This is a genomic window from Lentzea sp. NPDC020367 (genome assembly GCF_044387305.1).
Taxonomy (GTDB): domain Bacteria; phylum Actinomycetota; class Actinomycetes; order Mycobacteriales; family Pseudonocardiaceae; genus Lentzea.
Genome location: NZ_JBIRVV010000009.1, coordinates 55,819 through 113,489, shown reverse-complemented (window position 1 = coordinate 113,489; position 57,671 = coordinate 55,819). Strand labels below are relative to the sequence as shown.

Here is a 57,671-nt window from a genome sequence, read left to right as displayed (position 1 = left end):
GTTTGTCGCCCGTGTCGTGCGGCTTCGCGACGCCGGCTTTGACGAGCGCCTCGGCGTACTCGCGGAACGTGGCCAGCACGACCGGGGTGAAGAACGGCCGGTACGGCACCACGTGTTTTCCAGCTCGCCGCGACTTCACGTGCTCGTTCGCCACGTGCCCGGACGGGAACACGAAGTGGTAGGAGTCGAGGTCGGGTTTGTTCGCCAGGTCGCGCGAGCCGACCGGTGTCACGTGCACCTGGTAGCCGCGCGCCATGAGGATGCGCTTGACCTGCTCGTCCTCGAAGAAGTCGCGCTTGGAGGCGATCAGGGCCCGCACCACGGTGACAGAACGAAACGGGCCGGTGATGTGCCCCGAAACGAGCAACACCACCAGCCCGACGACGAACACCGCCAGCGGCGGCACGAACCACAGCAGGAACCGTCTTCGCGGGTCGACGATCTTGAACTCGGGCTCCCGCACGGCTCCCCCTGGAGTCAGACGATCACGGCACCACCGTCGACGACGAGCGTCTCCCCGGTAACGTAACCGCCCGCCGGCGAGGCCAGGAAGACAACGGCGGAAGCGAGCTCCTCCGGGTCACCGATTCGCCCGGATGGCAGAGTGGCCTGGATCTTCTCCAGGTACCCCGGCGGGTACTGGTCGGTCATCTCGGAGGCGAAGAAGCCGGGGCAGATCGCGTTGACGCGGATGCCCTTGCGCCCGGTCCACTGCTGCGCCAGATCCCGCGTCAGGCCGAGCAGACCGGCCTTCGACGCCGAGTACGCGGCTTGGGGAATACCGCCGGTCACCAGGCCGAGCACGCTGGAGATGTTGATGATCGAGCCACCGGACTTCATGACGGCCGCGGCCGCCTGGGCCATCCAGTAGGCGCCGTTGAGGTTCACGTCCATGACGCCTAGGAACTGCTCCGGCGTCTCCCGCGACGCCGGCACCGCCGACGCGACGCCGGCGTTGTTCACGAGCACCGCCACCGTGCCGAACTCCGCCGCCGCACGAGCGACCTCACGGCAGTCGTCGGGCTGCGACACGTCGGCCTGCACGACCAGGGCGCGCCGGCCGGCGGCCTCGACCAGCGCGGCCGTCTCCTTCAGCTTGTCCGCACGGCGTGCCGCGAGCACGACGTCCGCGCCGGCCTCCGCGAGGCCCTTGGCGAACGCGACGCCGAGGCCCGAGGAGGCGCCGGTGACGATCGCGACCTTCCCGTCGAGACGGAACTTGTCCAGGATTCCCACTACGAAAGCCTTTCCAGGATGATCGCCATGCCCTGGCCGCCGCCGACGCACATCGTCTCCAGGCCGAACTGGGCGTCGCGGGCCTGCATGCCGTTGATCAGCGTCGTCATGATTCGAGCACCGGTCGAGCCGAACGGGTGACCCAGCGCGATCGCACCGCCGTGCACGTTGAGCTTGTCGATGTCGATGCCCAGCGCGCGCTGCGAGCCGAGCACCTGGACGGCGAAGGCCTCGTTGATCTCCACCAGGTCGATGTCCGAAATGGACAGACCGGCGTGACCCAGCGCCTGCTTCGTGGCGTCGACGGGGCCGAGGCCCATGATCTCCGGCGACAGTCCGGAAACACCCGTGGACACGATGCGCGCCAACGGGGTCAGTCCCAGTTCGCGGGCCCGCACGTCGCTCATGATCACGACTGCGGCCGCGCCGTCGTTGAGCGGGCAGCAGTTGCCCGCGGTGATCGTTCCCTCGGGCCGGAAAACCGTCTTGAGAGAGGAAACAGACTCGTACGTGACGCCGGCGCGCGGTCCGTCGTCAGTGGAGACCACTGTGCCGTCGGGCAAAGTGACCGGCGTGATCTCGCGGGCGAAGAAGCCGTCCGCGATGGCCTTCTCGGCGAGGTTCTGCGACCGCACGCCGAACTCGTCCTGGTCGTGCCGCGAGATGCCCATCTGCGTCGCGACGTTCTCGGCCGTCTGGCCCATCGCGATGTAGTAGTCGGGCAGTTCGCCGTCGAGCCGCGGGTCGGTCCACGGCGCGTTCGAGGCGGCCGTGTCCAGGGTCCGCTGCTGCGCTTCGGCGAACAGCGGGTTGAACGACGGCGCGCCCGCGTGCATGTACCGCGATACGCATTCGACGCCGGCCGAGATGAACCCGTGGCCCTCCCCCGCCTTGATGGCGTGGAAGGCCATCCGCGCGGTCTGCACGGACGACGCGCAGAACCGGTTGACCGTCGTGCCCGGCAGCGAGTCGTAGCCGAGCTGCACGGCCACCCGGCGCGCGATGTTCTGGCCGTGCTCGTCCTGCGGCTCGGCACACCCGAGGTGCAGGTCGGTGATCTCGGACGCCGGAAGGTCGCCCAGCGCGGCCGAGATCACCTGCGTGGCCAGGTCGTCCGGGCGCAGCGAGACGAGCGATCCCTTGCGGGCACGGCCGATCGGCGACCGGGCGGTGGAGACGATGACTGCTTCAGCCATGGAACACCCCTTACAGGCCCAGGTCGCGGCCGATGAGTTCCTTCATGATCTCGTTGGAACCGGCCCAGATCTTCGTGACGCGGGCGTCCATCCAGGCGCGGGCCACGCGGTACTCGGTCATGTAGCCGTAGCCGCCGTGCAGCTGCACGCAGGCGTCGATGACCTCGTTCTCGACGTCGGCGCTCCAGTACTTGGCCTGCGCCGCCTCGACCGGGCTCAGTTCGCCGCGCACGTGCTGCATGGTCAGCGTGTCGATGAACGCCTGCGAGACGTCCAGCTTGGTGCGCAGCTCGGCGAGCAGGAACTTGTTGTGCTGGAACTTGCCGATCGCCTGACCGAAGGCCTTGCGCTCCTTGACGTACTCCAGCGTCTCGTCGAAGACGCCCTGCGCGTGCGCCAGGTTCGAGATGGCGCCGCCGATCCGCTCCTGCGGCAGGCGTTCCATCATGTAGATGAAGCCCTGGCCCTCGTCGCCGATCATGTGCTCGGCGGACAGGCGCACGTCGGAGAAGAACAGCTCCGCGGTGTCGGACGGGTGCTGGCCGACCTTGTCGAGCTTGCGGCCGCGCTCGAAGCCGGGCATGCCGGTCTCGACGGCGAACAGCGTGATGCCGCGCGCGCCCTTGGACGGGTCGGTGCGGGCCGCGACGACGATCATGTCGGCGGTGTAGCCGTTGGTGATGAACGTCTTGGAGCCGTTGAGGATCCAGTCGTCACCGTCCCGCACGGCGTTGGTCTTCAGCGCGGCGAGGTCGGAGCCGCCGGACGGCTCGGTCATCGCGATGCCGGTCTTGATCTCGCCGGTGCACATGCCGGGCAGCCAGCGCTGCTTCTGCTCCTCGGTGCACAGGTCGACGAGGTAGGGCGCCACGACGTCGCCGTGGATGCCCAGACTCGACGCCACCGCGGCGTTGACCCGGCACAGCTCTTCGGCGAACACCGTGTTGAACCGGTAGTCGTTGGCGCCGCTGCCGCCGTACTCCTCGGGGATCTCCAGCCCGAGCAGGCCCTGGCGTCCGGCCTCCAGCCACACGTCCCGGTCGATCACCCGCTGCTCGATGAACTTCTCGACGTTCGGCGTGATCGTGCGCTCGACGAACGCCTTCGCCGACTCCCGGAACGCGGCGTGATCCTCGTTGAACAGCGTCCGCTGCACGACTTACCTCCATACTAAGCGGTTGCTTAGCGCTAAGCGCTCGCTTAGCGTGCAGTACGATCCATCACCTGTCAACACGCGAGGAGCCGCCCGATGACGACGACCGGACTGGACGGGTTCTCGCTGCTCGACGAGACCTGGCGCACCGTCACCCCGGACGCCGCCCGCCGGATGCTCATCGCGGCCGCCCACGCGTTCGCCGGCAAGGGATATCACGCCACGACGACCAGGGACATCGCCTCGCTGGCCGGAATGTCCCCGGCGGCCGTGTACATCCACTACCGGTCCAAAGAGGAACTGCTGTTCAACATCTCGCTCGTCGGCCACGAGACGTCGCTCGCCCTGCTGTCGAGCATCGGCGGCGACGGAGCGGTGGAGCGGCTCAGGAACGCGGTGGCGGGGTTCGCGGGATGGCACGCGGAGTTCCACACGACGGCGCGGGTGGTGCAGTACGAGCTCGGCGCGCTCTCTCCCGAACACCACGCGGAGGTGGCGGAGCTGCGCCGGCAGATCGAGCAGCGGATGCGGGCCTACATCGCGGACGGCGTCGAGGAGGGCGTGTTCGACGTCCCCGACCTCAAGGGCGCGACCCTGGCCGTGCTGTCGCTGTGCATCGACGTCGCCCGCTGGTACCAGCCGAGCGGGAAGCGGACCCCGGACGAGATCGGCGCGATGTACGCCGACCTCGTCCTGAGGATGGTCCGACCTAACTGACCGACTTCCTGCCGTACACACCGGCTACGAGCGAAACACCGATCGCGGCGACGACGATCTGCACGATCACCTCGATCCAGTCGATGCCCGGCGTGTCCTGCACGCCGAGCAGCCGCGCGATCCACGACCCGATGAACGCGGCCGCGATGCCGACCAGCAGGGTCAGCCAGATCGGGATGGCCTGCTTGCCCGGTGCGAACAGCTTGCCGAGCAAGCCCAGGATCAGACCGATGATGAGCGCGCCGAGAATGCTCTCGATGGTCACGGACGCCTCCTCCCGCTACACCCCGATGCACTCGGGGATCTCGGGCGAAATCATCCCGTTGATCGTGGCTGCCCGCAGCGCGAGAACTACCAGCGGCTACCGGAGACCTGCGACATCCACTGGTTGATCGTGGCGGTCCAGTCCGTGCCGATCGCCTGCTGGTGCGACACGGCGAAACGGCCGTACGCGTCGCCGCCCGCACGGAGCAGTCCGGCGCGCTTGTCGGCCTCGAGGATGACGTGCAGCTCGCCCGGCGTCGTGACGAAGGTCAGCTCGACCTGCTTGACGCGGCCCGCGAACTGCGGCGGCGGGTAGAACTCGATCTCCTGGTAGAACGGCAGCTGCTGCGGCACGCCGTGGATGCGGCCGCGCTCGTTGTCCGCCTTGGTGAAGCGGAAGCCCATGTGCCCGAAGGCCTGGAGCACGGCGTCCTGGGACTGAAGCGGGTGCACCCAGATCGGGTCGAGGTCGCCGGGGTCGACGGCGCCGCGGACCTCGAGCTCGGTGCGCAGGCCGAGCTGCATGCCGTGCAGCTGCTGGCCGCCGACGACGTTGATCGGGCACTCGAACGGCACCGGGATCTGGAACGGCAGCGAGAGGTTCTGGTGCGGCTGCACCACGATCCGCTGGCCCACGGAGAACTTGTGGAACTCCATGTTGGTGTTGTACTCGTTGTCGCCGCTCTCGACCTCGACGCGGGTGAGCAGCGCGAGCGTGACGTGGTCGATCTCGGCAGGGTGGTCGCCACCGGCGATGCGCACCTCACCCGACAGCACCTCGCCGGGCCTGACGTTGGGGTTCGTCAGCACCGTGTCGACAGTCGGCCCGCCCACACCGAACGCGCGCATCATCCTCTTGAACACCACTGCGGCCTCCTGAAGCCCTTGCATGTTTGCGGGGAGTCTGCCAACTGGATCGCCCGTTTGCGGCGAAGTGTTCCGTTGACGCCTCAGTACCCCGATCGGTTCCGTATGGACTTCCGTTCACTTCAGATGGCAACATGCGACCGCCGTCACATACTAAGCGGTCGCTCAGGAGGATTGCCGTGCTTCTCGTCGCCAACCGGGGTGAGGTCGCCGTCCGCGTGCTGCGCGCGGCTGCTGACCTCGGAATTCGCACCGTGGCGGTATACGCGGAGGACGACGCTTCTTCGCTCCACGTGACGCTCGCGGACCGCGCCGTGGCACTGCACGGGCCGTCGCCGTACCTGGACGTGGATCAGCTGCTGGATGCCGCCGAGGGGTGTGTCGCCGTGCATCCGGGGTGGGGATTCCTGTCCGAGAACGCCGATTTCGCTCGGGCGTGTTCGGAGCGCGGACTGGCGTTCGTCGGGCCGTCCGCTGACGTTCTGGAACTGCTCGGTGACAAACGGCGAGCACAGGAGCTGGCTTCCTCGCTGGGGATCCCGGTGCTGGACGCGCTGCCCGGCGAGTTCCCGGTGATGGTGAAGGCGGTCGCCGGCGGGGGCGGCAAGGGCATGCGGGCGGTTTTTGACGCTTCGGAGCTCGATGCCGCGGTCGAGGCGTGCCAGGCCGAGGCTTTGGCCGCGTTCGGTGTCGGGGACGTCTACTTCGAACGGTTGATGCCCTCCGCCCGGCACATCGAGGTACAGCTCGTCGGGACGTCGGTGATCGGCGACCGCGACTGCTCGCTGCAACTGCGGCACCAGAAGGTCGTGGAGATCGCGCCCGCTCCCCTGCTGGATCCCTTGCTGCGCAAGGCACTGCACGAGGCGGCCGTCGCTCTGGCCGTCGCGGCGGGCTACACCGGCGTCGGCACCGTCGAGTTCCTGGTGTCCGGGGACTCGTTCGCGTTCCTGGAGGTCAACCCGCGGCTGCAGGTCGAGCACACGGTGACCGAGATGGTGTCCGGAGTGGACCTCGTGCGCACCCAGTTGCTGCTCGCCTGGGGCGGCGACGTGGACTTCACGCCGCACGACCGCGGCGCGGCCGTGCAGGTGCGGCTGAACCAGACCTCGGGCGGTGTGCTGTCGTCGTTCGGGCTGCCGGCTGGCCCTGGCGTCCGCGTCGACACGCACGGGTACGTCGGCTACCGGGTCGGGACGCGCTACGACGGGTTGCTGGCGAAGCTCGTGGTGCACGGCGAGGACCTCGACGTGGCGCTGAACCGGGCGCGCCGGGCGTTGGGCGAGTTCCGGGTCGAGGGGGTCTCGACGAACCTGGAGTTCCTGCGCTCGCTGCTCTCTCGCGACATCGTCGGCGCTTCTACTGACTTCGTGGTCGAGGAGCCCGTTTCGGGCATGCGGGCTCCGCTGGCGGGCACGGTGGTCGCTGTTTCCTCCGACTCCGTCGTGCTGGAAGCGATGAAGATGCAGCACGTCGTGCGGGTGTCCGGCGACGTGCTGGTGTCGGTGGGCGACACCGTGTCCGAGGGCCAGGTGCTGGCTTCCGGCGCGGGCGAGTCCACTGAGGACGTTCCCGAGGTGGATCCGGCGTTGGTCCGGCCGGATCTGGCCGAGGTGCTGGCGCGGCACGACTTCGACCGCCCTGAAGCCGCTGCGAAACGGCACGCTCGGGGTGGCCGGACCGCGCGGGAGAACATCGCGGATCTTTGTTCTTCGTTCGTCGAGTATGGCGGCCTCGCGATCGCCGCCCAACGCCAGCGCCGTTCGCTGGACGACCTGATCGAACGCACGCCCGCCGACGGTCTGGTGGCAGGAATCGGTGTCGTCAACGGCGCACGGGTCGTGGCGATGTCCTACGACTACGCGGTTCTCGCCGGCACGCAAGGCCTGCGCAACCACCAGAAGAAGGACCGGCTGTTCGCCCTGGCACAGCAGGAGAACCTGCCGGTGGTGCTGTTCGCCGAGGGTGGCGGCGGCCGTCCCGGCGACACCGACCACAGCATGGTCAGCGGACTGGACTGCGGCTCGTTCCACGCGTTCGCGCAGCTCAGCGGGCAGGTGCCGTTGATCGGCGTGGTGGCGGGCCGGTGCTTCGCGGGCAACGCGGTGCTGCTCGGCACGTGCGACGTGATCATCGCGGTCGAGGGCGCGAACATCGGCATGGGCGGGCCGGCGATGATCGAGGGCGGCGGGCTGGGGGTGTTCCGGCCGGAGGACATCGGCCCGTTGGACGTGCAGGTGCCCAACGGCGTCGTGGACATCGCGGTGGCGTCGGAGGAGGAAGCCGTCGCCGTCGCCAAGAAGTACCTCTCGTACTTCCAGGCTCCCGCAGGCGTCCCCTCGTCGAGTGCGCAGCCTTCGCCGTCGCCCTCGGGGGGACCCCTGAACTCAATTCTCCCAGACAGCACCGACAATTTCGGATCGTGGAACTGCGCGGACCAGCGCCTCCTCCGCCACGCCGTCCCCGAGAACCGCCTGCGCGCCTACGACATCCGCGCCCTGATCCGCACCCTCGCCGACACCGACAGCGTCCTCGAACTCCGCAACGGCTTCGGCAAGGCCATCGTCACCGCCCTCATCCGAGTCGAAGGCCGCCCGATCGCCCTGATCGCCAACGACCCCAAGGTCCTCGGCGGCGCCATCGACGCCGACGCCGCCGACAAGTGCGCCCGCTTCCTCCAGCTCGCCGACGCGTTCGACATCCCCGTCGTCTCCCTGTGCGACACCCCGGGGTTCATGGTCGGCCCCGACGCCGAACGCACCGCCACCGTCCGCCACCTCACCCGCATGGTCGTGACGGGCGCCAACCTCACCGTCCCCTTTGGACTCGTGATCCTCCGCAAGGCCTACGGCCTCGGCGCCCAGGCCATGGCGGCGGGCAACCTCAAGGTGCCGCAGTTCGCGATCTCCTGGCCCACCGGGGAGTTCGGCCCGATGGGACTCGAAGGCGCCATCAAACTCGGCTTCAAGAAAGAACTCGACGCCATCGCCGACCCGGACGAGCGCAAGCAGCGCTACGACCAGATAGTCGCAATGGCTTACGAGCACGGCAAAGCACTCAACGTCGCCTCGGTCTTCGAGATCGACGACGTGATCGACCCGGCCGACACCCGCCGCTGGATCACCACGGCGCTGGCCCCTGCAACTTCCCGCTCCCAAGGGAAGAAACGCCCGTACATCGACACGTGGTGAGGAGAATCCGTGGTCAGCGTCGCCCCTGCGGAACAGAAGACCTTACGCCGGCTCATGGCAGCCGGACTCGTCGGTTCGAGTCTTGAGTGGTACGACTTCTTCATCTACGCGACCGCCGCGGCACTGGTGTTCCCCAAGCTGTTCTTCCCGGAGGCGACGCCGATCGTGGCGCTGCTCCTGTCGTTCAGCACGTTCTGGGCGGGCTTCATCGCGCGCCCGATCGGCGGCCTGGTCTTCGGGCACGTCGGCGACAAGGTCGGCCGCAAACCGGCGCTCGTCATCTGCCTCGGGCTGATGGCGGCGGCGACGTTCCTCATCGGCCTGCTGCCCACCACGGCGTCCATCGGCGTCGGCGCTCCCCTGCTGCTGGTGCTGCTGCGGTTCCTGCAGGGCATCGCGGTCGGCGGTCAGTGGGGCGGCGTGGTCCTGCTGCTGACCGAGACCGCGGGTCCGCGCAAACGCGGCTTCGCGGGCACGTTCGGGCAGGCCGGCGTTCCGATCGGCGTGCTGCTGGGCAACGTCGCCTTCATCAGCGCCACCACGTCCCTCTCACCGGAGGCGTTCGCGTCGTGGGGCTGGCGCGTCCCGTTCCTGGCGTCGGCGCTGCTGTTCCCGGTGGTGCTGTTCATCCAGCTCAAGGTCGAGGACAGCCCGGTGTTCCGCGAACTGAAGGAACGCCGCGCGACCGAACCGGCCGTGGCCGCGGCGCCGCTGACGGAGGTCCTGCGCACCCACCGCAAGCCGATCCTGCTCGGCGCGGGCCTGATGTTCGCCTCCAACGCGATCTTCTACGTGTCGATCGCAGGCGTCCTGTCCTACGCCACCACCACGCTCGGTCTCGCCCGCGAGTCCGTGCTGATCGTCAGCCTGCTGTCGTCCATCGTGAGCATCCCGGTCATCCTCTGGGCAGGCCACGCCTCTGACCGCCTCGGGCGCCGTCCACTGATCATCGCGGGCACCGTCGGCATGATCGTGTGGGCGTTTCCGTACTTCCTGCTCGTGGACACCGGTTCGCTCGTCCTGCTGTTCGTGGCGTCCACGGTCGGAGGCATCGCGTCCTCTCTCGTGTACGGACCCATCGCCGCCTACCTGGGTGAACTGTTCGAGCCGCACGTGCGGTACTCGGGCGCTTCTCTCGCGTACCAGCTGGCGTCGATCCTGGTCAGCGGCGGCACGCCGTTCGTGATGACGGCGCTGCTGGGCGCGACCGGGACGTCGATGTCCGTTTCGGCGTTCCTGCTGGTCATGGGTCTGTGCACGCTGGTGTCGGTGATCAGGCTGCCGGAGACGCACCAGCCGGAACGGGCCTGATCAGAGGCTGTGAAGGCCCGATCTAAGGGACAAATCGGGCCTTCACAGTCAAGACCTCTGCGGAACATCCGGCCGATGCCGTACGTTGGCGCGTCGTGACCACTCTCATGGCGCGCTTCAAGCAGCGGATGCGCAGGTTCGCGCAGAAACCGGGGTCGATCGACCTCGCCCCGTTCCAGGCCCTGCTCTCGGACGTGGAGAAACACGCCGAGACGTTCAAGGCCTTCAGCGACGAGGAGCTGACGGCGCACGCCAAGAAGCTGCGCGAGGAGAGCACCGACACCGAACTGGTGGCGCTCACCCGTGAGGCCGCCGAGCGCGCCATCGGGCAGCGTCCGTTCGACGTGCAGGTGCTGGGTGCGCTGGGGCTGCTCAGCGGGCTCGTCGTCGAGATGGCCACCGGTGAGGGCAAGACGCTCGCGGGTGCCATGGCCGCGGCCGGGTTCGCGATCAAGGGCAAGCGCGTCCACGTGGTCAGCGTCAACGACTACCTCGCCCAGCGCGACGCCGACTGGATGGGGCCGCTGTACGGGCTGCTCGGCGTCACCGTGGGCTGGATCAACGGCAGCTCGAAGCCGGAGGAGCGGCGCGAGGCCTACCAGGCCGAGGTCACGTACGCGCCGGTCAGCGAGATCGGCTTCGACGTGCTGCGCGACCGGATCGTCACCCGCGAGGAAGACCTGATCGTCCCGGAGCCCGAGGTCGCGCTGATCGACGAGGCCGACTCGGTGCTCGTCGACGAGGCCCGCGTGCCGCTGGTGCTGGCCGGTTCGACCAGTGCGGAGGCGGCCGATCCCGTCATCGCGGACCTGGTGAAGCGGCTGCGGCAGAACCTGCACTACGAGATCGACGACGAGGAGCGCAACGTCTTCCTCACGGGTGCGGGGTCCGAGGCCGTCGAGCGCGCGCTCGGCGAGATCGACCTGTACTCGCAGGAGCACGTCACCTCCACGCTGTCGAAGGTGAACGTGGCGCTGCACGCGCAGGTGCTGCTGCACCGCGACGTCGACTACATCGTGCGTGACGGCAAGGTGCATCTGATCAACGACACGCGTGGCCGTGTCGCGAAGCTGCAGCGGTGGCCGGACGGCCTGCAGGCCGCGGTCGAGGCCAAGGAGAACGTCCAGACGACCGAGTCGGGCGAGATCCTCGACTCGATGACGGTGCAGGCGCTGATCTCCCGCTACCCGACGCGCTGCGGCATGACCGGTACCGCGGTCGCCGTCGCGGAGACGCTGCGGGAGTTCTACGAGCTCGAGGTGCTCGTGATCCCGCCGAACAAGGAGAACATCCGCGAGGACGAGCACTTCCGCCTCTACGCGACGCTGGAGCAGAAGGAAGACGCGATCGTCGAGGAGATCAAGGAGGCCCACGAGAGCGGGCGCCCGATCCTCGTCGGCACGCTGGACGTCGCCGAGTCCGAGCGGATCTCCTCCAAGCTGCGCGCCGCCGGCATCGAGTGCGTGGTGCTCAACGCGAAGAACGACGCCGAGGAAGCCTCGATCATCGCGGACGCCGGTTCGTACCAGCGCATCACGGTCTCCACTCAGATGGCCGGTCGCGGTACGGACATCCGCCTCGGTGGTCACGAGGGCGAGGACCACGACCGGATCGCCGAGCTGGGTGGCCTGTACGTGATCGGCTCCGGACGCCACTCGTCGTCGCGGCTGGACGACCAGCTGCGCGGCCGCGCCGGCCGTCAGGGCGACCCCGGCGGTTCGGTGTTCTTCTCGTCCATGCAGGACGAGCTGATCACCCAGTACGCGCCGGACGCCGAGGATCCGTCCGAAGTGGACGACGACGGCCGGGTGCACGACAAGGGCCTGCTGCACACCTTCGAGCACGCGCAGCGCGTGGCCGAGGGCGTGAACCTGGAGATCCACCGCAACACGTGGCGCTACAACAAGCTGATCGAGCACCAGCGCGACATCCTGCTCAAGCACCGCGACGTCGTGCTGAAGACGGACGCGGCGTTCGAGAAGGTCGGCGAGAAGGAAGGCGCCCCCGACGAGATCGCCGGTGACGCCGCCCGCAAGATCACGCTGTTCTTCCTCGACGACCTGTGGACGCACCACCTGACGTTCCTGTCGGACCTGCGCGAGGGCATCCACCTGCGCGCGCTGGCCCGGCAGAACCCGCTGGACGAGTTCCACCGCGAGGCCATCCCGGCGTTCAACAAGATCGTGCCGGAGTCCTGGGAGCTCACCAGGGAGAAGTACGAGGCGGCCAAGATCACCGACGAGGGCTACGACCTCGCCGACGCCGGGGTCAAGCGCCCCAGCTCGACGTGGACGTACCTGGTGCACGACAACCCGTTCGGCTCCGGCTTGGAGGAGACGATGAAGGGTCTCGTGAAGATGGTGCGCGGCCAGCGCCGCTGACAGTCAGATCTTCCCCGGGACGACGAGGTCGTCCGCGGGTCTCGCGGGCCGGGGCAACGCCTCGGCCCGTCTGGCTGTTCTGGGCCTGGTCATCTCGTCGGTCAGCTTCCTGATCTCCGCGAGGATGTCCAGGTGTTCCTGCGACGGCGGCGGGCCAACGAGGTTGGACCGGTTGTGCGCCGTCCGTTCCGCGCGCTCGGCCAGAAGCCGGATGCGGCGCAGGTGTTCGTGCTCCCCGTCCGGGAGCAAGAGTTCGGTCTGCTCCATCACCCGTGCCAGCTTTCGCCGTGCACGGGTGAGCAGTCGATCCCCTAGTCGGCTGATTCCAGTTTCTGGACGAGCCACTCGTGGAATCCGCCGATGTGGTGCTCTGAGGGCACCAGCACTCCGCCCTGCGCGTAGGCGCGTGAGGCCATCGCGGGCTGGCATCGCTCGCAGGCTTCGAAGTCCTGTTCGTTCACCCGGTGGAACAGCTCGACCGAGCGAGAGACGTCACGGCCGGTGTCGACGACTTCCTTGGCGTAGAGCCAATCGCACTCGACGATCGTCCGGTCCGCCGCCATCGGGTACATCCGGTGCAGGATCACGTGGTCCGGCACGAGGTTGATGAACACCTGCGGTTTGATGGTGATGGCGTAATACTTCCTGTCGCGTTCCTCTTCCAGCGACGAGAGTTTCTCGAACCCCTCGCTGCCGTCGACGGTGAAACCCCTGATCTCGTCGCCGAACTCGGCGCCGTGCCCCACGTAGTACTGCGCCGCGTAGCCGTCGGCGAACTCGGGCAGCACCTCGGTGAGCTCGGGGTGGATCGTCGCGCAGTGGTAGCACTCCATGAAGTTCTCGATGATGAGCTTCCAGTTGGCCTTGACGTCGTAGACGATCCGTTTGCCCACGGACAACTGGTCGATCTCATAGCCGTCGATGCCCTCGAGCGTTCCCAAACGTTCGGTCACGGCGCTCAGCACGTCGTCCTCGAAGCTCGGCGGGTCCTCGGCGAGGTTCACCCACACGTAGCCGAGCCATTCGCGCAAATGCACTTTGGTGAGTCCATACGCAACGCGGTCAACGTCCGGCATTGAGGTGAGATTGGGTGCGGCGATCAGGTTGCCGTCCAACGCGTACGTCCAGGCGTGGTAAGGGCACTGGAACGCCCGTTTGACGCTGCCGGCCTCGTCGACGCAGATGCGCGCGCCGCGATGGCGGCAGACGTTCAGGAACGCGTTGAGGCCGCCCTTGCGGTCCCGCGCGATGAGCACGCTCTCCCGCCCGACCTGCACCGTGCGGAAGTCGCCGGCGTTCGGCAGGTCGCCCGACTTCACCGCGCAGAACCACATCTTCTCGAAGATGGCGGCCTGTTCCTGAGCGAAGATCGCGGGATCGGTGTAGTAGCGGCCCTCAAGGGTGGAGATCAGGCTGCCGGTCATCTGAGGCCTCTCAGGCGAGCAGGGTCGAAAAGGCCGATCGGGTGCCGCGTGGCCCCGTCGATCACGAGGTCGGCGAGGATCTCGCCGACGACGGGCACGAACTTGAAGCCGTGCCCCGAGAAGCCGCACGCCACGGTCACGTCGTGCTCGCGCGCGATGACGAAGTGCCGGTCGGCGGTGTTGGTGTACATGCAGGCCGCGGCGCGCTGGAACGTTCCGGCGAGGCCGGGCATCGGCGGCCTGGTCGCGTTGACCACGGCCTCGACCTCGTGGGCGTGCACCGCGCGGTCGATGGTCTCGGGCGTGCAGATCTGGCCACCGCTGTGGAACGCGACCTTCACCGCGCCGTCGTGCTCGGGGAAGCCGTAGAAGTTCGTGCCGTCCGCGCGGTCCCAGATGTAGACCGGGTGGTCGCGGAAGTCGTCGTCCGGGGTGAAGTAGAACTGGACCTGACGTTCGATCTCAAACGGGATTCCCAGGTCCCCCAACAACTCCGGCGCCCACGGGCCGGGGCACACGACGACGTGCTCGGCTTCGTAGGTGGCCAGAGCGGTGGTGACCCTGCCGGACTCCCAGTGCGTCACCGGCTCCTCGAAGTGCAGCTCGGCGCCCGCGCGTGCGGCGAGCGCCAGATGCGCCTCCACGGCCGTCTCCGGCACGACGAAGCCCGCACCCGGTTCGTACAGGCCGATCTCGGAGTCGAACGGCCGGAAGGCCGGGAAGCGCTCGCGGAGCTGGGACGCGTCGAGCAGCTCGTGTTTCAGACCGAACTGCTCGACGCTCGCCCGGCTACCCGTGATGGCGCCGCTGTCCTGATCGCCGACGATGACCCCGCCGACGCGGTGGAAGACGTGCTCCCCGCTGTCCTGCTCGATCTGGTCCCACATCTCGTGGGCGCGCAGCAGCAACGGGACGTACGCGGGGTCCTCGAAGTAGGCCTGCCGCGTGACGCGCGACCCTCCGTGGCTTGACCCGTGCGCGTGCGCGGGCGTGAACTTCTCCAGTCCCAGCACCCGTTTCCCGCGCTGGGCGAGCCGGTACGCGGCGGCGCTGCCCATGCCGCCGAGCCCGATGACGATGACGTCGTACGTCACCCCCGCAGCCGCTTCATCTCGGGATCGAACAACGGCTCCGGCGCGGGACGTGCGGTGACGCGGTGCCCGAAGTACTCGATCTCGACCTCGTCGTCGATCTCACTGGGCAGCCACGCGTAGGCGATGTTGAGGCCCGTCGTGTACCCGTATGCGGCGCTGGTGACGTAGCCGACCGGTTCTCCTTGGTGGAACACGGGTTCGTTGCCCAGCACGACGCTGTGCGGGTCGTCGATCGTGAGGCAGGTGAGCTTCTTGGTCGAGGTCAGGTTGTGCAGCGATCCCTTGCCGAGGAACTCCTTGTCCTGGCGCACCGCGAACCCGAGCCCCGCCTCGAACGGGTCGTGCTCGGTCGTCATGTCCGTGCCCCACGACCGGTAGCCCTTCTCCAGGCGCAGGCTGTTGAACGCGCCGCGCCCGGCCGCGATGACCCCGTGCCGCTGCCCGGCCTCCCACAGCGTGTCCCACAGCTTCGGGCCCATGTCCGCGGTGGTGTAGAGCTCCCAGCCGAGTTCGCCCACATAGGACAGTCGCAGCGCGGTCACCGGAACGTTCTTGATGAACGCCTTCTGCGCCGTGAAGTACCCCTTCTTCGTGTCCAGGGTGTGCGAGATGTCGTTGACGAGATCGCGGGCCAGCGGTCCCCACAGGCCGATGCAGCACGTTCCGGCCGTGATGTCCTTGACGTACACGTCATCCGGCGCGTGCCGGGTGAGCCAGTCGAGGTCGAGATTGCCGTTCGCGCCGACCTGGAACGTCGTCGCGTCGAGGCGCGCGATCGTGAGGTCGCTGCGCACACCGCCCTGCTCGTCGAGCAGCAGCGTGTAGACGACCGCGCCGGGCTTGCGGTTGAGGTTGTTGGTCGTCATGTGCTGCAGGAACTCCAGCGCTCCCGGCCCGCTGACCTCCAGCCGTTTCAACGGGGTCATGTCGAACAGCGCGACCCGTTTGCGCGTCACCAGCGCCTCGGCACCGCAGATCGGCGACCAGAACCGGCTCGCCCACTCACCCCGCGCGGGCACCTCGGCGACCTCGGGAAGATCCGCGTTGGCCTCGTACCAGTGCGGCCGCTCCCAGCCGGACGCCTCCAGGAAGAACGCGCCGAGCTCCTGCTGCCTGCCGTAGAACGGACTCGTGCGGATCGGCCGCGGGCTCTCCATGGGCTGCAACGGGTGCAGCACGTCGTAGACCTCGACGAAGTTCTGGCAGCTGCGCTCCAGCACGTAGTCCGGCGCCAGCTGCGCCTGCTCGAACCGGTTGAGGTCGCTCGAGTGCAGGTCCAGCTCGGGCTGCCCGTCGACGATCCACTCGGCCATCGACCGCGCCACCCCGGCGGAGTGCGTGATCCACACCGCCTCCGCGACCCAGAACCCCTTCAGGCCCGGATGTTCGCCCAGCAACGGCATCCCGTCGCTGGTGAACGAGAACAGCCCGTTGAACCCGCGCTCGACCCCCGCCTCGGCCAGCGCCGGAATCAGCTCGACGGCCGACTCCCAGGACGCCTTGAAGTCCTCCTCGGTGAACGGCAGCTCCGAGCCGGTGATGTCCTGGGCGGCGACGGGCATGGGGCGATGCCCATATGCGCCAATGCCCAGCGCCTGGCCGTGCGAGCGGAAGTACAGGTCGGCTTCCTGGTGCCGCAGGATCGGCTGCCGTGCCAACGCCTCCGCGTCGGCGTTCACGGCACCGGTGAACACGTACTGGTGCGCCATCGGCACGAGCGGAACGGTCAGCCCGACCATCTCCCCCAGCACCGGGCCCCACATGCCGGCGCACGACACCACGATGTCCGCCGGGAACACGTCCGTGTCGGTCCGCACGCCGGTGACCCGGTCGCCCGAGGCCTCGACGGCGACGACCTTCTGCCCGAACTCGAACCGAGCCCCGCGCTCGATCGCCCGCCGCGCCTGGATCTCGGCGGCCTGGACGGGCCTCGCGAGGCCGTCGCTCGGGATGAGGAACCCGCCGAGCAGCTTTTCCCGGTCCAGCAACGGGTGCAGGCGCGCGACCTCGTCCGCGTCGACCAGCCGGCTCGGCACGCCCCACGACGTGGCCCAGCCGTGCCGGCGCGACAGGTCGGCGAGCCGTTCGGGACCGGTGGCGATCTCCAGGCCACCGATCTGGTCGAAGCAGCCCAGAGCGGTGTACTTGTCGACCGTGTAGCGGGCGAAGGCGGTCATGCTGCGGCACGAGTTGGTCTGGAAGACCAGGCCGGGGGCGTGGCTGCTGGACCCGCCGACCGCGAGGCCCGGAGCCTGGTCGAGGACTGTGACGTTGGTGAAGCCCTTGTCGGTGAGCTCGTCGGCCAGCGCGCATCCGACGATCCCCGCCCCCACGAGCACCACGCGAGGCACTTCACCTGGCATCAGGACACCCCTTCGCCGCAGTTGCGAGTAACAGAACTCGTTCCGCTATCTGCAACAAACTGCGGCTCGGGGGCCCAGCTGTCAATACCGCCGTTCAGCCGCCGGAACCCGGCGGCGCCGACACGATCTAGCCGGCGAAGTAACCGAGCTGCGCCGACAGGTCCGCGGCCGCGGACGTCATCGTCGGCACGATCTCCTCCACCCGCTGCCGGGACAGCCGGTAGGACGGCCCCGACGCACTCATCGCCGCGACCACCTCACCGCGATGCCCGCGCACCGGGACGGCCACCGCGTGCAGCCCCAGTTCCAGTTCCTCGAAGCACGCCGCGAACCCCTGCGCGGCGATGGCCTTCAGCTCGACCAGCAGCTGCGCGGCGTCCACGACGGTGTTCTCGGTGTAGGAGTCGAGCGGCTGCGACGCCAGCCGCTTGCGTTCGTCGTCCGGCAGGTAGGCGAGCAGGACCTTGCCGGACGAGGTGGCGTGCAGGGGCGTGCGCTGGCCGATCCAGTTCACGGCCGAGACGGCAGCGGAGCCGCGGGCCTGGGTGATGTTGATGGCGACGCCGGCGTCGTGCACGGCGATGTTGACGGTCTCGCCGAACGAGTCGGCGAGGGTCTGGCAGACGGGTTGGCCGAGCTTGGTCAGGTCCATCCGTCCGGTGGCGGCACCGGCCAGGCGGACGACCCCGAAACCGATGGCGTATTTGCCTCTTTCACCGAGCTGCTCCACTAGGCCACGCGACTCCAGCACGGAGACGAGTCTGGACACCGTGGACTTGTGCACACCGAGCTCACCAGCGATTTCGGTGATGCCGGCCTCACCTTGGGCCAGCAGTTCGAGCACGCTGATGGCTCTGTCCACGGACTGCACCTGAGCTGCCGAGTCGGAGTTGCTCATCGCGCAACAGTAACCGGCAGGCAAAACAACCAGCTGGACTCTTGACGGCGGGTCTCACGAGGCTCACATTGTGTTGCGTCATTCGGAACGTGTGCCGCGTCACGCAACGGAGGCCGACGATGATCCGCGCCTGCGCTCTCATGGACCTGCCCCCAGGGGAGGCGGTTCGCATCGTCGGCCCTCATGCGCCGATCGCGGTCTTCAACGCCGACGGTGTCGTCTACGCCATCGACGACACCTGCACCCACCAGGACGCCTCCCTGAGCGAGGGGTGGCTGGAGGGGTGCTTCGTGGAGTGCCCTCTGCACGCCGCGAGCTTCGACCTTCGCACCGGCGAGGCGACTTGTCTGCCCGCCAAAAGACCGGTGAAGACCTACTCCGTCCACGTGAATGATGGAGAGGTCTATGTCGATGTCGAAGTGAACAAGGACGTGGCGTGAAGACGATCGCGATCATCGGCGCCTCACTCGCCGGTTTGAGGTCTGCGCAGGCACTGCGCCAGCAGGGGTTCGACGGACGGCTCGTCGTCGTCGGCGACGAGATCCATCTGCCCTATGACCGGCCTCCTCTCTCGAAGGACTTCCTCCTCGGCAAGGTCGAGGCGGTGCCGCTCGCGGACCAGGAGGACATCGACGCGCTCAACGCGGAGTGGCGCCTCGGTGTGCGGGCCACCGGGCTGCTCTCCACGCAGGAGATCGCGCTCAGCGACGACACCACCGTCGAGGCCGACGGCATCGTCATCGCGACGGGCGGGCTGCCGCGCACGATCCCCGGCACGCACGTCCTGCGCACGCTGGACGACGCGATCAAGCTCCGCGAGGCGTTCGGCACCGCGCAGCACGTCGGCGTCATCGGCGCCGGGTTCATCGGGGCTGAGATCGCCTCCAGCGCGCGTGCGCTCGGCAAGGACGTCACCGTCGTCGAGGCACTCCCCACGCCGCTCACGCGCGTGCTGGGGGCCGAGATGGGTACCGCGTGCGGACATCTGCACAGCGACCACGGATCAACGTTGATCACCGGAATCAATGTTGACTCAGTCAACGTTGACGGCGGAATCAACCTCGCGGACGGGCGGGTCGTCAACGCCGACGTCGTCGTCGCGGGCATCGGCACGCGCCCGGCGACGGACTGGCTCACCGGCGGACCGGTCAACCTCGGCAACGGCGTCGTCTGCGACGCGGGCGGCGTGACGAACGTGAAGAACATCGTCGCGGTCGGCGACGTCGCGAACTGCGCGGGGCACCGCGCCGAGCACTGGACGTCGGCGACCGAGCAGGCGCAGATCGCCACCCGGAACCTGCTCGCGGGCGAGACCGTCGCGACGCACACCAACGGCGGTTACGTCTGGTCCGACCAGTACGGCGTGCGGATCCAGTTCATCGGACGGGCGACGGACGACGTTCGAGTAGAAGATGGGTCCATCGAGGACAGGAAGTTCGTCGCGACCTATCGAGACGGTGAGCACCCGGACGACATCGTTGGCATCGTGGCCATGAGCAACGCACGACTTTTCACCCGGCTCCGCAGGAGTCTGAAGTAACGGTCGTCACGGTTTAACGCCACCGGCGACCGGCTACACCCGAATGTCCTTCGTGGACATGCGAAACAGGGAGGCAGCTCGTGTCGCCGGTGCGGCAGATCATCAACCCCTTCGACCAGAGCGTCATCACCGAGGTCGAGGAGCAGACCCGCGACCAGGCGATCGCAGCGATCGCCAAGGCACGCCACGCCTTCGACGACGGCGACTGGCAGCACTCCAGCCCCGAACACCGCGCCGCCGTGCTGAACCGCGTCGCGGACCTCCTGGAACGCGACAAGGAGGACATCGCCCGCACCGAGACGCTCGACACCGGCAAGACGCTGGTCGAGAGCCGCATCGACGTGGACGACGTCGCCGCCGTGTTCCGCTACTACGGCGGCCTCGCCGGACTGCTGCACCCGAAGATCGTCCAGGGTGCCCCGGCGGACGTCATCAGCCGCGTCGACTACGAACCCGTCGGTGTGTGCGGCCTGATCGCGCCCTGGAACTACCCGCTGCTGCAGGTCTCCTGGAAGATCGCGCCCGCCCTGCTGGCCGGCAACACCCTGGTGGCCAAGCCCAGCGAGATCACTCCACTCACGACGATCAAGTTGTTCGAGCTGCTGGCCGAGGCCGGACTGCCGGACGGGGTCGCGAACCTCGTGCTCGGCACCGGTCCCGAGGTCGGCGCGCCGCTGTCCGAGCACCCCGACGTCGACCTGGTCTCGTTCACCGGCAGCCTCGCGACCGGCCAGCGGATCATGGCGTCGGCCGCGAAGACCGTGAAGAAGGTCGCCCTCGAGCTCGGCGGCAAGAACCCGAACATCGTCTTCGCGGACGCCGACATCGACGTCGCCGTCGACTACGCGCTCACGGCGGCGTTCTTCCACGCGGGCCAGGTCTGCTCGTCCGGCACGAGGCTCATCGTGCACAGCAGCGTCTACGACGACTTCGTGCACGAGGTCGCGCGCCGGGCGGATCTCATCAAGCTGGGCAACGGTTTCGACGAGGACACCGAGTCCGGACCGCTCGTTTCAGCCGAGCACCGCGCCAAGGTCGAGAGCTACGTCGAGGTCGCCAGGCAGGAGGGCGCCACCCTCAAGGCGGGCGGCAAGCGGCCGGACGAACCCGAGCTGCAGAACGGTTTCTTCTTCCGTCCCACGGTCTACGCGGACTGCACCAGGGACATGAAGCTGGTCCAGGACGAGACGTTCGGCCCGATCATCACCGCGGAGCGCTTCGAGACCGAGGAGGACGCGATCCGGCTCGGCAACGACACCGAGTACGGCCTCGCCGGTGGTGTCTGGAGCCAGGACCTCGACAAGGCGCAGCGCGTCGCGAAGAAGCTCCGGCACGGCACGGTCTGGATCAACGAGTTCGGCCCGTACCTGCCGCAGGCCGAGTGGGGCGGCTTCAAGCGAAGTGGCGTCGGCCGCGAGCTCGGCACCGCGGGCCTGCACGAGTACACCGAGCCCAAGCACGTGTACCAGAACCTCAAGCCTGAAGCCCAGAACTGGTTCGCGCGAAAGGACTCGAAGTGACCGCACATGACTACGTGATCGTCGGCGGCGGAACGGCGGGCTGCGTGCTCGCCGCGCGCCTGACCGAAGACCCCTCGATCACGGTCGCGGTCATCGAGGGCGGTCCCTCCGACGTCGGCGACGAGAAGATCCTGAACCTGCGCAACTGGATCAACCTGCTGGAGACCGAGTACGACTACGACTACCCGACGGTCGAGCAACCGCGCGGCAACTCGCACATCCGGCACAGCCGCGCGAAGGTGCTCGGCGGGTGTTCCAGCCACAACACGCTGATCTGCTTCAAGCCGTTGCCGCAGGACCTCGACGGCTGGGGCCACGGCTGGACGTGGGACGCGGTCGGCCCGTACTACGACAAGGTCCAGCTCAACATCATCCCGGTGGTGGAGAAGGACAGGAACCCGATCGCCAAGGACTTCGTGGCCGCCGCGCGGAAGGCCGTCGACGTCCCGGAGATCGACAACTTCAACGCCGCGCCGTTCGAGGACGGCGTCGGCTTCTTCTCCATCGCGTACCACCCGGAGAAGAACAACCAGCGGTCGTCGGCGTCGACCGCCTACGTGCACCCGATCCTGGAGCGCAAGAACCTCACCCTGCTGCTCAACACCTGGGCCGGCCGGATCGAGTTCGACGGCGACCGCGCGATCGGTGTGCACACCGACAAGGGCTACATCGAGGCCAACAAAGAGGTTCTGCTCTGCGCGGGCGCCATCGACACGCCCAGGCTGATGATGCTCTCGGGCATCGGCGACGCCGAGCACCTGAGCAGCATCGGCATCGAGCCCAAGCACGACCTGCCCGGTGTCGGCGAGAACCTGCTCGACCACCCGGAGTCGGTCATCGTCTGGGAGACCACGAAACCGTTGCCGGAGAACTCGGTGATGGACTCCGACGCCGGTCTGTTCATCCGGCGCGACGAGTCCGATCCGCGGCCGGACCTGATGTTCCACTTCTACCAGATCCCGTTCACCACCAACACCGAACGCCTCGGCTACCCGGCGGTGGAGCACGGGGTCTGCATGACGCCGAACATCCCGCGGCCGCACAGCAAGGGCAGGCTGTGGCTGAAGTCCAGTGATCCCGCGGAGAAGCCGGAGCTCGACTTCGGCTACTTCATGAACCCCGACGGCTACGACGAGCAGACCCTCGTCGACGGCTTCCGGATCGCGCGGCAGATCGCCGAGCAGGAGCCGCTCAAGTCGTGGCTCAAGCGGGAGATCGCCCCCGGCCCGGACGTCACGAGCGACGAGGCGCTCTCGGAGTACGGCCGCCGCGCGGCCCACACCGTCTACCACCCGGCGGGCACCTGTGCCATCGGGTCCGTTGTGGACGGTGACCTGAAGGTCATCGGACTCGAAGGCCTCCGGGTCGTCGACGCGTCCGTGTTCCCGACCATGCCCACCGTGAACCCCATGGTCGCGGTGCTCATGATTGGAGAACGCGCCGCGGACCTGATCAAGGAGGCGTGAAGGTGACAGCGACAGCGGAAGACAGGCTCAAGGACCTCGGCTACACCTCGGAGTTCAAACGGGACATGAGTCCCTGGGCGAACTTCTCGCTGGGCTTCACCTACCTCTCCCCCGTGGTCAGCACGTACACGTTGTTCGGCGTCGCCCTCGCCCTGGGCGGCCCACCGATGATCTGGAGCTTCGTCGTCGCGGGCGTCGGCCAGTTCCTGGTCGCGCTCATCTTCGGTGAACTCGTGGCGCAGTACCCGGTCGCGGGCGGCGTGTACCCCTGGGCACGCCGTCTGTGGGGCAAGCGCTGGGCGTGGATGACCGGCTGGGTCTACATGATCGCGCTACTGGTCACGATCGCGTCCGTCAGTTACGGCGCGGGCCCTTATCTGGCCACACTTCTCGGCTACACCGCCAACGTCGGCAACACCGTGCTGTGCGCGATCGCGATCATCGTGGTCTCCACGCTCATCAACTACGCCGGCACCAAGGTGCTGTCGTGGGCCGCGATCTTCGGGTTCGCGGCGGAGATCGTCGGCGCGCTCGTGGTCGGCATCTGGCTGCTGGTCGACAACCGCGTCCACGGCCTGGGCGTGCTGTTCGACAGCTTCGGCGCGGGCGGTTCGGGCAGCTACCTGCCGGCGTTCTTCGCGGCGGGCATCATCGGCCTCTACCAGTACTACGGCTTCGAGGCCTGCGGTGACACCGCGGAGGAGGTCAAGGACCCCGGCCGCGTCATCCCGAAGGCCATGCGCCGCACCATCTACATCGGCGGCGCGGCGGCCACGTTCGCGTGCCTGTCGCTGCTGCTGGCGGTGCCGGACTTCGGCAAGGTCATCAGCGGCGAGGACGCCGACCCGGTCACGAACATCCTCACCAACGCGTTCGGCCCGGTCGGCTACAAGATCGTGATCGGCGTCGTGCTGATCTCGTTCCTGTCCTGCACGATGTCGCTGCAGGCGGCCGCGTCCCGCCTGACCTACTCCTACGCCCGCGACAAGATGATCTTCGGGCACAAGGCGCTGGCGAAGTTCAACAAGAAGCGCCACATCCCGCCCTACGCCCTCGCGCTGGCCGGCATCATCCCGGCGGTCATCGTGATCGCGTCGATGCTGTCCACCAACGCGCTGGACAAGATCGTGTCTTTCGCGACGCTCGGCATCTACCTGGGCTTCCAGATGGTGGTGTTCGCGGCGCTGCGGGCGAGGCTCAAGGGCTGGACGCCGTCCGGCGAGTTCACGCTCGGCCGGTGGGGCCTGATCGTCAACGTGCTGGCGCTCGCGTACGGCGTCGCGGCGATGGTGAACATGGTCTGGCCGCGCACCCCGGACGGCCCCTGGTACGACAACTACGTCGTGATCCTCAGCGGCGCGCTCGTGGTCGGTGTCGGCCTGGTCTACATGCTGATCGCCAAGCCGTTCGGCCACTCCGACGCCGCGGCCGGGGACGCCATCTCATCCCTGCAGGCGAAGTAGCCGCAAGGCGAGCTGCACCTCCAGCACGCGGTCCGGCGACTGCCAGTCGCCGAGCAGCGACGTGACCCGGTCGAGCCGTTGGGTGACCGTGTTGACGTGGAGGTGCAGCTCCGCCTTGGCGCGACTCAGGTTCGCGCCGCAGCGGAAGTAGACCTCCAGCGTGTGCACCAGTTCCGTGCCGCGTTCGGAGTCGTAGTCCAGCACCGGGCCGATCACCGACCGCACGTAGCCGGAGACGTCCGCGCGGTCGCCCAGCAGCACGCCGACGAACCCGAGGTCGTCCATCGTCGCGGCGTCCTTCTCGCGTCCCAGCTGCCGCAACGCCTTCAGGCACCGCCGCGCTTCCTCGTAGGCCGCCGCGATGGCCACCGGCCCCGCGACCGGCCCGCAGGCGCCCACGGTCGCGTCCAGCGCCTTCGCCACCTCCCGCGCGACGTCCGTCGACCTCGACGGCAACGCCAGCACGACGTCCCGGTCGCGCGACCCGGCGAGTCCTCTGTGGACCGATGCGTAATGCGTGGCCCCGGAAAGGTTTCCATCCGCGACCAGCACGACGTGCGGATCGGACAGCTCGACCCCCACCCGGCGTGCTCGCGCCAGCAGCCCGGCCGCGTCCCGCCCGTCCAAGATGTCGGTGATCAGCTCGCCGCGGACCTTGTTCTCCGCCTCGGCCACGGTTCGGCGCAGCAGCAACAACAACGCCGTCACCACGGCCGACCGCTCGAACAACCGCCGGTCGACGTTCGGCAGGTCCGGGCACCCGGTCAGCGCGATGCCGCCCAGCAGTTCCGATCCGGCCAGCACCGCGCACACCCAGACGTCGTCGAGCAGCACGGCCCGTCCGTTGGCCCGCACCGCCGGCGTCGGCACGGTGTCCAGCACCTCGACCTGCCCGCCGAGCAACTCCCCCACCGCCGCGGCGACCTCGGCCGAGGAACCGCCGCGCAGCACCAGGTCCGTGAGCCGGTCGTGCGCTTCCTCTGCCCGTTTCATGGCCTCGTTGTGCGACTGGATCGTCGCGAACAACGACGCCGTGTCGATCGCGATCGCGGCGTGGTCGGCCAGCGACTGCAGCAGCGCGACCTCCTCGGCCGGGAACTCCCGCGAGGTCCGGTCGGCCGCGTACAGCACGCCGATGACCTTCGAGTCGAGCTTCAGCGGCACGCCCAGGATCGCCGTGAGGCCCTCGTCGTGCACCGCCGAGTCGATCGGGTTCGTGTGGTTGAACCGGGCGTCCGCGAAGTAGTCGGAGGTCGCGTACGGCCGCGCGGTCTGCGCGACCAGCCCGCCCAGGCCCTCGCCGAGGCCGAGCCGGACCTTCTGGAACAACGGGGAGAACGACCCGTCCGTCACCCTCATGTAGGTGCCGGCCGGGTCGTTCATCGACAGGTAGGAGACGTCCGTCCCGAGCAGCGTCCTGGCTCTGCGCACGATCGAGCGGAGAACCGCGTCCGTGTCGCGCATGCCCGCGAGCTCGGACGCGGTCTCGAACAACGCCGCCAGTTCGGCCTCACGCCGTCGTGTCACACCCCAACCCTGTCACGATCCTCCAGATCCGCACCACGGGTCTCGCGGGACAACAGGATCGCGACCACCGTGATCACGCACGTGATCACCACGTAGATCGAGATGGGGAACGAGGTGCCGTAGGCCTTCAGCAGCGCCGTCGCGATCAGCGGTGCCAGCGCGCCCGCCGCGATCGACGCCAGCTGGTAGCCGATCGACGCGCCGGAGTACCGCACCCGCGTACCGAACAGCTCCGAGAAGAACGCCGCCTGCGGCCCGTACATCGCGCCGTGCAGCACGAGTCCGACCGTCGCCGCCACTGTGATCAGCACCGGGTCCTTGGTGTCGAGCATCGGGAAGAACACGAAGATCCACACGCCGATGCCGACCGCGCCGACGAGGTAGATCGACCGCCGCCCGAACCGGTCGGACAGATGGCCCCAGACCGGGATCGCGACCAGGTGCACCGCCGAGGCGATCAGCACGGCGTTGAGCCCCACCGACTTCGACAGCCCGAGCCCGGTCGTCAGGTACACCAGGATGAACGCGGTGATCACGTAGTACGACACGTTCTCGGCGAACCGCGCGCCCATCGCGATCAGCACCTCGCGCCAGTTGTGCTTGAGCAGCACGAGCACGGGCGCCTTCTCCTGCACGGGTTCCTTCGCGCGCTTCTCCTGCGCCGCCAGGAAGATCGGCGACTCGGACACCGTCAGCCGGATCCACAGCCCGATCACCACGAGCACGCCGGAGAGCAGGAACGGGATGCGCCAGCCCCACGAGAGGAAGTCCGCGTCCGACTGCACCGCCGCGAGGATCGCCAGCACAGCCGTCGCCAGCAGGTTTCCGCACGGCACACCGGCCTGCGGCCACGACGCCCAGAAGCCGCGCCGTTTCGCGTCACCGTGCTCGGAGACGATCAGCACGGCCCCGCCCCACTCGCCGCCGAGCGCGAAGCCCTGCACCAGCCGCAGCAGCGTGAGCAGGATCGGCGCCAGAATGCCCACCGACGCGTAGGTCGGCAGCACACCCATCAGCATCGTCGCGCCACCCATCAGCAGCAACGACAGCACCAGCAGCTTCTTGCGCCCCACCCGGTCGCCGAAGTGGCCGAACACCAGGCCGCCCAACGGACGTGCGAGGAAGCCGATCGCGTACGTCGTGAACGCGAGCAGCGTGCCGTTCAACGGATCCGCGGTCGGGAAGAAGAGCTTGTTGAACACCAGGGCGGCTGCCGAGCCGTAGAGGAAGAAGTCGTACCACTCGACAGTTGTTCCGATGAGCGAGGCGCCTACCACTTTTTTGATCATCGACAACTCCTCATTGAGCTGACCAGCCGCCATCGACGGCCAACGACGTACCGGTGACAAAACTGTTGTCGCACAACCACAGCACTGCCGAGGCCACCTCGGAAGGCTCCATCATCCGTTTGACTGCGCTGCGCTGGAGGAAAATCTTCTCGGGCACTTCCGCTTCGGGAATCCCGTGCGCTTTCGCCTGATCGGCGATCTGCTTCTCCACCAACGGGGTCCGCACGTATCCGGGGGCCACGCAGTTGGACGTGACGCCGTGCGGCGCGCCTTCCAGCGCGGCGACCTTGGAGAACCCCTCGAGGCCGTGTTTCGCCGCGGTGTAGGCGGATTTGAAGGCGGAGGCGCGAATGCCGTGCACGCTGGTGATGTGGACCAACCGGCCCCAACCGCGCGCGTACATGTGCGGCAGCACGTGCTTGGTGAGCCGGAAAGCGGCCCCCACCATCAGTTCCAGCATCGCCGAGAAGCGCTCGGCGGGGAACTCGTGGATGGGCGCGACGTGCTGCACGCCGGCGTTGTTGACGAGGATGTCGATCTCGGTGGGCAGGGCGTCGACCGGGTCCATCAGGTCGAGCACGTGACCGGCACCGCCGAGCTCCTCGGCGAGGGCGAGGACCTTCGGATCTCGATCCACCAGATGGACTTCGGCGCCGGCGGCGGCCAGTGCGCGAGCGCAGGCCAGGCCGATGCCGCTCGCGGCGCCGGTGACCAGCGCGCTGTGACCCGTGACACTCGACATGTCTGGAAACGGTAGGCGTCACGCGGCGTGATCAACATGTGGCGAGCCCACATAACGCCTGGTCACAAGGTGGCTTTAGCCAACATTTAGCGTGCTGGACGCATATCTGGCAAGAAGATCGGGTACAGGGGCGTAAGCTCCCGTCACCTGAACGGGGGAAGATCCGCAAGAGGGGGCTACACCATGTCCACAACGCCTATTTACGACGACCTCCTGCGCGAGCTCGACGAGATCGCACAGGAGGCCGGTTTGACCAGCTCGGAGCCCACGCCCGAGCCCGTCAAGTCGTAGTGACTACTTCGGAGGGGCGATCAGCTCGGCGGGCACCGGCTGGTCCTTGCTGATCAGGTCGAACAGCTCGGACGCCTTCTCCTTGTTCCACTGCACGACCGAGCCCGCACCGGGCACCGTCGGCGTGGATCCGACCGGCACCGTCCCGCTCGTCGCCTCGCTCATGTTGAGCGCGACGCTGGCCAGGTGCCACACGTGGTCGTCGTCGTTGACCGACACCGCTCCGGACGCCGCGTTCATCAGGGGGATGACGCGGAACGGGTTCGCGAGCGTCGCCGGGCTCTTCACCTTCTCGAAGAGCGCCGACAGGAACTTGCGCTGGTTCTGCACGCGCTGCAGGTCGGCGGTCGCGAAGGCACGGGTCCGCACGAACCCGAGCGCCTGCGGCCCGTCGAGCTCCTGGCAGCCCGCGGGCAGGTCGATGCCGGCCAGCGGGTCCTTGATCGGCTCGTCGAGGCAGATGTCCACGCCACCGACCGCGTCGACCATGTCGGAGAACCCGCCGAAGCCGATCTCCATGTAGTGGTCGATCCGCACGCCGGTCGCACCCTCGACGGTCTGCACGAGCATCTGCGGCCCGCCGAACGCGTACGCCGCGTTGACCTTGTTGCGGCCGTTCTCCGGGATCGCGACGTAGGAGTCACGCGGAATCGACAGCAACACCGGCTTGGCGGCGCTGTTGTCCGGCAGGTGCAGCATCATGATGGTGTCGGTCCGCCGTCCGGCGGCGTCACCGGTGGCGAGCGCGTCCTTCTGCTCCTGCGTCAGGCCTTCCCGGGCGTCCGATCCGACGAGCAGCCAGGTGGTGCCCGGCGTCTCGGCGGGACGGCCCTCGTAGTCCGGCAGCGCGTTGATCCGGGTCAGCGTCGAGTCGACGTAGAACCCGAACCCGATCGTGCCCAGCACCAGGACGAGCAGCAGCACCAGAATGACGCGTCCAGGACGCCTCTTCTTCTTCATCGGCCGCTGCGGCGGCATGGGACGCCGCGGCTGCTGGTAGCCGTGGTGATACCCAGCGCTCATTTGTCGCCAACCCCGATCGCATCAGTTTCGCTTTGCAACTAGAGACGCCGTTCGTCCCTTTAGGTTGCGACGAAACCTACCGGGGTGGGAGCACCAGCGCCTCGAAAAGCCGGGTGACCTCCGCCGACGGGTCGTCGGTCCAGCCCGTGTGGGCCGGTGACGTCTGCACGATCGTGCTGCGGGGAGCGGTGAGCCAGCGGAAGCGCTGCCCGACCGTCGTCCTGCTCACCGGCCCCGCCTCGGGGGTGCCGTCGCAGGAGTTCGTGAGGTGCTGGAGCGACGTCTCCAGCATCTCGACGTCGAGGTGCGGGTCCAGCACCCGCAGCCGCTCACCGTCCACATAGGTCTTGGCGCAGAGGAAGTCCAGCGGCGCGCAGTAGACGATGACGCCGACGTTCATGAACTCGCCCCGCTCCTGCCGCGGCACCGCCCGCAGCAGCGCGTACTCAAACACGTGCGGCACGCGCGGCCTCCAGCGAGTCGACCCAGCCGCGGTTTGCCAGGCGGTAGGTGAAGAAGTCCTTGTAGCGCTGGCGAAGTTCGGCCGGATCGCCTTCCAGCCACTCGTCGGGAACGAGCGCGAGCACCTCGTCGAGCAGCTCCGGCGTGACCTTCGCGGTCAGCTCCGCGTCCACTTCGGACAGAGCACCGGCGTTCGGCAGCATCGCGTGGTCCGACGAGTCGTACCGGTACTCCTTGGTGGCCGGGCGCTCCTCGCTCCACGAGTAGTGGAAGTACAGCGCGGCGCCGTGGTCGATCAGCCACGGTTCGCGGTGCCACAGCAGCATGTTCGGGTTGCGCCAGCTGCGATCAACGTTGAGCACCAGCGCGTCGAACCACAGCAGCCTCGTCGCGAGCTCGACGCCGGGGTCGCGCACGATCGGGTTGAAGTCGAACGAGCCGGGCAGGTAGTCGAGGCCGAGGTTGAGGCCACCACTGGCCCGCAGCAGCTCCTGGACCTCCTGGTCGGGTTCCGCGCGTGCCAGCTCCGGGTCGAGGTGCACCAGGACGATCTCGGGTATCCGGAAGCCCAGCCGTCGTGCGAGCTCGCCGACGACGATCTCGGCGACCAGGACCTTCACGCCCTGCCCCGCGCCGCGGAACTTCACCACGTACATACCCAGGTCGTCGGCCTCGACCAGCCCCGGCATCGATCCGCCCTCGCGGAACGGCGTCACATAGCGGGTGGCCGTGACCTCCCTCAGAAGACTCACCCGCGCATGATCACACGAACGCCTGCCCGAAGCCGACCAAAATACCGCCCCAGCCACCGTCGCCGGAGACGCCTTCGCGCACCCGGTCCGGCTTGGTGAAGTGCCGTTCGAACGCGCTGTGCACCAGCTCAACGCGGGTGCCGGTGCCCTCGGGCGTGAAGGTGATCTCGACCGTGGAAGCCCGCGCCGGGTCCGGGTCGTAATCCCAGTCACCGTCGAGGTGCCAGGCCAGCAGCAACCGCGACGGCGGCTCCCACTCGAGCACGGCACCCCACTCGCACTCGGCGCCGTCGGTGCCGATCTCGTACCAGCGCCCGCCCTCGCGCGGTTCGACGACGACGTCCTTCAGGTCCGCCTCGCCGATGTGGTGCGCCGACGGCCACCACGTCACGAACTTCTCCGTGAACACCTTGAAGGCGTGCTCCGCCGAGGCGTTGACCAGCACGGATCTCCGGACCTCTGTCATGTCTCCTCCACCACCGCAGCGAAGTTCGCGAGTGCCTGACCCCAGACGTCGTCGAGGTAGTCGCGCATCGCGGCCACCCCCACGTGGTCGACGGAGTACCTCCGCCGGGTGCCCAGGGCCTCGACGCGGACCAGCCGTGCCTGCTTGAGCACCTTGAGGTGCTGCGACACGGCCGGCCTCGACACGGGCAGCTCGGCTGCGATCTCCCCCACCGCCCGCGGCCCGGCCACGAGCAGCGTGAAGATCTCGCGGCGGGTCGGGTCGCCGAGCGCCGCGAACGCCGTTTGGTAAGTCTCCACGAACGGTAAGTCTGAACTTACCTACCGCGGGAAGTCAACGCCTTGAAGTAGGCGACCTGACCGGCCCTGTTCGGGTGGTAGGAGTCGGCGGTCGGACTGACCAGCGCGTTGATCCACGGCTCATCGGCACAGACGCCGTGGTCCGCAAACGCTTCCCTCACGTCCACGTACTGCGCTCCGGCTCGTCCGGCAGCCTCGGCGACCACCCCGGACAGCTCGTCGGCGGCGTCGTTGAGGGAGGCGCGCTTCCTCGCGGACAACGTGCGGCAGTCGTCGGTCGGCGTGAACAGCCGCGGATAACCGAGCACGACCAGTTCGGCGTTCGGCGCGGCGGCCTTGACCGCCGAGTAGGTGGCGTCGAGCCGCGCGGGCAGTTCGTCGCGGGTGAACTCCCTGGCCTTCTCCACCCGCTTCGCACACGCGTTGTCCCCGCTGAGCGTGCAGGTGGTCAGCACGTCCGCGAACCCCAGGTCGTTGCCGCCGATGGTGATCGTGATCAGCGTCGTCGCCGGGGTCGGTGCCCGCAGCTGCGACTTGAGCGACTTCGTGGTCGCACCGCTGCACGCCACGAACTTGAACGACGGGAACTCCTTGCCCTGCAACGCCGGGTAGGCGTTCGAGCTGCGACGGCACGAGCCGTCCACATAGGAACCGGCGCCCGCGCCGGACGCGTAGGAGTCGCCGAGTGCGACGTACTCCGGTGCGAACGGCGCGGGCGCCAGCAGTGCGACAGCGAGGACTCCAGCCATAAGACCCATGAGAGCCGGAGTACCACTGTGGACGATCGACTAGAAGGGCATTAACCCAGTCGGGTGGGCAGCACGCAGACCGGGATCGGGGTCTGCAGCGCGGTGCCGGACGGCGTGATCTTGCCCGTGGCCTTGTCCACCGTGAACGACGTGACGTTGTTCGAGTTCTGGTTGGCCGCGAAGAGCAGCGAGCCGGTCGGGTCGAACGTGATGTGCCGCGGGTACTTGCCGCCGACCGCCGTGGTGCCGACCATGGTCAGCCCGCTGCCGCCGACCGCGAAGTGCGCGATGCTGTCGTGCCCGCGGTTGGACAGGTAGACGTGCTTGCCGTCCGCCGAGACCAGCACCTCGGCCGGGTAGTTCGTCGGGCTGCCCGACGGCACGGTCTTGAGCACCTGGCCCGGCGTGAGCGTCCCGTTCGCGTAGGCGCAGGTCACGATCGTCGAGTCCAGCTCGTTCGCCACGTAGGCCGTCTTGCCGTCCGGGTGGAACGCGATGTGGCGCGGTCCGGCTCCCGGCTTGACCTTCGCCTGCGAGACCTGGGTCAGCTTCCCGCCGGTGAACGAGTAGACGAAGACCGAGTCCGCGCCGAGGTCGACGGCCGCCGCGTACTTGCCGGCGGTGTCGAACACGATGTGGTGCGCGTGCGGGCCCTCCTGGCGTTCCTTGTTCGGCCCTGACCCCTTGTGCTGCACCTTCTGCGTGCGCGCGCCGAGGCTGCCGTCCGCGTTGACCGGGAAGACGCTCAAGGACCCCGACGAGTAGTCGGCCGTGATCAGGAACTTCCCGGACGGGTCGAGCGTCAGGTGGCACGGGTCGGCGCCGCCGGTCGCCTGCTTGTTGATCACCTTGAGCGTGGCCGCGTTGATCGCGGTGACCTCGCCCTTGGTGTTCTCGTTGACGGCGTAGAGGAACCTGCCGTCCCGCGACTCGATCACGAAGGACGGGTTGACCACGCCCGAGATCACGCCGGTCGTCTTCAGCTGTCCGGTCACGGTGTCGTAGGTGCCGATGCCGATGCCCTTGGCGCCACCGCTCCACGTCGTGTACGCACCGAAGAACACTCTCCGGGTGGTGGCGGCCGCCTCAGCGGTTCCTCCGGTCATCAGCAGTCCAGCTCCTACGCCCATGGCTCCGAGAAAACGTCGCCGGTCCACACCCACGTCCGCACCTCCGGGATAGCTCTTGCGGCGGCGGCGCAGCCCACACTGGCCTAGACCACTACGGCCAGGCAATAGGTGCAATCAAGATTGCGTCTAGCGCAACGGGTCGTTCGAGATCAGCCGGGCCTTCTCGGCCTCGATGTCGTAGGCGGGCGGCGGGAACTTCGGGTCCATCTCGCGCATGGTCTCCAGCAGCAACTGGCCGACCGCCCAGTTCCGGTACCACTTGCGGTCCGACGGGACGGCGTACCAGGGCGTGGCGGAGCAGTTCTTCAACGCCTGGGTGTAGGCGTCCTGGTACTTGGACCACTTCGACCGCGAGTCGATGTCCGCCGGGTTGTACTTCCAGTGCTTCCTCGGGTCGTCCAGGCGCGCGAGCAGCCGTTCCTTCTGCACCTCCGGCGAGATGTTCAGGAAGCACTTGACGACGGTGACGCCCCCGTCGGCGAGTTCCTTCTCGAACGCGTTGATCTCCTTGTAACGCCCGCGAATCTCCGCGGCCGTCAGCAGGCGTTCTACTTTGGGCACCAGGACGTCCTCGTAGTGGGAGCGGTCGAACGCCCCGATGCGCCCCTTCTCGGGCAGGACCTTCTTGATGCGCGTCAGGAAGTGCTGGCGCCGTTCGGCGGGAGTCGGTTTCTTGAACGACGCGATGCGCACACCCTGCGGGTTCACCAGGCCGACGACGTGGCTGACGACGCCGCCCTTGCCCGCGGTGTCCATGCCCTGCAGGACGAGGAGGACCGCGCGAGAATTCTCCGCGTAGAGCGCCTCCTGCAGACCGTCCAGCTCGTCCCCGGTGGCGACCAGGTCCTCGGCCGCCTCCTTCTTGTTCTTGGGACCGACCGGGCGGCCCGCCGGGTCGAGGGTGGAGAGATCCACCTCTTCGAGTCGCAGGGCTTCACGAACCGACTTCTTCGCCATCTTGAGACCGTAGCGATTCACCGCTGTTTCCGCCCGCTGTGCAATGAAACGCCACTGATCAGTGAATGTCTGCAACGAACTGAGGCAGTGCGCAATGCTTCACGGTCGATATCGCTTGTCCGGGACCCTAGCCTTGGAGGATGACCGCCATCGCTGAGCACAACACCACCACCAGCGCTGATTACGTCGCCCTCGACGAGGAGTGGAGCACGCACAACTACCACCCGCTTCCGGTGGTCATCTCGCACGGCGAGGGGTCCTGGGTCACCGACGTCGAGGGCCGCCGCTACCTGGACTTCCTGTCCGGCTACTCGTCGCTGAACTTCGGGCACCGCCACCCCGCCCTGGTGGCCGCCGCCGTCGAGCAGCTCGGCCGCGTCACGCTGACCAGCCGCGCGTTCCACCACGACCAGTTCGGCCTGTTCTGCCGCGAGCTGGCGGCACTGACCGGCACCGAGATGGTGCTCGCGATGAACTCCGGCGCGGAGGCCGTCGAGTCCGCGATCAAGGTCGCGCGCAAGTGGGCGTACCAGGTCAAGCACGTGCCGGAGGGCACGGCCGAGATCATCGTCGCCGGGTCCAACTTCCACGGCCGCACCACGACGATCGTGTCGTTCTCGACCGACGAGACCGCGCGCAACGACTTCGGGCCGTTCACGCCCGGCTTCAAGGTCGTGAAGTACGGCAACCTGGACGAGATCGAGTCCGCGATCTCCCCGCGCACGGCCGCCGTGCTGCTGGAGCCGATCCAGGGCGAGGCCGGCGTCGTCGTGCCGCCCGCCGGGTACCTGGCCGGGATCCGCCGGCTGTGCGACGAGAACAACGTCCTGATGATCGCCGACGAGATCCAGTCGGGTCTCGGCCGCACGGGTGAGCTGTTCGCGCTGGACCACGAGGGCGTGCGCGCCGACCTCTACACGCTCGGCAAGGCGCTGGGCGGCGGCATCCTGCCCGTGTCCGCCGTGGTCGGTTCACGGGCCGTGCTGGGCGTGCTGAAGCCCGGTGAGCACGGGTCGACGTTCGGCGGCAACCCGCTCGCCTGCGCCGTGGGCCGCGCGGTCGTGGGGCTGCTCGCGACCGGCGAGTTCCAGCAGCGCTCGCGGGAGATGGGCGCGTACCTGCACGCCGAACTGAACAAGCTGGTCGGGCACGGGGTGGCCGAGGTGCGCGGGCGCGGGCTGTGGGCCGGTGTCGAGATCGCGCCCGGCGGTCCGGTCGGCCGGGCGGCGTCCGAGGCGCTCGCCACGCGTGGGGTGCTGTGCAAGGAGACGCACGCGTCGACGTTGCGCGTCGCGCCGCCGTTGGTGATCACCCGCGACGAGATCGACCTGGGTGTTCGGGCGATCGCTGAAGTCGTTCGTCCCGTTTAGGGTGATTTTCGTTCGTAGCTAGGTCACAAATGCGGCGGACGGGCCACGTTGCCCGTCCGCCGCAGGCATCATGACTCATATGGGTGAACGCGTGCGTGCTGAGGCCGCTGCCGCTTTGGGCAGATGGGTTGAGCCTGAAGAGGTCTACGCCGAGGGACGCGCGCTGCGGTCCTCAGTGGACTTCAAGGCGCACCGCGCGATGTCGCTGGCCGCCTCGCGCCCGTCCGTGCTGGAGTTCCTGCGTGCCAGCAACAAGGGCCGATTGGAGAACCTGATCCCGCTGCGGATCGGGCGGATGCTGGAGAACCCGTTCGCGTTCTTCCGCGGTGCGGCCGGACTGCAGGCGGGCGATCTCGCCGCCGGGTGCGCGACCGGGCTTCACGCTCAGTTGTGCGGTGATGCACACGCAGCGAACTTCGGCCTCTACGGCACGCCCGAGGGCCAGATCGTCATGGACATCAACGACTTCGACGAGACGCTGCCCGGCCCGTGGGAATGGGACCTCAAGCGGCTCGTGGCGTCCTTGGTGCTGGCGGGCCGGGTCGGTGGCGTGTCGGACAAGGGCTGCCGTGACGCCGCGGAGGACGCGGTGCGCGCGTACCGGGGTTCGATCAAGCACCTCGCCGAGCTGCCGTTCCTGGACTCGTGGAGCGCGCTGGGCGACGAGTCCTCGCTGTCGAAGGTCAAGGCGGACGACCTGATCAACGACTTCTCCAAGGCCGCCGAGAAGTCCCGCAAGAACACCAGCGCCCGGTTCGCCGCGAAGTGGACCGCGCACGACGGCGAGAAGTGGCGGTTCATCACGAACCCGCCGACGTTCACCGAGGCCACTCCCCCGACCGCCGAGGCGGTGATCGCCGCACTGCCGTCCTACGTGGACACCCTGCGCGAGTCCCGCCGGAACCTGATCATGCGCTACGGCGTGTCGGACGTGGCGTTCCGCGTGGTCGGCACCGGCAGCGTCGGCCTGCGCAACTACCTGATCCTGTTGCACGGCAACGGCTCCGAGGCCCTGGTGTTGCAGGCCAAGGAAGCCAGGCCGTCCGCCCTGCAGCCGTTCCTGGACGTCGAGCCCGCCAAGCACGAGGGCAAGCGGATCGTGCACGGCGCGCGGCTCGTGCAGGCGGAGACGGACATCCTGCTGGGCTGGACGACGATCGAGGGCCGGCACTTCATCGTGCGGCAGTTCCGCAACCGCAAGGGCGAGATCGACGCGACCACGCTGAAGCGCGACGACCTGGACGACTACGGCCGTTTCGCCGGCGCCCTGCTGGCTCGCGCGCACACGCGTTCACTCGACCCGCGGTTGCTGGCCGGGTACTTCCAGAACGGCGGCGGCGACGACCTCGACGAGGCGTTCGCGAAGTACGCGTTCGACTACGCCGACCAGACCGAGGCGGACCACGCCGAGCTGGCGAAGCTGGTCAAGAACGGCAAGCTGCCCGCCGTCGTCGAGGACCGCTGACGCGCCTTCGGGCCCGCACTCCGGAGTTGACCTAGCCTGGCGGTATGAAGATCCGCCGCGCCGCCTCCCCCGACGACGTGTTCGCCGCCGCGCACCTGTTCGACGCGCCACCCCGGCCGGACGCGACCGCTCGGTTCCTGGCGCAGGATCACAGCCATCTGCTGATCGCCTACGTCGGCGACCAGCCGGCCGGGTTCGTGTCCGGCGTGGAGACGACGCACCCGGACAAGGGCACAGAGATGTTCCTGTACGAGCTGGGCGTGGACGACGCGTTCCTGCGCCGCGGCATCGGCACAGCGCTCGTCGAGGCGTTGAAAGCCCTTGCGCAGGAACGGGGTTGCTACGCGATGTGGACCGGCACCGCCGCGGGTGACACGGCGGCGCAGGCCACGTACAAGAAGGCGGGCGGGTCGATCGACGACGGCGCCTTCGTCTCCTGGGAGCTCTAGGTCCAGACCGGTTCGTCCACTTCGGACACCTTGCCGTCCGCCCGGAAGTGCAGGAACCGGTCGAACGACTTGGCGAACCACCGGTCGTGCGTGACGGCGACGACCGTGCCCTCGAAGTCGTTCAGCGCGTTCTGCAACGCCTCCGCCGACGCGAGGTCGAGGTTGTCCGTCGGCTCGTCGAGCAGCAGCAACGTCGCGCCGGACAGCTCCAGCAGCAGGATCTGGAACCGCGCCTGCTGCCCGCCCGACAGGTTCTCGAACCGCTGGTCACCCGCCTGATGCAGGCCGTAGCGCTGCAGGACGGCCATCGCGGCACCCCGGTCCTTGCCGCCGCGCTGGCCCTCGCCGTGCCAGAGGATGTCCACGAGCGTGCGACCCAGCCACTCCGGGTGCTCGTGGGTCTGCGCGAACAGGCCCGCCACGACCCGTGCGCCGAGCTTCCACTTGCCGGTCGTGCGAACGTCGTCCCCGCCGAGCAGCCGCAGGAAGTGGCTCTTGCCGGAGCCGTTCGAGCCCAGCACCGCCACCCGGTCGCCGAAGAAGATCTCCTGTGAGAACGGCTTCATCAGCCCGGTCAGTTCGAGCTGCTCGCACGTGATCGCGCGCACGCCCGTCCGGCCGCCCTTGAGCCTCGGCGTGACCTTTTCGTCCTGAGGGATCTCCGGCGGCGGGCCCGCCTGCTCGTACCGTTGGAGGCGCGCGGCCATGACGCGGTACTTCTGGGCCATCACCTCGGAGGACTTGGCCAGCTGCTGGAGCGTGCGGACGAGGTCCTTGAGCCGCTCGTGCTCCTCGTTCCAGCGGCGGTGATCTTCCAGCAGCCTGTCGATGCGTTTCGCTCGGGCACCGTGCCACGTGCCGAACGAGCCTGCGTGCGTCCACGTGGAATGCGCCTCGACCGTGACGACGTGCGTCGCGGCGGTGGACAGCAGCTCGCGGTCGTGACTGACGACGAACACGGCCTTGTCGGTGGCCTTCAGCCGTTCTTCGAGCCAGCGCTTGCCGGGAACGTCGAGGTAGTTGTCGGGCTCGTCGAGCAGCAGCACCTGCTCGTGGCCGCGCAACAACGTTTCGAGGACCAGCCGCTTCTGCTCGCCACCGGACAGCGTGCGCACCTCGCGGAAGCGGGCCCGGTCGTACGGCAGTCCGAGCGCGGCGACGGTGACGGTGTCCCAGAGGACCTCGATGTCGTACCCGCCGGCCTCGCCGTAGTTGGTGAGGGCGTTCGCGTACCGCATCTGGGCGGCTTCGTCGTCGGTGTCCATCAACGCGAGCTCGGCGTCGTCGAGCTCCTTGGCGGCTTTTTGCAACGCCACGGGCGCCACGGACAACAACAGGTCGCGCACCAGGCTGTCGTCGCGGACCGAGCCGATGAACTGCGGCATCACCGCGAGCCCGCCCTGCACGTGCACGCTGCCCTGCTTCGGGATGAGCTCACCCGACAGGATCCGTTGCAGCGTCGTCTTGCCGGCACCGTTGGCGCCGACGAGCGCGACCACGGTCCCGCCGCTCACCTTGAACGAGACGTCGCGGAACAGCTCCCTGCCATCAGGCAAGGCGTACGCGAGCCCGTTCGCTTCCAGATAACCCACGCGGAGATGGTCCGGGTTGTGCTGTCCCGGCGCCAGCGAGTTTCCGCTACCGGAGGCGAAGCGGGTACTTGCGAAGCACCAGTACGCCGGCTGTGACCAGCAGGCACTGGAAGGCGGGGCCGAACGCGCTGATCACCGTCAGCAGCACCGTGAGGCCACCGAAGACGAACAGGAGGGAGTAGAACAGCCAGGGCCGGACCTGGCGGTTCATGGTGCGGGCGAGTCTTGGCTCGTCCGCGAGCAACCGCTGCTCGATCTCCTCGAGCGAGCGGCGTTCGGCTTCACTCAGCATGGGTGCCTCCGGAAGACGTCGGGACGTCATCATTCCCGCTCGCCTCCCAGTGGATACTCGAACTTCGCCGGAGTCAAACTCGCCGTTCGGGTTCAGTCATACTCGCCCGCATGCCTGGGGGACATCCGAAGAAGCTCGCACTCAGACTCGACGCCGCTCAGTACGCCGCGTACGAGGGCACTCCGCCCACCCGCCCGCGGTGGACCGCGTCGCGCGTCGCACTGGTCGCCCTGTCCGTCGTGCTGGTGGCCTTGGTGGCCGGGCTCGCCGTACTGGGTGCCTGGCTCGTGGTGCGCGACTTCCCGTCGTTCTTCTCGATCGTCGCCGGGATTCCGGTGCTGCTGGTGGGGTGGGCGCTGCGGCCCCGGCTGGGGAGTGCCGGAGACGTGTGGCACGAACTGCACCGCGACGACGCGCCCACGTTGTTCGCCCTGCTCGACCGCGTCGCGTCGGCCGCGGGAACGCGGCTTCCGGACCGGATCGCGCTGGACGCCGACTTCAACGCCTCGGCGGGCACTCACGGCCTGCTGCGGCGGCGGACGCTGACGATCGGGCTGCCGTTGTTCGGCGTGCTCACCCCGCAGCAGCGGGTGGCGGTGCTGGGACACGAGTTCGGGCACTTCGTGAACGGTGACCCGGCGCGCGGCCTGCTGACCGCACCCGCGGTGCGCACGCCGCTGATCCTCGCGGACCTCGTGCGGCCGGCCGAGTCGTTCGTCAGCGACAACCTGTGGGGCCGGCTCGCCGAGCGGGTGTTCTGGCCGTTCCAGGTACTGCTGGAACGGCTGTTCGTGCTGGTCGGCGTCGGCGTGCGAGCGGTGGCGGCGCGAGACCACCAGAGGGCGGAGTACTGCGCGGACGCACTGGCCGTGCGGCTCGCCGGCTCGTCGGCGACGGAGGCGTTGATGATCGACTTCGCGACCGCCGGGCAGTTGCTGGGGACGATCTCGGCGGCCGAGCGCGGCACGCAGGCGAACGCCGAGACGGCTCGCCGCAACCATCCGGGTGCGGCGCGGTGGCGGGCGGCGGCGGACGCGTGGCGGGCCACGACGGACGCGGAGGCCGCGGTGGAGAAATCGGTCACCGAGGAAGCCTCGTTGTGGCGCGAGCACCCGCCGTCCGGGCTGCGGGCCCGGATCGTGCGGTCGTGGCCGCACACCGATCCGTCGATCGTGCTCAGCCAGGCCGACTCGGCGCGGATCGACGCCGAACTGCACCGCTTCTACGCTCGCGCGGGCCGCGACATCGCCTGGTCAGCGACTTAGCGCGACCAGTCGGCTGACCGCCCGCAGATACTTCTTGCGGTAGCCGCCGCGCAGCATCTCGTCGGTGAACAGCTCCGACAGCGGCTGCCCCGACACCGCCACCGGGACGTCGCGGTCGTAGAGCCTGTCGCCGAACGCGACGAGCCGCAGCCCGACGTTCTGGTCGGGTGCCGGCTTGACGTCCTTGAGGTGCACGGCGGTGACGCCGTCGAGGAGCCTGCCGTACTTCGACGGGTGGATGCGGGCGAGCGCCTTGCACAGGTCGTCGAAGTCGTCGATGGTCGAACCCTCGGTGTTGGAGGCTTTGACGATCAACTCGGTGTCTGACATCGGTGCGGGGGCATCGGGCAGGCCGCGGTGGCGGTAGTCGGGGCCGTCGACGCGCACGACGTCGAACTTCGAGGACATCGACTGGATCTCGCGCAGGAAGTCGGCGGCGGCGAACCGGCCCTCGCCGAGCTTGTCCGGCAGCGTGTTCGAGGTGGCGGCGACGTGTACGCCGGCCGCGATCAGTTCCTTGATCAGGCGCGTGACGAGCATGGTGTCGCCGGGGTCGTCGAGCTCGAACTCGTCGATGGCGAGCAGCTTGTGGCCGGAGAGCCGCCGGACGGCTTCGGGGAAGGTCAGGACGCCGACCATGTTGGTCAGCTCGACGAACGTGCCGTACGCCTTCGGGCCCGGCACGGCGTGCCAGAGCGAGGCGAGCAGGTGGGTCTTGCCGACGCCGAAGCCGCCGTCGAGGTAGAGGCCGAGCTTGCCCGCCTCCTCGTCGCGGGAGCCGAACAGCGACCACTTCTTGCGCTTGACGCTGACGCGCGCGGCGAACAGGCGGCCGGCCTCGACCGCGGCGGACTGCGAGGGCTCGTCCGGGTTGGGGAGGTAGGTGTCGAAGCTGACCGAGTCGAACCTCGGTGGCGGCACCAGGTTCTCGATCAGTTCGTCGGGACTGATCTGGGGATCCCGGTCGGACAAGCGCATGCCCGCAGCCTATCGGCGTGATGGGATGGCCCGGTGGAGATGTTGTGGCCCTCACCGGGCGTTGAGATGACCGACACAGCCCTGGAGTCCCTGTACGCCTATCCGGCCGGTCGGACGTGGGTCGCCGCGAACTTCGTGTCCAGCGTGGACGGTGCGGTGTCGGTCGACGGGCGTTCGGAGGGCCTGGGGTCGCCCGCGGACCGGAAGATCTACCTGCTCGGGCGCGAGCTCGCCGACGTCGTGATGGTGGGTGCGGCGACCGTGCTGATCGAGGGGTACCGGGGTGCGAAGCGCGCCAGGCCGTTGCCGATCGCCGTGGTGACGACGCGGGGATCGCTCACGCCGGACCTGCCGCTGTTCACCGACACCGCGGTGCCGCCGATCGTGATCACCACCGCGGCCGCGCGGCTGCCGGAACTGCCCGCCGAGGTGATCGTCGCCGGGGACACCGAGGTCGATCTGAAGGTGGCCGTCGCCGAACTCGCGGCGCGGGGACTGCACCGGATCAACCTCGAGGGCGGGCCGCGGCTGTTCGGGTCGATGGTGGCAGAGGGGCTGGTGGACGCGCTGAACCTGACGGTGGCGCCGGTGCTCGCGGTGGGCGACTCGTCGCGGATCGCGCACGGCTCGGTCATCCCGCCCGTGGACCTCGCGCTGGCGTCGGTGCTGCGCGCGGACGACGTCCTGTTGCTGCGGTACCAGCGGCGGAATTCCAGCTGAAGAGGCAGGATGTGCGCGTGGACCTACCGCTGACGCCACCTCTGCAGCCGATGCTCGCCACCGCGGTGGACGGGATCCCGGACGACGCGAACCTGTTCTTCGAACCGAAGTGGGACGGGTTCCGCTGCGTGGTGTTCCGCTCCGGCGACGAGGTGCTGCTGCAGTCGCGCAGCGGGAAGCCGCTCAACCGCTACTTCCCCGAGGTCGTCGCCTCGATGCTCGACGTGCTGCCGGACAAGGTGGTCGTCGACGGCGAGCTGGTGGTCGCGAAGAACGACGAGCTGGACTTCGACGCGTTGTCCGAGCGCATCCACCCGGCGGCCTCGCGGGTGGCGATGCTGTCGGAGTCGACGCCGGCCACGTTCGTCGCGTTCGACCTGCTGGCGCTGGGGTCCGAGGTGCTGCTGGAGCAGCCGACGGTCGCGCGGCGCGAGGCGTTGCTGAAGCTGGCGGGGTTGAACGTGACGCCCGCGACCACGTCCGTCGAGACGGCGCGGCAGTGGTTCACGCTGTTCGAGGGCGCGGGGCTGGACGGCGTGATGGGCAAGCCGTCGGACGGCCCGTACACGCCGGGCAAGCGTTCGATGATCAAGGTGAAGCACGCGCGCACGGCCGACGTCGTGCTCGCGGGCCTGCGCTGGCACAAGGACACCGAGCCCGGCACGGCGGTGGGCTCGTTGCTGCTCGGTGTCTACGACACGAACGACGTGCTGCACCACATCGGCGTCTGCGGCTCGTTCAAGGCCGCCGAACGCCGTGAGCTGGCCGCCGAACTGGCGCCGTTGATCACCTCGGGTGACCACCCGTGGGCGAATCCCGTTCCGGGCCAGCGGATCCCCGGCGAGATCAACCGGTGGCGCGGCAAGCAGGCCGAGTACGTGGCGCTGCGGCCCGAGCGGGTGCTGGAGATCCACTACACCCAGACCGAGGGCGAGCAACCCGTGCGGCTGCGGCACAACGGCCAGTTCGCGCGGTGGCGCCCGGACCGCGAGCCGCTGTCGTGCCGCTACGACCAGCTGGAGATCCCGGCCCGCTACGACGTGGCGTCGGTGCTGAAGGGCGAGCTCCGGGCCCGTTAGCCGGCGGGCTTGGCGGATCTCGCCGCACCGATCGACGCGATCACGACACAGCCGACGGCGACCCACTGCACCAGCGCGAGATGCTCGCCGAGCAGCACCAGGCCCGCGACCGCGCCCACCGCCGGTTCCAGCGACATCAGGATCCCGAACACGCGCGGCGGCATGCGGCGCAACGCCTCCAGCTCCAGCGAGTACGGGACGACCGACGACATCAGCGCGACCACGATCGCCACCGCCAGCACCACCGGGTCGAGCATCGCGGTACCGGCCGAGCCGATGCCGAACGGCAGCGCGATCACCGTGCCGACCACCATCGCGAGCGCGAGGCCCTTGCCGTCGGTCGTCTGGCTGCCGAGCTTGGCCGTCACCAGGATGTACGCCGCCCAGCACGCGCCCGCGGCCAACGCGAACAGCACGCCCGTCCACAACAGACCGCCCTGCACGCGCGTGAGCAGCACAACGCCCGTGCCCGCCAACAACACCCACACGCCGTCGATCCAGCGCCGTGAGCCCGCGACCGCCACCGCGAGCGGTCCGAGGAACTCGATCGTGACGGCCGCGCCGAGCGGGATGCGGGCCAGCGCCGCGTAGAAGCAGAGGTTCATCGTGGCGAGCACGGTGCCGTAGGTGAGGACCGTGACGAGCGTTCTGCGGTCGAGCCTGAGCGACGGGCGCCAGATCGCGACCAGCACCAGTGCGGCCATGAGCAGCCGCAACGTGACCATGCCCGCCGCGCCCGCGACCGTGAACAGCTGCTTCGCGAACGCCGAGCCGATCTGCACGCTGAAGATGCCCAGCAACACGAGCGCCGTCGGCGGGATGCCGCCCACGAGGCGCGCGACGGGGAGCCGATCGGCGTGATCCATGTCCCCATCCTGACTCACCTCGCATTTACCTTCCCCGTGCGAGGCTCAGCTTCCCGGAGTGTGAACGAGAGTGAGGGAATCTGTGCGTGGCGCTGCCTTGGCCCTACTGGCAGTGAGCGTGCTGACGGCGTGCAGCGCGGGTCCCTCGAACCGGCCGGTGATCGCGGTCAAGGGCGAGGAGAACCAGCCCGTCGACCAGAGCGCGCTCGCCGGGCCGCAGCCGGTGCCCCCGCTCGGCGAGTACAAGAAGGACTCGCTGCAGTGGTCGCCGTGCAACGAGCAGATGAAGGACCGCTTCGGCGCGGACGCTCCCCAAGGCGAGCAGACGTACGAGTGCGCGCGCATGACCGTCGTGCTCGACCCGCCGGGACGTCCCGGACGCGGCCAGCTCGGCATCGCACTGACGCGCGTCGGCACCGGCAAGAGCGCGCTGGTCGTCGTCAACGACCCCGGCGGCGAGCCCGGCACGCTGAAGGCCGCGCGGCTCGCGGCGGCGTTGCCCAAGGAGATCCTCAGCACGTACACGATCATCGGCATGGACCGGCGCGGCACGGGCCGTTCGGATGGCATGTCGTGCGTCCCGCAGGCCACGCGCGCCCAGCTCGTCGAGTACGACCCGGCCGAGACCGAGCAGTCGAACCTCGTGGTCGCGGCGGGCGAGGCCTCGCAGGAGTGCGTCCTCGACCTGGAGGGCAGGCTGACCGCGTTCGACTCGTGGCGCGCCGCCGCCGACCTCGAACGCCTGCGCGACTTCCTGGGCTCCGACCGCCTCAACGCCATCGGCCTCGGCGAGGGCTCCCGGGTCATCACGACCTACGCCCAGCGCTACCCGAACCGCATCGGCCGCACCGTCCTCGACGGCGCCCCGGACCCGACGCTCGACCAGGTGGGCGTCCTCGAGTCCCGTGCCGTCGCGGCCGAGGCGACGTTCGACGCGTTCGCCCGCGACTGCAAGACCCGCGGCTGCGCTCTCGCGAACCCGCGTGAGGACGTGCAGGCGCTGCTGACCCAGCTGCGTTCCGGACGCGTGCGCGGCGACTACGTCGACCTGACTCCCGGCTCCGCGCTGAACGCGATCGTCGCGGGCCTGGCCGATCGCGGGAAGTGGCCCGCGCTGGCCGACGCCGTGGTGAAGGCCCGCGCCGGCGACAGCACGGGCCTGTTCGCCCTGCTCGACCCGCTGGTGAACGACCTGGACGAGAACCCGCCGCGCTTCGACGCGGGCCTGATCATCGGCTGCAACGACACGGCCACCCGCATCCCACCGGATCGGGTGAAGGCCCTCACGGCCGACTGGCAGTCGAAGCACGCGATGTTCGGTGCCCTGTTCGCCCGCCAGCTGCTGCACTGCAACCCGTTCCCGCCGCCCAAGGCCGAGAAGGTCGACGCGCTGAAGAGCGCGCCGCCGATCGTGGTGCTGAGCACGGCCAACGACCTCTCCACGCCCGCGCCGGGTACCGAGCACGCGGCGCAGCGGTTGCCGGGGTCGGCGTTGATCGGGTGGCAGGGCAGCGGACACGGCGCCCTGACGCTGTCGGGGTGCGCGACCACGGCCGTGCGGGACTACCTGATCGACGCGAAGGTGCCGTCGAACGGCACCGTCTGCCCGCCCTGATCGGACTCAGTCGTCCTGGGCCGGTCAGGGGTCGTGCGCGCGCTTTCGCAGGCGTCCCCCCGAGCTGGGAACCCCTACATCTCAACGTACTCAGAGGGTCTGACAGAAACAGTCCGGGCTGTGCGCCGCCTGGCCCGTCGGCCTGAACGCGTCCGGACATGACGCGGGGAGCCTTTCGCGTGACCACGACGCGATGAAGGCTCCCCCGCCCGAATCTTGTGTCAGCAGCTCGAACAGCAGCCGCAGCCGGGACCCGTGCACCCGGAACAGCACCCACACGTACCCATCAGGGCCTCCCCGTCCTCCAAGCCGGACCTGCGCGGGACCTCCGCGCATCCCACGGTCCGCCCCGGTACAAGCCCTGGGAACCCCTCTCACCCGAACGCGTGGGGACATCCACCGGGGAGTCGCAGCCCGTGATGGCGCTACGCGCCCAGGTCGTCCAGGGCCTTCTGGGCTGCCTCCAGTTCGGCGCGCAGTTGCTCCACGCGGGCGAGCTGCTGTGCACGCGCCGCGTTCAGGACGCCCTCGACGATCTCGGCGACCTCGGGGGTGAGCAGCTTCGCGGCCTGGGCCACGGAGGCGGGCGGCACCGGCGTCGGCCGGACCGTCTTGCGGGTGCCCTGCAGCACCTCCACGGTCCACTCGCCCTCGCCTGCCGACACCAGCGTGACGGTGACCTCGGGGACGGCGTTCTTCGCGGACGGCTTGCGCGCGGCGGGCTTCGCGGGCGCCTGCTCGACGGGAGCGGGTGCGGGTTTCGGCTTGGGGGCCGCGGGTTTCACCGGCGCCTCCGGAACGTAGGGATGAATGATCTCAGTGTGGCGCGGCGCCTCCGGAGGCGCAGGAGGCGGGGTCGCCGGCTTCTTGCGCGGCGGGGGCTTCTCCAGCGTCAGTTCGGCCGGGGAGAACGACATCTCGTCCTTCGAACCCGTGGGCCGGACCTGGATGAAATCACCCTCCGGAGGGTCGGTGACGGCCAGCAGCTTCGCCGACCTGCCCTCCTCCATGCCCACCGCGGCCGCCGTGAACCACACCATCGGCACGGTGCCTTCGCTCAACTGCGAGCGCAGGCTGTCGACGTCCTCCGCCGACAGCCCGCTCTTCTTCGCCATCGCGCTGCCTCCCCAACCGTTCGAACACCTGTGCCCAAAGCATGCCCTACACCCCTGACATTTCTGAGCACCGGGTCGGCAGCAAGATCATCAGGGGTTTCCGTCGACCCCGCAGATGAAACCGGCGTTGATGCAGTTGGAGACACGCCGTTGCAGCTCAACGGGATCCCACGCGTTCATGAAGTCGCCGTGGAACGTGTAGCCGGGCGCGCTCGTGACGTTCGCACCATTGAGCGTGCCTCCCAACGACAGCCCGGCCCCGTTCACCGGATAGGTGATCAGGAACTCCAGCCGCGGCACCACCACCGGGTGCGACGACGGGCAGACCAGCCCCGCCGCGAACGCCATGTGGTCGCGGTGGTTCGCCGAGTCGAGGTCGCGGCCGTTCCAGCACGTCGGGAAGTCCAGGTAGGTCTCCACCTTCGTGCCGGGCGGGCAGTTCAGGAAGTCGCGGCCGGACGGCGACTGCGTGGTGCACGACCACCGCGCCGCCGGATTTTCAGCGGGCGACGCGGCCTTCGCGTTGCCCACCACGTACCGCAGCCCCTGCGGAGGCGCGACTGCCCGAGTGCGGTCGTGAATGCCCTGGTAGTAGATGGTCACGCTCTCGGGCGCGACCGGCTGACCGTTCTTGTACAGCGTCGGCACCCAGTACGCCGACCTGTCCGACATCGGGTTGCAGTTCGTCGTCCCCGCCCGCAACGACGTCAGCGTCGAGAACGCGTCCGTCGTCCGGTTGCCGAAGAACTCGTGCATGTGGGAGACGCCGGACTGGTTCTGGAACACGATCGGGTCATCTTGACGACGATGGCTGGACGCGCAGGTCACCCGGAACTCGGACCCGGCGACCGCCTGCTGCTCCACCATCGCCCGCGCCTGCTCGGCGCTGTACGCGAAACCGTGCCCCGCGTGGGAGACCGGTTGCCCCACCACGAAGCCCGTCGCCACGACCGCCGTCGCCACCGCCGCGACACCGATCGCTCCTCGAATCCGCACGTGCATGGAAACTCCTCTCGCACCGCAGTGTGTGAGAGCGCTCTCATGACAAGACGGTAAACCCACTTGCCTCTACATGTCCACGTGAGGCTTGCTCAGGCTTCGTCGCCTTCACCGGCGCGCAGCCGGTACTCGCACCCGTACTCGACCGCGTACTCGAGGTCGTAGACGTGCACGATCTTGGGACCGCCGTGCAGGTGCACGTACGTCACGGTCTGCTTCGGGTCCTCCGGCGTGGACGGCAGCGAGTCGACCCTGCCGTCGAGGGGACCGCCGACGTACCGCACGACATAAGGCTGGGACATCACGACCTCCTCTCGCGTTTCGTCCATTCTACGAGGTCGCCGACTAGATCCGTTCCCGATACAGCCGGTTGGCGCACTCACCGATCGGGATCGACCAGCACCACTTCCCCACGCCCCCACCGCTCCAGCAGCTCACGAAACGATCGCGTGTCTTTGGACAGATCACAGCGCTCGACCAGAAGGCGACCGAGTTCCTGGCTGGGATCGGACGACGCCGCCTCGACCAGCACGGTGAACACGAGAAACGCGGGTGTCTTCGACGCTGGGAGTCCACGCACGTTCAACTGGCGCAACTCCTCGACGACCACCCGCAGGACCGAGGCGGGGATCGGCAGCACCGCCTCCCAGTAGGCCAGCAAGTGCAGGAAAACCAAGCTGTCCAGCCGGCCATCACGGATCGCCTTGACCACGGGACCTGGCACGTACCCGTCCACACCCGGTAGCCGGGCGTACAGCAAGGCCGCGTGGCCGTGCGCCCGCGCGAACATGATCGGGTGCTCGATCCCGTGCCGCACTTCGCCCAGCGCCACCTCGTAAGCGACAGAAGGCACGCGGACCACCATCCCGGCGCCCAGCCTGAGGTCGCAGCCGGGTGTGCTTCTGGCCAGCACCGCACGCGCGACGCTGGCGGTGCGCGTCCGCTTCACCCTGCGCACCGCTTTGAGCGCGTCGAACAGAACCGGGTCCCCGTTCCGCCCCAGGAGTTCGAACGCCTGCTCCAGCAGGGCTTCGGTCGTGGCCCGGCGAAGCCTGTTGTGCTCCAGGAAGGTCACGCAGAAGGTGATGACCGCGAGTTCGTCCTTCGCGTTCTCGAGAAGCAACCGGACACACGTGTCACCTCCGTCCGCGCGGTGCACGTCGTACAGCTGCAAGGCGATCTGTGGAACCACCAGGCTTCTGCCAGAGACGATCATCGGCAGGAGGCACTCGACGATCTCCTCCGCCGTCTCCCGAGTGCGCAGCACGTAACAGGCCGTGTAGTACTCCATGAACGTCCGATGCGTGAAGCCGAACCGCCGCTCGCCGTCGGATGACGTGTCGACCTGGGTCAGCACCCAGGCCCGCTCGGCGCAGTAGTCCAGGAACTCCCGTGCCTGCTGGTGATACGACTGCGCGCCCTCCTCCTCGCGCTCGCTCAGGTGAGCGACGACCAGGCGTTCCAGTGTCTGCTCGCCCTCGTCACCCTGCCCGTCGAGGCCGAAGAAGAAGTGCTGCGCCAACTCCTGCACCAGGAACTTCGCGAGCTTCACCGACCGGATCACCGACGGCACCTGGCTCACGGCGTCCCACCGCACCAGCATCAGCTCGGAACACTCGCGGTAGACGTCAGCGGTGTTCTCCGGGATGTAGCCCTCGCTCTGATAGAGCATGCACAGCAACGAAAGCATCAACGGGTTCGACCTCAGGTCGGCCAGATGCCCGCTGTCGCGCAGGAACGCCTCCGCCCGGCCCGCCGCGTACACCAGGGCGAACCAGGTGCGGACGTAGTGCTCGACCTGGTCGGGTTCGAAGTCGGGCAACCGGTACACCGGAAAGGTCGTGTCCTCGAGCCTCGCCGCCGGATAACTCTCCTGACGGCACGTCACCACGATGCGCGCCAACGGAAAGCGCGCGGCGAACGCCTCGATCGCGGCCACCGCCGAGCGCCGCGCCTGGATGTCGCCGACCTCGTCGAGCCCGTCGAAGACCACCAGCGCCTCGCCCGCGTCCAGCAGGTCCGCGACGTGCCGCCGCGGCACCACGCGCTGGGTCAGCGGCCGCAGTTCCCCGGCGATGATCGTGACGAAGTCCTCCGCGAGCTTCTGGTGTTGCTTGAGCTGCACCAGCAACGGCACGAGCGGCGCGCGGTGCAGCAACCGCCGGATGAAGGTGCTCTTGCCGGCACCGGGGTTCCCGACCACGACGAACCGGCGGTCGCCCACCTCGTCCTCGCCGACCGAATCGCGCCCGAGCCGCAGCCTGCGGCGCACGTAGATCTGGTCGACCGGAAAGCGGAAGTCCGCCTTCGAGTGCGGCATGACCATGCGGTCGTAGGCACGTGCCATCGCCGCACGGATCACCTCGCCCGTGGCACGCGACTCGGTACGCCGGCCCAGGTCGGCGGCAAGAGCGAGGCGTTCGGCGATCGGCCGCTCGGGGCCGGTCACCTTGATCCGGATCCGGTCGCGGACGTCCAGGACGCGGAACGGCGCGTTCTGCTCGATCACACCCCACAGCGAAGCCGCGAAGTCGGCGGACTCCGAGGTCTCAAGCCGGACCGCGTGCTGGAACTCGCGGCGGAACGCCTCAGCCAGTTCGGCACGTTCCGCGGCCTGCTGGAACATGCCCTGTTCGGTGTGTTCGAGCTGGCAGAGGAGTTCCAGCAACGAGGCGCAGTCGGGGCCGGCCAGGTAGTCCGAGATGCGGCGCCGCACGAGTCCGGACATCGGCACGGACGAGTTCCGCACCCACGCGAGAGCGGTCTCGGCCAGGTCTGCCACGACGGTCGCGATCGCTGTCACGCAGACAGGATCGGCGTCGAACGGTGGGCTGTTACTCCTGTTTGCGGGCGCGGGAAGGCTGCACGCGCATCGGCTCGCCCGGCATCTTCGGGTAGTCCGGCGGATACGGCATCTCGCCGCGCGGATCGGCCGCGTACCACTCCAGCAGCGTCTCGATCCCGAACGCCTCCGAGTCCAGCGCGGCATGCGGATCGCCCCGCTCCTCCAGGTACTTCGGCACGGTCAGCACGTCGAAGTCGTCAGGGTCCACAGTGGACAGTTCGTCCCACAGGACCGGCGTGGACACGGTCGCGCGCGGAGTGCCCCGCACCGACCAGGCCGAGGCGATCGTGCGGTCGCGGGCCGCCTGGTTGAAGTCGATGAAGACGCGCTCACCGCGTTCTTCCTTCCACCAGGCAGAAGTCGCGAGCGTGGGTGCCCGCTTCTCCACCTCTCGGGCGAGGGCGATCACGGCATGCCGGACATCGATGAAGTCCCACTCCGGCCGGATCCGCACGGCCACGTGGATGCCGCGCCCGCCGGAGGTCTTCGGGTAGCCGGTCAGGCCGGCGTCGGCGAGCACCTCGCGCAGCACCAGTGCGACGCGGGCGGCGTCGGAGAAGTCGGTGCCCGGCTGCGGGTCCAGGTCGATGCGCAGCTCGTCCGGGCGGTCGACGTCGGAACGGCGCACCGGCCACGGGTGGAAGTCGAACGTGCCGAGGTTCGCGGCCCAGACGATCACGGCTTCCGAGGTCGGGCAGATCTCGTCGGCCGGACGGCCGGACGGGAACTTGACCTGCACGGTCTCGACGTAGTCAGGAGCGCCCTTGGGCACGCGCTTCTGGTAGAACGCCTCGCCTTCGACGCCGTCCACGTAGCGCTTCAGGACGACGGGGCGGTCGCGCAGCACCGAGAGCAGCACGGGTGCGACGGTGCGGTAGTACTCGACCACCTGCCGCTTGGTGATGCCTCGCGCGGGGAAGTACGGCTTGTCCGGGTTGGACACCCGCACCAGCTGGTCACCGACCTCGAGCTCGATCGCCTTGGAAGCCACGCCAGCACACTAAAGGCCGCGCACGAACGCCGCGAGCGCCAGCTCGAAGCTGTCGCGGTCGAGTTCCCTCGCCACGCCCGGCAGCAGGTGGGCGCGGTCGAGGTGGGGATAGCGGTCGGTGTAGTCGGCGGGGTCTGCGGAGAAGCCGCTGGAGAACGAACTCAGCGCGGAACCGAACACGATGTACATCAGGCCCGCGGCGATCATCGTGGCCTCACGGCGCGACCAACCGGCGTCGACCAACGCGCCGTGCAGCAGGTCGAGGCGGTGGAGCGACTCCTCGCGGCCTGCCGGGCCGTACGCGAGGAAAGGCACGATGTTCGGGTGCGACGACAAAGCCGCACGGTACGAGCGCGCGCACCGGATCAGGCCCTCGCGCCAGTCGACCTCGAAACCGGACACGTCGACGGTCGACAGGATCGATGACGCGATGTCGTTGAGCAGCTGGTCCTTCGTGCGGACGTGCCCGTACAGCGACGCGGCCTGCACGCCCAGCTCGGCGGCGAGCTTGCGCATGGACAGGCCGTCGAGGCCGTCGCGGTCGATGATGGCCAGAGCCACCGACCTGATGCGATCGGGGCTCAGCAGAGGGGTGCTCGGCCGGGGCATGTGAGTTAACCTAACACTGTTCGGTTAGTCGGGAGGACCTGTGGATCTAACGCTTTCGGACGAACACCGGCAGCTCAGGGAGCTGGCCCGGCGGTTCACCGACGAACGCATCGTCCCGCACGCCACGCGCTGGGACCGCGACGAGGCGATCGACAGGGACCTGGTGCCGGCGCTCGGCGAGGTCGGGTTCCTCGGGCTCGGCATCGACGAGCGCTACGGCGGAAGTGGCGGCGACAACCTCGCCTACTGCCTGGTGCTCGAGGAGATCGCACGCGGTGACAGCGCGGTCAGGGGGATCATCTCCGTCTCGCTCGGGCTGGTCGCGAAGTCGATCGCCAAACACGGCACGGAAGAGCAGAAACAACGCTGGCTGCCCGGTCTCACGAGCGGCCGGCAGATCGGCTGCTTCGCCCTCACCGAACCCGGCACCGGCAGCGACGCGGGCAGTCTGACGACCAAGGCCACCAAGACGGACAACGGCTACCGGATCAACGGTCGCAAGGTCTTCATCACCAACGGCACATGGGCCGACGTCGCGCTCGTGTTCGCTCGCACGGGTGGACCAGGCCCGAAGGGCATCTCAGCCTTCCTCGTGCCCACGGACGCCGCGGGCTTCGAAGCCACCGAGATCAAGGGCAAGCTCGGCATGCGCGGCCAGGCCACCGCCGAGATCACCCTCGACGACGTCGAGGTGGCAGAGGACGCCCTGCTCAGCGAAGAGGGCTTCAAACTCGCGATGGGCTCGCTCGACAAGGGCCGCATGTCCGTCGCGGCGGGCTGCGTCGGCGCCGCGCGGGGCGCCCTCGAAGCCGCGCTGAAGTACGCGAAGGAACGCGAGCAGTTCGGCAAGCCCATCGCGGGCTTCCAGCTCGTCCAGGAACTGCTCGCGGACATGGCCGTGGACACCGACGCCGCCAGGCTCCTGACGTGGCGCGTCGCCGACCTGGCCGACCGGGGCGAACCGTTCAGCACCGAGGCGAGCATGGCGAAGCTCTTCGCCAGCGAGGCCGCGGTCAGGGTCGCCAACAACGCCATCCAGGTCTTCGGCGGCTACGGCTACATCGACGAGTACCCGGTGGGCAAGTACCTGCGGGACACCCGCGTCACCACTCTCTACGAGGGCACCAGCCAGATCCAGAAACTGCTCATCGGCCGGGCGCTGACCGGCATCAACGCGTTCGTCTGAAAGGAAAGCAATGGACTTCACGCTCGACGAGGAGCAGAAGGAGATCCGCGACTGGGTGCGGACCTTCGTGCGCAAGGAGATCATCCCGCTGGAGCCCGAGGTGCTGCGCCGCGAACGCGCGGGCCAGCCGGGTCTGCCGAAGGAGGAGCTGAAGGCGCTGCAGGACAAGGCCAAGCAGGCCGGGTTCTTCGGCGTCCTCACGCCGCAGGAGTACGGCGGCATGGGCCTCGGCGCGGTGATGACCGCGCTCCTCGAAGCCGAACTGGGCCGCAGCTTCGTCCCGTTCCGCTTCGGTGGCTACGCGGACAACATCCTGTTCCACGGCAACGAGGAGCAGAAGCAGCGCTACCTGCTGCCGACGATCTCCGGCGAACGCGTCTCGTGCTTCGCGATCACCGAACCCGGCGCCGGCAGTGACGCCAAGGCCATCCGCACGTCCGCCGTCCGGGACGGCGACGAGTGGGTCATCAACGGCGAGAAGACCTTCATCACGCAGGGCAACGAGGCCGACTTCGTGATGGTGTTCGCGGTGACGGACAAGGAGAAGGGCGCCGACGGCGGCGTCACGTGCTTCCTCGTCGACCGCGACATGGGCTGGAAGTCCGAGCCCATCCCGACCATGGGCCAGTGGGGCCCGGCGGCGCTGGTGTTCGACAACGTCCGCGTGCCGCACGAGAACATCCTCGGCGAGGAGGGCAAGGGCTTCAACCTGGCGATGCAGTGGATCGGCCAGGGCCGCTACCTGCTGCCCGCACGCGCGCTCGGCAGCGTCGAGCGGCTGGTCGAGATGTCGATCGACCAGGCCAAGAACCGCGTCACGTTCGGCCAGCCCATCGCCGAGTACCAGGCCATCCAGTGGATGATCGCCGACTCCGCGGTCGAGATCGAGGCGCTGCGCTGGCTCGTGCTGCACGCCGCGTGGCTCGTCGACCAGAAGCAGGACTCGCGGCAGGCGCAGTCGATCGCGAAGCTCTACGGCGGCATCAAGGCCAACGAGATCGTCGACCGCGTGCTGCAGATCCACGGCGGCATGGGCTACACCCGCGAACTGCCGATCGAGCGCTGGTACCGCGAGCTGCGGCTGCTGCGCATCTACGAGGGCACCGACGAGATCCAGCGCCGCACGATCGCCCGCAACCTGCTCAAGGGCCACGCGAACATCCGCGGCACGCTCGGCTAGCTCTATCTTGGGCTGATGCTCAACCACGACATCCTCGGCGTCGTCGAACGACAGGTCCGCACCTGGTCGGCCGGCGACGCCGAGGTGTACGCGGCGGCGGCCGGCGGCTACTCCCCCGCGTTCGCCATCCCGTTGCTGCAACACGGTGGCCCGCAGCTCGGGCTGACCGGCGCCGACATGACCCAGGTCCTGCACGCCGAGCAGTCGCTGTGGCTGCACGGCAAGCTGCCGGAGCAAGGCTCGACGGTCGTGACCAAGACCGTGACGAACATCTACGACAAGGGATCCGGCGCACTCGTCGTCAGCACGTGGGAGTCGGACTTCGCGACAACGCGATCGTCGTGCTTCCTCAAGGGCGAAGGCGGTTTCGGCGGCGAACGTGGGGAGACGCGCGAGTTCGCCGTCCCCGGCAAGCGCCACGAGACCAGCTTCTTCCAGACGACGGAAGACCAGGCGTTGCGCTACCGCGAGACCGGCGACGTGAACCCGATGCACCACGACCCCGAGTTCGCCCGGCGGGCGGGGTTCGCGACGCCCATCCTGCACGGCCTGTGCACGCTCGGAATCACCGTGGGCGGCCTGGACTTCACCGAGCTGCACGCCCGGTTCACAGCGCCCGTGACGCCCGGCGACGAACTCCGGATCGAACGCTGGCCGACCGGGGAGTTCCGCACGTTCGCCCGCGGCCGGCAGGTTCTCGTCGGATCGGTTCGGTTTTCCGAAGTGGACGGCGGCTGAAACTTCGCACGATCGTGTCATGAGTAGTGCCCTGGCAACCGTGGACTCCGGAATCGAACCGGTGCGCGTGGCGGTGGAGTCCCGTGACCTGATCAGCGCGGCCGGCGTGACGCACCTGTTGAAGAACACACCACGGGTGCGGGTGGTGCAGGACCGCACCGACGCGCATGTGCTGCTGGCCCTGGTGAACGAGCTGTGCGCGCAGCAAGCCGCGCGGCTGCGGGCCTGCGGTTCCGCCAGAATCGTGGTCATCGCGGCCCGCGTGCACGACCTCACCCCGTCGATCGCGGCGCAGGCCGGCCTGGCGCTTCCGTTGCGGCGAGCCGATGTCAACGCCGAACGCCTCGTCAAGTTGCTGGTCGGCGGCCAGGCGGTGCAGGACCGCTCCCCGGTGCTGAACGACCGCGACCTTCAGCTGCTCAGGCTGCTGGCCGACGGCGCGACGATCGCGGAGGTCGCTGCACGGCTGTTCTGCTCGGAACGGACCGTGAAGTACGCGCTGCACCAACTGCTCGAACGGTTCGGGCTGCGCAACCGGGTGCACGCGGTGGCGTGGGCGCTGCGCTCGGGCCTGCTCTAGGCGGGGAAGACGGCGGAGAGCTGCACTCGCCTGCTGATCCCGACCTTGCGGTAGACGCGGGTCAGGTGCAGCTCGACCGCCCGTTGCGTGACGCCGAACCGCGCGGCGATCGCCCGATTCGTCTCGCCTTCCAGTGCCAGCAAGACGATTCGGGACTCGTGCGGCGTCAGCTTGTCCCACGCCGCCCCGCGCGCCGGCCGGTGCCGCGGTACCGCCAGCGCCGCCCGCGCCTGGTCCGCCAGGTCGGCGGCGCCCGCCCGTTCGGCATCGGCCAGGGCGGCCCGGGCGGCACCGAGAGCGAGATGCATGCGGGCACGCTCGCGCAGCAGCAAGACGCACGCCCAAGCCGATGACAACGCTCCCGTGTAACCGAGTCGCACCAACATCTCCAGCGCCTCACCCGGACGTCCAACGTCCACACAGGACGCCACGAACGCCGCCGCGCCCAACGCCACACAGCCGCGCAACGGCGACGCCTGGGCGAGTTCGCGCATCAACCGGGAGACTTCGGTGTGGTCGCCGTTGGCCCGGTGCGCCCACATCTCCAGCGCTGTCAGCCAGTCCCGTTCCGCGCCGACGAGCCGACCGCGCAGCTGTGGCGCGAGATCCAGCACCACCTGTTCGGAACCCCGTCGCAGCAACCCGAGTCCGGCCAGCGCGAGCAACGGAACCACGAACGGTCCGCTCTCCGGAAGATCCCGCAGCACCTGTTCGGGATCTTCCGGAACGACCGGGTCGCCGCCGGGCAGGTCCTCGTCGCACTGCCAGTCGAGCACCACCGCGTCGAACCAGTCCCCGGCGGCGGCCCGCTGCCGGACGAGTTCGCCGGCCCGAGGCGCGATCCCGCACCGCAGGTGAAGATCCGCCATCGCCACGGCCACCTCCGCCGCGACCTCTCCGGTCAGCGGTTCGCGCAGCGCCGCGCGCAGACACCTCGCCGCCTGCTCCGGCCGTCCCGCCGCCCGATGCAGTCGCGCCGCGCCGTGCAGCACCGGCGCCGTCCACCCCGCGCCGACGGGTTCCGCGCACGCCACCAAGTGCTCGGCGACGGCGGCCGGTGAATCACACCTCCGATGCAGGACCTGAGCGGCCGCGCGGTGCAGGCGTTCGCGCTCCTCGGGCACCATCTCGTGCCGGAACGCGTGGCTCAGCGCAGGTGTCCGGACGCGCATCGGCTCATCGACGGCCAGGCGCGCGTCGACAAGGCGTTCGAACGCGGCGAGCGTGCGGAACGACCCCATTCCGGCGACCTCGCACAGCACGTCCAGCGAGGCGCTCCCGAGCACCGCAAGCGCTCGCGCGACCGCCACCGCGTCGGCGTCCAGCGCCTGCCGGCTCCAGCGCACGGCCCGCAACAGCCGGGGCACTCGCAAAACAGGGAACATCACGCGCAACGAAGAGACAGTAACGTCCGTTACAACCTCTAACACATCGCTCAGCACCCCAGGGGCGCCACCGCTGTACTCCAGGCACGACGCGGCCAGCTCCGGCGAGACCTCGACGTCGAACCGCCGCCGGATCAGCTCCGCCACGGCCTCCGCGCCGATCGGCCGCAACGGCACCCGCACGGCGTCGAAAACCGCCAAGTCGTCCGGATCGCAGTCGCCCGCGAGCAGCACCGCGCCCCGGAATCGCGCCAGCCGATCGACCTCTTCCTCGCTGAGCCGTTCGACGTCGTCCACCACCAGCACCGTCTGGCTGTCGACCCCGCTCAACGCCCGCAAACCGCGAACCGGCCGCAACCCGCTGCGCAACGCGATTGAAGACGCAACGGACAACAATGCACTTTTGCCCATACCAGTTGCACCATGCACAACGCACGATCGAGCGCCACCGCTCAGCACGTCCGTCAACAGGGCGATCTCCCGCTCACGGCCCACGAGCAGGCCACCGGCCCTGCGCACGGCGGTACCGACGAGACCGTCGAGGCCGGGGCGAAGTGGGGCAACCATGTCAGCCAGCAAAT

At 68.6% G+C, this 57,671-nt stretch carries 53 protein-coding genes (1 of these 53 running past the window's edge); 20 read left to right on the top strand and 33 right to left on the bottom strand.

Going from position 1 to position 57,671, the window contains the following annotated elements:
* The 4 genes in view from ACH413_RS32885 to ACH413_RS32870 are tightly spaced (at most 14 nt apart) and all read right to left on the bottom strand, a layout consistent with a single transcriptional unit that may run on beyond the window.
* Positions 1-463, bottom strand: the 5' portion of a protein-coding gene (locus tag ACH413_RS32885) for a hypothetical protein (RefSeq protein ID WP_360046754.1). The gene continues 665 nt to the left of window position 1, outside the view; only the first 463 of its 1,128 coding nucleotides appear in the window; its start codon is at positions 461-463; the stop codon falls past the left edge of the window.
* Between the two features lie 14 nt (positions 464-477).
* A complete protein-coding gene (locus ACH413_RS32880; protein WP_360046753.1) occupies positions 478-1,236 on the bottom strand; it encodes a glucose 1-dehydrogenase in 759 nt (252 codons plus the stop codon).
* The gene (locus ACH413_RS32875; protein ID WP_360046752.1) at positions 1,236-2,432 is read right to left on the bottom strand and encodes an acetyl-CoA C-acetyltransferase; all 1,197 of its coding nucleotides are present in this window, start codon (positions 2,430-2,432) and stop codon (positions 1,236-1,238) included. Before ACH413_RS32875 ends, ACH413_RS32880 begins: the two co-directional genes overlap by 1 nt.
* Before the next feature lie 10 nt (positions 2,433-2,442).
* Entirely contained in the window at positions 2,443-3,588 is a 1,146-nt protein-coding gene (locus tag ACH413_RS32870) for an acyl-CoA dehydrogenase family protein (protein ID WP_360046751.1), read from the bottom strand.
* Between the two features lie 93 nt (positions 3,589-3,681).
* Here ACH413_RS32870 and ACH413_RS32865 point away from each other — a divergent pair, with 93 nt between their 5' ends.
* Positions 3,682-4,302 (top strand): TetR/AcrR family transcriptional regulator, encoded by a 621-nt coding sequence (locus tag ACH413_RS32865; RefSeq protein WP_360046750.1) that lies wholly within the window; start codon positions 3,682-3,684, stop codon positions 4,300-4,302.
* On the opposite strand, the gene ACH413_RS32860 is transcribed toward ACH413_RS32865, so the two are convergent.
* Entirely contained in the window at positions 4,295-4,567 is a 273-nt protein-coding gene (locus tag ACH413_RS32860) for a GlsB/YeaQ/YmgE family stress response membrane protein (RefSeq protein WP_360046749.1), read from the bottom strand. The two genes, ACH413_RS32865 and ACH413_RS32860, sit on opposite strands and share 8 nt — an antisense overlap.
* 86 nt (positions 4,568-4,653) lie before the next feature.
* A complete protein-coding gene (locus ACH413_RS32855) occupies positions 4,654-5,433 on the bottom strand; it encodes a sporulation protein (RefSeq protein ID WP_360046748.1) in 780 nt (259 codons plus the stop codon).
* A gap of 179 nt (positions 5,434-5,612) precedes the next feature.
* Here ACH413_RS32855 and ACH413_RS32850 point away from each other — a divergent pair, with 179 nt between their 5' ends.
* The 3 genes from ACH413_RS32850 (at position 5,613) to secA2 (ending at position 12,316) form a co-directional block, all read left to right on the top strand.
* Positions 5,613-8,624 (top strand): carboxyl transferase domain-containing protein, encoded by a 3,012-nt coding sequence (locus tag ACH413_RS32850; protein ID WP_360046747.1) that lies wholly within the window; start codon positions 5,613-5,615, stop codon positions 8,622-8,624.
* 54 nt (positions 8,625-8,678) lie between these two features.
* Complete coding sequence (locus ACH413_RS32845) at positions 8,679-9,935, top strand: MFS transporter (protein ID WP_360046746.1); 1,257 nt, start codon at positions 8,679-8,681, stop codon at positions 9,933-9,935.
* A gap of 95 nt (positions 9,936-10,030) precedes the next feature.
* Positions 10,031-12,316: an accessory Sec system translocase SecA2 gene (gene secA2, locus ACH413_RS32840; protein ID WP_360046745.1), complete on the top strand. Its 2,286-nt coding sequence runs from the start codon at positions 10,031-10,033 to the stop codon at positions 12,314-12,316.
* Positions 12,317-12,319: 3 nt separating this feature from the next.
* Here secA2 and ACH413_RS32835 read toward each other — a convergent pair whose 3' ends face one another.
* The 5 genes from ACH413_RS32835 to ACH413_RS32815 form a co-directional block, all read right to left on the bottom strand.
* Positions 12,320-12,583 carry a hypothetical protein gene (locus ACH413_RS32835; protein WP_360046763.1) on the bottom strand — a complete coding sequence of 88 codons (264 nt, stop codon included), beginning with the start codon at positions 12,581-12,583 and terminating at the stop codon, positions 12,320-12,322.
* 44 nt (positions 12,584-12,627) lie between these two features.
* Positions 12,628-13,740, bottom strand: coding sequence for an aromatic ring-hydroxylating dioxygenase subunit alpha (locus tag ACH413_RS32830; protein WP_360046744.1), 1,113 nt, complete (start codon positions 13,738-13,740; stop codon positions 12,628-12,630).
* Complete coding sequence (solA, locus tag ACH413_RS32825) at positions 13,737-14,834, bottom strand: N-methyl-L-tryptophan oxidase (protein WP_360046743.1); 1,098 nt, start codon at positions 14,832-14,834, stop codon at positions 13,737-13,739. The genes ACH413_RS32830 and solA overlap by 4 nt, the downstream gene beginning before the upstream one ends.
* A complete protein-coding gene (locus tag ACH413_RS32820; RefSeq protein ID WP_360046742.1) occupies positions 14,831-17,197 on the bottom strand; it encodes an FAD-dependent oxidoreductase in 2,367 nt (788 codons plus the stop codon). The genes solA and ACH413_RS32820 overlap by 4 nt, the downstream gene beginning before the upstream one ends.
* 127 nt (positions 17,198-17,324) lie before the next feature.
* Complete coding sequence (locus tag ACH413_RS32815; RefSeq protein ID WP_360046741.1) at positions 17,325-18,095, bottom strand: IclR family transcriptional regulator; 771 nt, start codon at positions 18,093-18,095, stop codon at positions 17,325-17,327.
* 119 nt (positions 18,096-18,214) lie between these two features.
* On the opposite strand from ACH413_RS32815, the gene ACH413_RS32810 reads away from it, so the two are divergent.
* The 5 genes from ACH413_RS32810 (at position 18,215) to ACH413_RS32790 (ending at position 24,084) form a co-directional block, all read left to right on the top strand.
* Positions 18,215-18,535: a bifunctional 3-phenylpropionate/cinnamic acid dioxygenase ferredoxin subunit gene (locus tag ACH413_RS32810; RefSeq protein ID WP_360046740.1), complete on the top strand. Its 321-nt coding sequence runs from the start codon at positions 18,215-18,217 to the stop codon at positions 18,533-18,535.
* Complete coding sequence (locus ACH413_RS32805) at positions 18,532-19,635, top strand: FAD-dependent oxidoreductase (RefSeq protein WP_360046739.1); 1,104 nt, start codon at positions 18,532-18,534, stop codon at positions 19,633-19,635. The genes ACH413_RS32810 and ACH413_RS32805 overlap by 4 nt, the downstream gene beginning before the upstream one ends.
* Before the next feature lie 80 nt (positions 19,636-19,715).
* On the top strand, positions 19,716-21,155 hold the full coding sequence (locus ACH413_RS32800; RefSeq protein WP_360046738.1) for an aldehyde dehydrogenase family protein: 1,440 nt from the start codon (positions 19,716-19,718) through the stop codon (positions 21,153-21,155).
* The gene (locus ACH413_RS32795; RefSeq protein WP_360046737.1) at positions 21,152-22,621 is read left to right on the top strand and encodes a GMC oxidoreductase; all 1,470 of its coding nucleotides are present in this window, start codon (positions 21,152-21,154) and stop codon (positions 22,619-22,621) included. Before ACH413_RS32800 ends, ACH413_RS32795 begins: the two co-directional genes overlap by 4 nt.
* A gap of 2 nt (positions 22,622-22,623) precedes the next feature.
* Positions 22,624-24,084 carry an APC family permease gene (locus ACH413_RS32790; RefSeq protein ID WP_360046736.1) on the top strand — a complete coding sequence of 487 codons (1,461 nt, stop codon included), beginning with the start codon at positions 22,624-22,626 and terminating at the stop codon, positions 24,082-24,084.
* Here the strand turns inward: ACH413_RS32790 and ACH413_RS32785 are convergent.
* From ACH413_RS32785 to ACH413_RS32735, 11 genes are all read right to left on the bottom strand, one after another.
* On the bottom strand, positions 24,064-25,611 hold the full coding sequence (locus tag ACH413_RS32785) for a GAF domain-containing protein (RefSeq protein ID WP_360046735.1): 1,548 nt from the start codon (positions 25,609-25,611) through the stop codon (positions 24,064-24,066). The genes ACH413_RS32790 and ACH413_RS32785 overlap by 21 nt on opposite strands.
* Positions 25,608-26,900 carry an MFS transporter gene (locus ACH413_RS32780; RefSeq protein WP_360046734.1) on the bottom strand — a complete coding sequence of 431 codons (1,293 nt, stop codon included), beginning with the start codon at positions 26,898-26,900 and terminating at the stop codon, positions 25,608-25,610. The genes ACH413_RS32785 and ACH413_RS32780 overlap by 4 nt, the downstream gene beginning before the upstream one ends.
* Before the next feature lie 10 nt (positions 26,901-26,910).
* Positions 26,911-27,642, bottom strand: coding sequence for an SDR family NAD(P)-dependent oxidoreductase (locus tag ACH413_RS32775; protein ID WP_360046733.1), 732 nt, complete (start codon positions 27,640-27,642; stop codon positions 26,911-26,913).
* Between the two features lie 294 nt (positions 27,643-27,936).
* Positions 27,937-28,956, bottom strand: a complete 1,020-nt coding sequence (locus ACH413_RS32770) for an LCP family protein (RefSeq protein WP_360046732.1) — start codon at positions 28,954-28,956, stop codon at positions 27,937-27,939.
* 76 nt (positions 28,957-29,032) lie between these two features.
* Entirely contained in the window at positions 29,033-29,419 is a 387-nt protein-coding gene (locus ACH413_RS32765) for a DUF3037 domain-containing protein (RefSeq protein ID WP_360046731.1), read from the bottom strand.
* Positions 29,403-30,170, bottom strand: a complete 768-nt coding sequence (locus ACH413_RS32760; RefSeq protein ID WP_360046730.1) for a HipA family kinase — start codon at positions 30,168-30,170, stop codon at positions 29,403-29,405. Before ACH413_RS32760 ends, ACH413_RS32765 begins: the two co-directional genes overlap by 17 nt.
* 10 nt (positions 30,171-30,180) lie before the next feature.
* Complete coding sequence (locus ACH413_RS32755; protein WP_360046729.1) at positions 30,181-30,636, bottom strand: SRPBCC family protein; 456 nt, start codon at positions 30,634-30,636, stop codon at positions 30,181-30,183.
* Positions 30,633-30,935 (bottom strand): metalloregulator ArsR/SmtB family transcription factor, encoded by a 303-nt coding sequence (locus ACH413_RS32750; protein WP_360046728.1) that lies wholly within the window; start codon positions 30,933-30,935, stop codon positions 30,633-30,635. Before ACH413_RS32750 ends, ACH413_RS32755 begins: the two co-directional genes overlap by 4 nt.
* 17 nt (positions 30,936-30,952) lie before the next feature.
* Positions 30,953-31,684 carry an SGNH/GDSL hydrolase family protein gene (locus ACH413_RS32745; RefSeq protein ID WP_360046727.1) on the bottom strand — a complete coding sequence of 244 codons (732 nt, stop codon included), beginning with the start codon at positions 31,682-31,684 and terminating at the stop codon, positions 30,953-30,955.
* A 50-nt stretch (positions 31,685-31,734) separates the two neighbouring features.
* Complete coding sequence (locus tag ACH413_RS32740; protein WP_360046726.1) at positions 31,735-32,790, bottom strand: lactonase family protein; 1,056 nt, start codon at positions 32,788-32,790, stop codon at positions 31,735-31,737.
* Between the two features lie 150 nt (positions 32,791-32,940).
* Complete coding sequence (locus tag ACH413_RS32735; RefSeq protein ID WP_360046725.1) at positions 32,941-33,771, bottom strand: PPK2 family polyphosphate kinase; 831 nt, start codon at positions 33,769-33,771, stop codon at positions 32,941-32,943.
* A gap of 140 nt (positions 33,772-33,911) precedes the next feature.
* Between ACH413_RS32735 and rocD the strand changes: the two genes are divergently transcribed.
* The 3 genes from rocD to ACH413_RS32720 all read left to right on the top strand — a co-directional run bounded on the left by rocD (position 33,912) and on the right by ACH413_RS32720 (position 37,055).
* Positions 33,912-35,141 (top strand): ornithine--oxo-acid transaminase, encoded by a 1,230-nt coding sequence (gene rocD / locus ACH413_RS32730; RefSeq protein ID WP_360046724.1) that lies wholly within the window; start codon positions 33,912-33,914, stop codon positions 35,139-35,141.
* Between the two features lie 79 nt (positions 35,142-35,220).
* Positions 35,221-36,606 carry a DUF2252 domain-containing protein gene (locus ACH413_RS32725; RefSeq protein ID WP_360046723.1) on the top strand — a complete coding sequence of 462 codons (1,386 nt, stop codon included), beginning with the start codon at positions 35,221-35,223 and terminating at the stop codon, positions 36,604-36,606.
* Positions 36,607-36,650: 44 nt separating this feature from the next.
* Positions 36,651-37,055, top strand: coding sequence for a GNAT family N-acetyltransferase (locus tag ACH413_RS32720; protein ID WP_360046722.1), 405 nt, complete (start codon positions 36,651-36,653; stop codon positions 37,053-37,055).
* Here ACH413_RS32720 and ACH413_RS32715 read toward each other — a convergent pair.
* Together ACH413_RS32715 and ACH413_RS32710 are read right to left on the bottom strand one after the other, a co-directional pair.
* Positions 37,052-38,647 (bottom strand): ATP-binding cassette domain-containing protein, encoded by a 1,596-nt coding sequence (locus ACH413_RS32715; RefSeq protein WP_360046721.1) that lies wholly within the window; start codon positions 38,645-38,647, stop codon positions 37,052-37,054. The two genes, ACH413_RS32720 and ACH413_RS32715, sit on opposite strands and share 4 nt — an antisense overlap.
* A gap of 46 nt (positions 38,648-38,693) precedes the next feature.
* Positions 38,694-38,939 (bottom strand): DUF3040 domain-containing protein, encoded by a 246-nt coding sequence (locus tag ACH413_RS32710; protein WP_177320869.1) that lies wholly within the window; start codon positions 38,937-38,939, stop codon positions 38,694-38,696.
* 110 nt (positions 38,940-39,049) lie between these two features.
* Here ACH413_RS32710 and ACH413_RS32705 point away from each other — a divergent pair, with 110 nt between their 5' ends.
* On the top strand, positions 39,050-40,204 hold the full coding sequence (locus ACH413_RS32705; protein WP_360046720.1) for a M48 family metalloprotease: 1,155 nt from the start codon (positions 39,050-39,052) through the stop codon (positions 40,202-40,204).
* Here ACH413_RS32705 and zapE read toward each other — a convergent pair.
* Positions 40,193-41,182, bottom strand: coding sequence for a cell division protein ZapE (zapE, locus tag ACH413_RS32700; protein WP_360046719.1), 990 nt, complete (start codon positions 41,180-41,182; stop codon positions 40,193-40,195). The two genes, ACH413_RS32705 and zapE, sit on opposite strands and share 12 nt — an antisense overlap.
* 66 nt (positions 41,183-41,248) lie before the next feature.
* Between zapE and ACH413_RS32695 the strand changes: the two genes are divergently transcribed.
* Complete coding sequence (locus tag ACH413_RS32695) at positions 41,249-41,902, top strand: dihydrofolate reductase family protein (protein WP_360046718.1); 654 nt, start codon at positions 41,249-41,251, stop codon at positions 41,900-41,902.
* 17 nt (positions 41,903-41,919) lie between these two features.
* Positions 41,920-42,981, top strand: a complete 1,062-nt coding sequence (locus ACH413_RS32690; RefSeq protein ID WP_360046717.1) for an ATP-dependent DNA ligase — start codon at positions 41,920-41,922, stop codon at positions 42,979-42,981.
* Here the strand turns inward: ACH413_RS32690 and ACH413_RS32685 are convergent.
* The gene (locus ACH413_RS32685; protein ID WP_360046716.1) at positions 42,978-43,847 is read right to left on the bottom strand and encodes an EamA family transporter; all 870 of its coding nucleotides are present in this window, start codon (positions 43,845-43,847) and stop codon (positions 42,978-42,980) included. The genes ACH413_RS32690 and ACH413_RS32685 overlap by 4 nt on opposite strands.
* Before the next feature lie 112 nt (positions 43,848-43,959).
* Between ACH413_RS32685 and ACH413_RS32680 the strand changes: the two genes are divergently transcribed.
* Entirely contained in the window at positions 43,960-45,462 is a 1,503-nt protein-coding gene (locus ACH413_RS32680; RefSeq protein WP_360046715.1) for an alpha/beta hydrolase, read from the top strand.
* Positions 45,463-45,887: 425 nt separating this feature from the next.
* Here ACH413_RS32680 and ACH413_RS32675 read toward each other — a convergent pair whose 3' ends face one another.
* The 6 genes from ACH413_RS32675 to ACH413_RS32650 form a co-directional block, all read right to left on the bottom strand.
* On the bottom strand, positions 45,888-46,577 hold the full coding sequence (locus ACH413_RS32675; protein ID WP_360046714.1) for a DUF6319 family protein: 690 nt from the start codon (positions 46,575-46,577) through the stop codon (positions 45,888-45,890).
* 90 nt (positions 46,578-46,667) lie between these two features.
* Positions 46,668-47,579, bottom strand: a complete 912-nt coding sequence (locus ACH413_RS32670) for a DUF1996 domain-containing protein (protein ID WP_360046713.1) — start codon at positions 47,577-47,579, stop codon at positions 46,668-46,670.
* Between the two features lie 89 nt (positions 47,580-47,668).
* Positions 47,669-47,878: a hypothetical protein gene (locus ACH413_RS32665; RefSeq protein ID WP_093605216.1), complete on the bottom strand. Its 210-nt coding sequence runs from the start codon at positions 47,876-47,878 to the stop codon at positions 47,669-47,671.
* 77 nt (positions 47,879-47,955) lie between these two features.
* Positions 47,956-50,379, bottom strand: coding sequence for an NACHT domain-containing protein (locus tag ACH413_RS32660; RefSeq protein ID WP_360046712.1), 2,424 nt, complete (start codon positions 50,377-50,379; stop codon positions 47,956-47,958).
* A 31-nt stretch (positions 50,380-50,410) separates the two neighbouring features.
* Positions 50,411-51,412 carry a non-homologous end-joining DNA ligase gene (gene ligD, locus ACH413_RS32655; RefSeq protein WP_360046711.1) on the bottom strand — a complete coding sequence of 334 codons (1,002 nt, stop codon included), beginning with the start codon at positions 51,410-51,412 and terminating at the stop codon, positions 50,411-50,413.
* 9 nt (positions 51,413-51,421) lie between these two features.
* Positions 51,422-51,973, bottom strand: a complete 552-nt coding sequence (locus tag ACH413_RS32650) for a TetR family transcriptional regulator (protein ID WP_360046710.1) — start codon at positions 51,971-51,973, stop codon at positions 51,422-51,424.
* An 88-nt stretch (positions 51,974-52,061) separates the two neighbouring features.
* Between ACH413_RS32650 and ACH413_RS32645 the strand changes: the two genes are divergently transcribed.
* The 4 genes from ACH413_RS32645 to ACH413_RS32630 are packed head-to-tail and all read left to right on the top strand — an operon-like array spanning position 52,062 to position 55,705.
* Positions 52,062-53,207 (top strand): acyl-CoA dehydrogenase family protein, encoded by a 1,146-nt coding sequence (locus ACH413_RS32645; protein WP_360046709.1) that lies wholly within the window; start codon positions 52,062-52,064, stop codon positions 53,205-53,207.
* 10 nt (positions 53,208-53,217) lie between these two features.
* Positions 53,218-54,387, top strand: a complete 1,170-nt coding sequence (locus ACH413_RS32640; RefSeq protein WP_360046708.1) for an acyl-CoA dehydrogenase family protein — start codon at positions 53,218-53,220, stop codon at positions 54,385-54,387.
* Between the two features lie 15 nt (positions 54,388-54,402).
* A complete protein-coding gene (locus tag ACH413_RS32635) occupies positions 54,403-55,125 on the top strand; it encodes a MaoC/PaaZ C-terminal domain-containing protein (protein WP_360046707.1) in 723 nt (240 codons plus the stop codon).
* A gap of 19 nt (positions 55,126-55,144) precedes the next feature.
* A complete protein-coding gene (locus ACH413_RS32630) occupies positions 55,145-55,705 on the top strand; it encodes a helix-turn-helix transcriptional regulator (protein WP_360046706.1) in 561 nt (186 codons plus the stop codon).
* Here ACH413_RS32630 and ACH413_RS32625 read toward each other — a convergent pair.
* Positions 55,702-57,657 carry a LuxR family transcriptional regulator gene (locus tag ACH413_RS32625; RefSeq protein WP_360046705.1) on the bottom strand — a complete coding sequence of 652 codons (1,956 nt, stop codon included), beginning with the start codon at positions 57,655-57,657 and terminating at the stop codon, positions 55,702-55,704. The two genes, ACH413_RS32630 and ACH413_RS32625, sit on opposite strands and share 4 nt — an antisense overlap.
* Positions 57,658-57,671: the final 14 nt, after the last annotated feature.

Excerpts from the sequence above, each read along its gene's own strand:
- ACH413_RS32875 (WP_360046752.1), bottom strand. The coding sequence starts at position 2,432 with ATGGCTGAAGCAGTCATCGTCTCCACCGCCCGGTCGCCGATCGGCCGT.
- ACH413_RS32865 (WP_360046750.1), top strand. The coding sequence starts at position 3,682 with ATGACGACGACCGGACTGGACGGGTTCTCGCTGCTCGACGAGACCTGG.
- ACH413_RS32845 (WP_360046746.1), top strand. The coding sequence starts at position 8,679 with ATGGCAGCCGGACTCGTCGGTTCGAGTCTTGAGTGGTACGACTTCTTC.
- ACH413_RS32835 (WP_360046763.1), bottom strand. The coding sequence starts at position 12,583 with ATGGAGCAGACCGAACTCTTGCTCCCGGACGGGGAGCACGAACACCTG.
- ACH413_RS32830 (WP_360046744.1), bottom strand. The coding sequence starts at position 13,740 with ATGACCGGCAGCCTGATCTCCACCCTTGAGGGCCGCTACTACACCGAT.
- ACH413_RS32820 (WP_360046742.1), bottom strand. The coding sequence starts at position 17,197 with ATGCCAGGTGAAGTGCCTCGCGTGGTGCTCGTGGGGGCGGGGATCGTC.
- ACH413_RS32815 (WP_360046741.1), bottom strand. The coding sequence starts at position 18,095 with ATGAGCAACTCCGACTCGGCAGCTCAGGTGCAGTCCGTGGACAGAGCC.
- ACH413_RS32810 (WP_360046740.1), top strand. The coding sequence starts at position 18,215 with ATGATCCGCGCCTGCGCTCTCATGGACCTGCCCCCAGGGGAGGCGGTT.
- ACH413_RS32780 (WP_360046734.1), bottom strand. The coding sequence starts at position 26,900 with ATGATCAAAAAAGTGGTAGGCGCCTCGCTCATCGGAACAACTGTCGAG.
- ACH413_RS32775 (WP_360046733.1), bottom strand. The coding sequence starts at position 27,642 with ATGTCGAGTGTCACGGGTCACAGCGCGCTGGTCACCGGCGCCGCGAGC.
- ACH413_RS32770 (WP_360046732.1), bottom strand. The coding sequence starts at position 28,956 with ATGAGCGCTGGGTATCACCACGGCTACCAGCAGCCGCGGCGTCCCATG.
- ACH413_RS32755 (WP_360046729.1), bottom strand. The coding sequence starts at position 30,636 with ATGACAGAGGTCCGGAGATCCGTGCTGGTCAACGCCTCGGCGGAGCAC.
- ACH413_RS32745 (WP_360046727.1), bottom strand. The coding sequence starts at position 31,684 with ATGGCTGGAGTCCTCGCTGTCGCACTGCTGGCGCCCGCGCCGTTCGCA.
- ACH413_RS32740 (WP_360046726.1), bottom strand. The coding sequence starts at position 32,790 with ATGACCGGAGGAACCGCTGAGGCGGCCGCCACCACCCGGAGAGTGTTC.
- ACH413_RS32735 (WP_360046725.1), bottom strand. The coding sequence starts at position 33,771 with ATGGCGAAGAAGTCGGTTCGTGAAGCCCTGCGACTCGAAGAGGTGGAT.
- rocD (WP_360046724.1), top strand. The coding sequence starts at position 33,912 with ATGACCGCCATCGCTGAGCACAACACCACCACCAGCGCTGATTACGTC.
- ACH413_RS32725 (WP_360046723.1), top strand. The coding sequence starts at position 35,221 with ATGGGTGAACGCGTGCGTGCTGAGGCCGCTGCCGCTTTGGGCAGATGG.
- ACH413_RS32720 (WP_360046722.1), top strand. The coding sequence starts at position 36,651 with ATGAAGATCCGCCGCGCCGCCTCCCCCGACGACGTGTTCGCCGCCGCG.
- ACH413_RS32710 (WP_177320869.1), bottom strand. The coding sequence starts at position 38,939 with ATGCTGAGTGAAGCCGAACGCCGCTCGCTCGAGGAGATCGAGCAGCGG.
- ACH413_RS32705 (WP_360046720.1), top strand. The coding sequence starts at position 39,050 with ATGCCTGGGGGACATCCGAAGAAGCTCGCACTCAGACTCGACGCCGCT.
- zapE (WP_360046719.1), bottom strand. The coding sequence starts at position 41,182 with ATGCGCTTGTCCGACCGGGATCCCCAGATCAGTCCCGACGAACTGATC.
- ACH413_RS32695 (WP_360046718.1), top strand. The coding sequence starts at position 41,249 with ATGACCGACACAGCCCTGGAGTCCCTGTACGCCTATCCGGCCGGTCGG.
- ACH413_RS32685 (WP_360046716.1), bottom strand. The coding sequence starts at position 43,847 with ATGGATCACGCCGATCGGCTCCCCGTCGCGCGCCTCGTGGGCGGCATC.
- ACH413_RS32675 (WP_360046714.1), bottom strand. The coding sequence starts at position 46,577 with ATGGCGAAGAAGAGCGGGCTGTCGGCGGAGGACGTCGACAGCCTGCGC.
- ACH413_RS32670 (WP_360046713.1), bottom strand. The coding sequence starts at position 47,579 with ATGCACGTGCGGATTCGAGGAGCGATCGGTGTCGCGGCGGTGGCGACG.
- ACH413_RS32665 (WP_093605216.1), bottom strand. The coding sequence starts at position 47,878 with ATGTCCCAGCCTTATGTCGTGCGGTACGTCGGCGGTCCCCTCGACGGC.
- ACH413_RS32640 (WP_360046708.1), top strand. The coding sequence starts at position 53,218 with ATGGACTTCACGCTCGACGAGGAGCAGAAGGAGATCCGCGACTGGGTG.
- ACH413_RS32635 (WP_360046707.1), top strand. The coding sequence starts at position 54,403 with ATGCTCAACCACGACATCCTCGGCGTCGTCGAACGACAGGTCCGCACC.
- ACH413_RS32630 (WP_360046706.1), top strand. The coding sequence starts at position 55,145 with ATGAGTAGTGCCCTGGCAACCGTGGACTCCGGAATCGAACCGGTGCGC.
- ACH413_RS32625 (WP_360046705.1), bottom strand. The coding sequence starts at position 57,657 with ATGGTTGCCCCACTTCGCCCCGGCCTCGACGGTCTCGTCGGTACCGCC.